Source organism: Pseudomonas sp. SDO5591_S426, assembly GCF_054070755.1.
Genome location: NZ_JBSVXD010000016.1, coordinates 1 through 54,351 on the forward strand (window position 1 = coordinate 1; position 54,351 = coordinate 54,351).

46 protein-coding genes are annotated in these 54,351 nt (G+C 59.7%); 19 read left to right on the forward strand and 27 right to left on the reverse strand.

Annotated elements, in window-relative coordinates; translation table 11 throughout:
* Nucleotides 1-38: 38 nt before the first annotated feature.
* From ACW9JC_RS05750 to ACW9JC_RS05780, 7 genes are all read right to left on the reverse strand, one after another.
* A complete protein-coding gene (locus ACW9JC_RS05750; RefSeq protein ID WP_457454110.1) occupies nucleotides 39-722 on the reverse strand; it encodes a sulfite exporter TauE/SafE family protein in 684 nt (227 codons plus the stop codon).
* Entirely contained in the window at nucleotides 715-933 is a 219-nt protein-coding gene (gene ccoS / locus ACW9JC_RS05755) for a cbb3-type cytochrome oxidase assembly protein CcoS (RefSeq protein ID WP_059404569.1), read from the reverse strand. The genes ACW9JC_RS05750 and ccoS overlap by 8 nt, the downstream gene beginning before the upstream one ends.
* A gap of 22 nt (nucleotides 934-955) precedes the next feature.
* Complete coding sequence (locus ACW9JC_RS05760) at nucleotides 956-3,406, reverse strand: heavy metal translocating P-type ATPase (protein WP_457454112.1); 2,451 nt, start codon at nucleotides 3,404-3,406, stop codon at nucleotides 956-958.
* 124 nt (nucleotides 3,407-3,530) lie between these two features.
* Nucleotides 3,531-4,064, reverse strand: a complete 534-nt coding sequence (locus tag ACW9JC_RS05765; RefSeq protein ID WP_338585608.1) for a FixH family protein — start codon at nucleotides 4,062-4,064, stop codon at nucleotides 3,531-3,533.
* A gap of 11 nt (nucleotides 4,065-4,075) precedes the next feature.
* Nucleotides 4,076-5,491 (reverse strand): cytochrome c oxidase accessory protein CcoG, encoded by a 1,416-nt coding sequence (gene ccoG, locus ACW9JC_RS05770; protein WP_448106971.1) that lies wholly within the window; start codon nucleotides 5,489-5,491, stop codon nucleotides 4,076-4,078.
* 206 nt (nucleotides 5,492-5,697) lie between these two features.
* Nucleotides 5,698-6,108, reverse strand: a complete 411-nt coding sequence (locus ACW9JC_RS05775) for a PIN domain-containing protein (RefSeq protein ID WP_448106972.1) — start codon at nucleotides 6,106-6,108, stop codon at nucleotides 5,698-5,700.
* Nucleotides 6,108-6,362 carry a type II toxin-antitoxin system Phd/YefM family antitoxin gene (locus tag ACW9JC_RS05780; RefSeq protein WP_056857098.1) on the reverse strand — a complete coding sequence of 85 codons (255 nt, stop codon included), beginning with the start codon at nucleotides 6,360-6,362 and terminating at the stop codon, nucleotides 6,108-6,110. Before ACW9JC_RS05780 ends, ACW9JC_RS05775 begins: the two co-directional genes overlap by 1 nt.
* A gap of 18 nt (nucleotides 6,363-6,380) precedes the next feature.
* On the opposite strand from ACW9JC_RS05780, the gene ACW9JC_RS05785 reads away from it, so the two are divergent.
* Nucleotides 6,381-7,154 (forward strand): metallophosphoesterase family protein, encoded by a 774-nt coding sequence (locus ACW9JC_RS05785; protein ID WP_457454114.1) that lies wholly within the window; start codon nucleotides 6,381-6,383, stop codon nucleotides 7,152-7,154.
* 63 nt (nucleotides 7,155-7,217) lie between these two features.
* Here ACW9JC_RS05785 and ccoP (ACW9JC_RS05790) read toward each other — a convergent pair whose 3' ends face one another.
* The 8 genes from ccoP (ACW9JC_RS05790) to ccoN (ACW9JC_RS05825) form a co-directional block, all read right to left on the reverse strand.
* Nucleotides 7,218-8,201, reverse strand: a complete 984-nt coding sequence (ccoP, locus tag ACW9JC_RS05790) for a cytochrome-c oxidase, cbb3-type subunit III (protein WP_416128876.1) — start codon at nucleotides 8,199-8,201, stop codon at nucleotides 7,218-7,220.
* Entirely contained in the window at nucleotides 8,198-8,383 is a 186-nt protein-coding gene (locus tag ACW9JC_RS05795; protein ID WP_003175465.1) for a CcoQ/FixQ family Cbb3-type cytochrome c oxidase assembly chaperone, read from the reverse strand. The genes ccoP (ACW9JC_RS05790) and ACW9JC_RS05795 overlap by 4 nt, the downstream gene beginning before the upstream one ends.
* A 5-nt stretch (nucleotides 8,384-8,388) precedes the next feature.
* Nucleotides 8,389-8,997 (reverse strand): cytochrome-c oxidase, cbb3-type subunit II, encoded by a 609-nt coding sequence (gene ccoO, locus ACW9JC_RS05800; RefSeq protein ID WP_010456412.1) that lies wholly within the window; start codon nucleotides 8,995-8,997, stop codon nucleotides 8,389-8,391.
* A complete protein-coding gene (ccoN, locus tag ACW9JC_RS05805; RefSeq protein ID WP_075946019.1) occupies nucleotides 8,997-10,439 on the reverse strand; it encodes a cytochrome-c oxidase, cbb3-type subunit I in 1,443 nt (480 codons plus the stop codon). The genes ccoO (ACW9JC_RS05800) and ccoN (ACW9JC_RS05805) overlap by 1 nt, the downstream gene beginning before the upstream one ends.
* 482 nt (nucleotides 10,440-10,921) lie before the next feature.
* Nucleotides 10,922-11,875, reverse strand: a complete 954-nt coding sequence (gene ccoP, locus ACW9JC_RS05810) for a cytochrome-c oxidase, cbb3-type subunit III (RefSeq protein WP_457454116.1) — start codon at nucleotides 11,873-11,875, stop codon at nucleotides 10,922-10,924.
* On the reverse strand, nucleotides 11,872-12,069 hold the full coding sequence (locus ACW9JC_RS05815) for a cbb3-type cytochrome oxidase subunit 3 (protein WP_457454117.1): 198 nt from the start codon (nucleotides 12,067-12,069) through the stop codon (nucleotides 11,872-11,874). Before ACW9JC_RS05815 ends, ccoP (ACW9JC_RS05810) begins: the two co-directional genes overlap by 4 nt.
* A gap of 3 nt (nucleotides 12,070-12,072) precedes the next feature.
* Nucleotides 12,073-12,681, reverse strand: a complete 609-nt coding sequence (gene ccoO / locus ACW9JC_RS05820) for a cytochrome-c oxidase, cbb3-type subunit II (protein WP_457454119.1) — start codon at nucleotides 12,679-12,681, stop codon at nucleotides 12,073-12,075.
* A 10-nt stretch (nucleotides 12,682-12,691) separates the two neighbouring features.
* Nucleotides 12,692-14,116: a cytochrome-c oxidase, cbb3-type subunit I gene (gene ccoN, locus ACW9JC_RS05825; protein WP_457454121.1), complete on the reverse strand. Its 1,425-nt coding sequence runs from the start codon at nucleotides 14,114-14,116 to the stop codon at nucleotides 12,692-12,694.
* Between the two features lie 95 nt (nucleotides 14,117-14,211).
* Here ccoN (ACW9JC_RS05825) and ACW9JC_RS05830 point away from each other — a divergent pair, with 95 nt between their 5' ends.
* Nucleotides 14,212-14,886 carry an alpha/beta family hydrolase gene (locus tag ACW9JC_RS05830; protein ID WP_457454122.1) on the forward strand — a complete coding sequence of 225 codons (675 nt, stop codon included), beginning with the start codon at nucleotides 14,212-14,214 and terminating at the stop codon, nucleotides 14,884-14,886.
* Between the two features lie 94 nt (nucleotides 14,887-14,980).
* Here ACW9JC_RS05830 and ACW9JC_RS05835 read toward each other — a convergent pair whose 3' ends face one another.
* The 3 genes from ACW9JC_RS05835 to acnA form a co-directional block, all read right to left on the reverse strand.
* A complete protein-coding gene (locus tag ACW9JC_RS05835) occupies nucleotides 14,981-16,546 on the reverse strand; it encodes a methyl-accepting chemotaxis protein (protein ID WP_457454124.1) in 1,566 nt (521 codons plus the stop codon).
* A gap of 104 nt (nucleotides 16,547-16,650) precedes the next feature.
* Nucleotides 16,651-17,442, reverse strand: a complete 792-nt coding sequence (locus tag ACW9JC_RS05840) for a CPBP family intramembrane glutamic endopeptidase (protein ID WP_457454125.1) — start codon at nucleotides 17,440-17,442, stop codon at nucleotides 16,651-16,653.
* Nucleotides 17,443-17,589: 147 nt separating this feature from the next.
* Nucleotides 17,590-20,331 (reverse strand): aconitate hydratase AcnA, encoded by a 2,742-nt coding sequence (gene acnA, locus ACW9JC_RS05845; protein WP_448106981.1) that lies wholly within the window; start codon nucleotides 20,329-20,331, stop codon nucleotides 17,590-17,592.
* A 222-nt stretch (nucleotides 20,332-20,553) separates the two neighbouring features.
* Here acnA and rlmM point away from each other — a divergent pair, with 222 nt between their 5' ends.
* Both rlmM and tusA read left to right on the forward strand, forming a co-directional pair.
* Nucleotides 20,554-21,627 (forward strand): 23S rRNA (cytidine(2498)-2'-O)-methyltransferase RlmM, encoded by a 1,074-nt coding sequence (gene rlmM / locus ACW9JC_RS05850; RefSeq protein ID WP_457454127.1) that lies wholly within the window; start codon nucleotides 20,554-20,556, stop codon nucleotides 21,625-21,627.
* Nucleotides 21,628-21,805: 178 nt separating this feature from the next.
* Complete coding sequence (gene tusA / locus ACW9JC_RS05855; RefSeq protein WP_457454128.1) at nucleotides 21,806-22,057, forward strand: sulfurtransferase TusA; 252 nt, start codon at nucleotides 21,806-21,808, stop codon at nucleotides 22,055-22,057.
* A gap of 49 nt (nucleotides 22,058-22,106) precedes the next feature.
* Here tusA and ACW9JC_RS05860 read toward each other — a convergent pair whose 3' ends face one another.
* The gene (locus ACW9JC_RS05860) at nucleotides 22,107-23,516 is read right to left on the reverse strand and encodes an MATE family efflux transporter (protein ID WP_457454129.1); all 1,410 of its coding nucleotides are present in this window, start codon (nucleotides 23,514-23,516) and stop codon (nucleotides 22,107-22,109) included.
* 165 nt (nucleotides 23,517-23,681) lie between these two features.
* Here ACW9JC_RS05860 and pdxB point away from each other — a divergent pair, with 165 nt between their 5' ends.
* Nucleotides 23,682-24,824, forward strand: a complete 1,143-nt coding sequence (pdxB, locus tag ACW9JC_RS05865) for a 4-phosphoerythronate dehydrogenase PdxB (protein WP_457454131.1) — start codon at nucleotides 23,682-23,684, stop codon at nucleotides 24,822-24,824.
* Between the two features lie 68 nt (nucleotides 24,825-24,892).
* Here the strand turns inward: pdxB and ACW9JC_RS05870 are convergent, their stop codons facing one another.
* Nucleotides 24,893-25,072 (reverse strand): PA1571 family protein, encoded by a 180-nt coding sequence (locus ACW9JC_RS05870; protein WP_150701097.1) that lies wholly within the window; start codon nucleotides 25,070-25,072, stop codon nucleotides 24,893-24,895.
* 259 nt (nucleotides 25,073-25,331) lie between these two features.
* Between ACW9JC_RS05870 and ACW9JC_RS05875 the strand changes: the two genes are divergently transcribed.
* Complete coding sequence (locus ACW9JC_RS05875) at nucleotides 25,332-27,098, forward strand: ABC transporter transmembrane domain-containing protein (RefSeq protein ID WP_457454133.1); 1,767 nt, start codon at nucleotides 25,332-25,334, stop codon at nucleotides 27,096-27,098.
* Between the two features lie 68 nt (nucleotides 27,099-27,166).
* Nucleotides 27,167-28,201: a Fic family protein gene (locus ACW9JC_RS05880; protein ID WP_457454135.1), complete on the forward strand. Its 1,035-nt coding sequence runs from the start codon at nucleotides 27,167-27,169 to the stop codon at nucleotides 28,199-28,201.
* Nucleotides 28,202-28,273: 72 nt separating this feature from the next.
* On the opposite strand, the gene ACW9JC_RS05885 is transcribed toward ACW9JC_RS05880, so the two are convergent.
* Complete coding sequence (locus tag ACW9JC_RS05885) at nucleotides 28,274-30,202, reverse strand: transglycosylase SLT domain-containing protein (protein ID WP_448106988.1); 1,929 nt, start codon at nucleotides 30,200-30,202, stop codon at nucleotides 28,274-28,276.
* A 213-nt stretch (nucleotides 30,203-30,415) separates the two neighbouring features.
* On the opposite strand from ACW9JC_RS05885, the gene ACW9JC_RS05890 reads away from it, so the two are divergent.
* Complete coding sequence (locus ACW9JC_RS05890) at nucleotides 30,416-32,332, forward strand: ATP-binding cassette domain-containing protein (protein WP_457454136.1); 1,917 nt, start codon at nucleotides 30,416-30,418, stop codon at nucleotides 32,330-32,332.
* A 151-nt stretch (nucleotides 32,333-32,483) separates the two neighbouring features.
* Here ACW9JC_RS05890 and ACW9JC_RS05895 read toward each other — a convergent pair whose 3' ends face one another.
* On the reverse strand, nucleotides 32,484-32,924 hold the full coding sequence (locus ACW9JC_RS05895) for a universal stress protein (protein WP_338585632.1): 441 nt from the start codon (nucleotides 32,922-32,924) through the stop codon (nucleotides 32,484-32,486).
* Nucleotides 32,925-33,028: 104 nt separating this feature from the next.
* Between ACW9JC_RS05895 and ACW9JC_RS05900 the strand changes: the two genes are divergently transcribed.
* The 7 genes from ACW9JC_RS05900 to ACW9JC_RS05930 all read left to right on the forward strand — a co-directional run bounded on the left by ACW9JC_RS05900 (nucleotide 33,029) and on the right by ACW9JC_RS05930 (nucleotide 41,495).
* On the forward strand, nucleotides 33,029-33,466 hold the full coding sequence (locus ACW9JC_RS05900) for a hypothetical protein (RefSeq protein ID WP_457454138.1): 438 nt from the start codon (nucleotides 33,029-33,031) through the stop codon (nucleotides 33,464-33,466).
* Between the two features lie 527 nt (nucleotides 33,467-33,993).
* Nucleotides 33,994-36,141 (forward strand): fatty acid oxidation complex subunit alpha FadB, encoded by a 2,148-nt coding sequence (gene fadB / locus ACW9JC_RS05905; RefSeq protein ID WP_338585634.1) that lies wholly within the window; start codon nucleotides 33,994-33,996, stop codon nucleotides 36,139-36,141.
* Between the two features lie 29 nt (nucleotides 36,142-36,170).
* Complete coding sequence (gene fadA, locus ACW9JC_RS05910) at nucleotides 36,171-37,346, forward strand: acetyl-CoA C-acyltransferase FadA (protein ID WP_150701104.1); 1,176 nt, start codon at nucleotides 36,171-36,173, stop codon at nucleotides 37,344-37,346.
* A 99-nt stretch (nucleotides 37,347-37,445) separates the two neighbouring features.
* Nucleotides 37,446-37,682: a DUF1653 domain-containing protein gene (locus ACW9JC_RS05915; protein ID WP_075946000.1), complete on the forward strand. Its 237-nt coding sequence runs from the start codon at nucleotides 37,446-37,448 to the stop codon at nucleotides 37,680-37,682.
* Between the two features lie 114 nt (nucleotides 37,683-37,796).
* The gene (gene topA, locus ACW9JC_RS05920; protein ID WP_338585635.1) at nucleotides 37,797-40,424 is read left to right on the forward strand and encodes a type I DNA topoisomerase; all 2,628 of its coding nucleotides are present in this window, start codon (nucleotides 37,797-37,799) and stop codon (nucleotides 40,422-40,424) included.
* 158 nt (nucleotides 40,425-40,582) lie between these two features.
* Entirely contained in the window at nucleotides 40,583-41,107 is a 525-nt protein-coding gene (locus tag ACW9JC_RS05925; protein WP_457454141.1) for a DUF6586 family protein, read from the forward strand.
* A gap of 154 nt (nucleotides 41,108-41,261) precedes the next feature.
* Entirely contained in the window at nucleotides 41,262-41,495 is a 234-nt protein-coding gene (locus tag ACW9JC_RS05930; protein WP_223442005.1) for a hypothetical protein, read from the forward strand.
* 84 nt (nucleotides 41,496-41,579) lie between these two features.
* Here the strand turns inward: ACW9JC_RS05930 and sulA are convergent, their stop codons facing one another.
* Together sulA and lexA are read right to left on the reverse strand one after the other, a co-directional pair.
* Entirely contained in the window at nucleotides 41,580-42,053 is a 474-nt protein-coding gene (gene sulA, locus ACW9JC_RS05935; protein ID WP_338585637.1) for an SOS-induced cell division inhibitor SulA, read from the reverse strand.
* Nucleotides 42,054-42,063: 10 nt separating this feature from the next.
* The gene (lexA, locus tag ACW9JC_RS05940) at nucleotides 42,064-42,672 is read right to left on the reverse strand and encodes a transcriptional repressor LexA (RefSeq protein ID WP_338585638.1); all 609 of its coding nucleotides are present in this window, start codon (nucleotides 42,670-42,672) and stop codon (nucleotides 42,064-42,066) included.
* A gap of 229 nt (nucleotides 42,673-42,901) precedes the next feature.
* On the opposite strand from lexA, the gene ACW9JC_RS05945 reads away from it, so the two are divergent.
* From ACW9JC_RS05945 to ACW9JC_RS05955, 3 genes are all read left to right on the forward strand, one after another.
* Complete coding sequence (locus tag ACW9JC_RS05945) at nucleotides 42,902-43,609, forward strand: TetR/AcrR family transcriptional regulator (protein ID WP_416128897.1); 708 nt, start codon at nucleotides 42,902-42,904, stop codon at nucleotides 43,607-43,609.
* Nucleotides 43,610-43,767: 158 nt separating this feature from the next.
* Nucleotides 43,768-44,778 carry a beta-N-acetylhexosaminidase gene (nagZ, locus tag ACW9JC_RS05950; protein ID WP_457454145.1) on the forward strand — a complete coding sequence of 337 codons (1,011 nt, stop codon included), beginning with the start codon at nucleotides 43,768-43,770 and terminating at the stop codon, nucleotides 44,776-44,778.
* Between the two features lie 12 nt (nucleotides 44,779-44,790).
* Entirely contained in the window at nucleotides 44,791-45,528 is a 738-nt protein-coding gene (locus tag ACW9JC_RS05955; protein WP_457454147.1) for an S-methyl-5'-thioinosine phosphorylase, read from the forward strand.
* 141 nt (nucleotides 45,529-45,669) lie between these two features.
* Here the strand turns inward: ACW9JC_RS05955 and ACW9JC_RS05960 are convergent, their stop codons facing one another.
* Genes ACW9JC_RS05960 through mfd form a run of 3 tightly spaced genes read right to left on the reverse strand, consistent with a single transcriptional unit; the run spans nucleotide 45,670 to nucleotide 52,413 of the window.
* Entirely contained in the window at nucleotides 45,670-48,363 is a 2,694-nt protein-coding gene (locus ACW9JC_RS05960) for an SNF2-related protein (protein ID WP_457454149.1), read from the reverse strand.
* An 11-nt stretch (nucleotides 48,364-48,374) separates the two neighbouring features.
* On the reverse strand, nucleotides 48,375-48,953 hold the full coding sequence (locus ACW9JC_RS05965; protein ID WP_338585643.1) for a CsiV family protein: 579 nt from the start codon (nucleotides 48,951-48,953) through the stop codon (nucleotides 48,375-48,377).
* Between the two features lie 10 nt (nucleotides 48,954-48,963).
* A complete protein-coding gene (gene mfd, locus ACW9JC_RS05970; protein WP_457454150.1) occupies nucleotides 48,964-52,413 on the reverse strand; it encodes a transcription-repair coupling factor in 3,450 nt (1,149 codons plus the stop codon).
* A gap of 363 nt (nucleotides 52,414-52,776) precedes the next feature.
* Here mfd and ACW9JC_RS05975 point away from each other — a divergent pair, with 363 nt between their 5' ends.
* Nucleotides 52,777-54,240, forward strand: a complete 1,464-nt coding sequence (locus ACW9JC_RS05975; protein ID WP_056722011.1) for a glyceraldehyde-3-phosphate dehydrogenase — start codon at nucleotides 52,777-52,779, stop codon at nucleotides 54,238-54,240.
* Nucleotides 54,241-54,351 lie beyond the last annotated feature (111 nt).

Below are 54,351 nucleotides of genomic sequence, written 5' to 3' on the forward strand. Positions count from 1 at the left end.
TAGGAGCTGCCGAAGGCTGCGATCTTTTGCTCTTGGCTTCAATGCCCCATAAGCCAATGCTGATGCGGCCCTGGCAAGGTCCAGATGCCAAATAGAATCACCAGCAACCCACCGGCCATGCGCACGCTGCGTTTGCGCAACAACGCGGTCACCCGTTCAGCCGCCAGACCGGTGGCGAGCAACACTGGCCAAGTGCCGAGGCCGAAAGCCAGCATCAGCAGTGCGCTGTCCAACGCATTGCCCTGACTGGCCGACCACAGCAACGTGCTGTAAACCAGACCGCACGGCAACCAGCCCCAAAGCGCGCCAAGTAGCAATGCGCGAGGGACGTTAGAAACCGGCAGCAGTTTGTTGGCGACCGGCTGAATATGCCGCCACAAGCCGCGGCCGAGGCTTTCGATGCGCGTCAGGCCGCTCCACCAGCCGGCCAGGTACAGGCCCATCGCGATCAGCAACAGTCCGGCGAGTACGCGCATGAACATCGCTGCCGGGCTGTTGGCCACCGCCCAACCGGCTAGGCCGATCAGCAGGCCGGCGGTGGCATAGCTGAGGATTCGCCCGAGGTTGTAGGCCAGCAAAAGACGAAAACGTCGGCTGCGCTGTTCCTTGGGAATCGCCAGGGTCAGCGCGCCCATCAAGCCGCCGCACATGCCCAGGCAATGGCCGCCACCGAGCAGACCGAGAATCACCGCAGACACCAACAGTGGCGCCAATTCAAGCATGGGGCGGGGCCTTGTCGTCGGGTTTGGCCGGATGGCCGCTGGCCTCGTCGACCGCAGCGGTGTGGTTCGGGTCCTGGTCGTCGAACAGGATACTGTGGGCCGGGCCGTCGAGGTCGTCGTACTGACCGCTGTCGACCGCCCAGAAGAAGATGTAGATGGCGATGGCCACGATCAGCAGCGCGGCCGGGATCATCACGTAGAGAGCTGGCATCTGGACTCCATGCCCGCGCGGCTCAGGCCGGCAGCGGGCGGGTTTCTGGCGTGGCGTTGGCAGTGGGCGCGCTCGGCAGGCGAGTCAGGCGCAGGGCGTTCAACACCACGGTCAACGAACTGATGGACATGCCGACCGCGGCCCACACCGGCGTGATCCAGCCGAGGGCGGCGAACGGCAACATGAGGCCATTGTACAGCGCGGCCCACAACAGATTCTCAATGATCACCCGACGGGTGCGTCGCGCCAGGCTGAAGGCTTGTACCAACGCGTCGAGTCGATTGGACAGCAGCACCGCGTCGGCGCTGGTTTTCGCCAGATCGGTGGCCGAACCCATGGCGACGCTGATGTCGGCAGCGGCGAGCACCGGCACATCGTTGACCCCGTCACCGAGCATCAACACTTTGCGGCCTTCCTTGTGCAGCTGTTGCAGGACTTGCAGTTTGTCGTCCGGACGCAAGCCGCCCCGGGCTTCATCGATGCCGAGTTCTGCGGCAACACTGGCAACCATCGGCGAACTGTCGCCGGACAGCAGCAGCGTGCGCCAGCCGCGAGCCTTGCACGCGGCCAGCAGGGCAGGCGCGTCGGCACGCAAGCGGTCATCGAGGACGAACCACGCCAATGGCCCCTGGCGATCGCCAAGCAGCAGCCATTGCCCGGCTTCATCCGGCATCGTTGGCACCGCCGCGCCGCTGAGTTCGCAGACAAATACCGGGTTACCGATGCGCAAGCGCTGTTCGCCGACCACGCCTTCCAGGCCAAGGCCCGGTGTGCTGTGCACTTCTTCAGCGGCCAGCGGCGCACGGCCGAATGCGCGGGCGATCGGGTGTTCCGAGCGGTTTTCCAAAGCCGCCGCGAGCCCCAGGCATTCATCGCTACCCAATGCACCGAGCGGGCGGATCGAGCGCAACGCCAGACGCCCTTCGGTGAGGGTGCCGGTCTTGTCGAAAATCACCGTGTCGATCTGGTTCAGGCCCTCCAGCACATGGCCGCGAGTCAGCAGCAAACCGAGTTTGTGCAGGGTGCCGGTGGCAGCGGTGAGGGCGGTCGGCGTCGCCAGGGACAAGGCGCACGGGCAGGTCGCGACGAGCATTGCCAGCACAATCCAGAAGGCCCGCGAAGAATCCAGCTCCCACCACAACAGGCCGATGGCGGCAGCCGCGATCAGCGACAGCAACAGGAACCATTGCGCAGCGCGGTCGGCGATTTCCGCCAGTCGCGGTTTTTCCGCTTGGGCGCGGTCCAGCAGGCGGACGATGGCGGAGAGGCGGGTGTCCTGGCCGAGCGCCTGCACTTCGACGGTCAAGGCACCTTCGACATTCAGTGTGCCCGCCGTGACGGCATCGCCCGGCGTGCGTGCTTGTGGCAGGTATTCGCCGGTGAGCAGCGATTCGTCGATGCTCGATTGGCCGTCGAGGATCTTGCCGTCAGCCGGAAGGATTGCGCCCGGATGCACCAGCACTTGATCGCCGACACGCAATTCGCTCAGCAGGATCCGCTCGCTCTGGCCGTCAGCGCTCAGGCGCAAACACGAGGCGGGCAGAAGATTGACCAGTTGTGCGGTGGCGGCGGCCGTGCGTTCGCGGGCGCGACGCTCCAGATAACGTCCGGCCAACAGAAATAGCGCGAACATGCCGACCGCATCGAAATACAGTTCGCCGACGCCGGTGATCGAAGTCCAGATCCCGGCGATGTAGGCACTGCCGATGGCGAGCGACACCGAAACGTCCATGGTCAGGTGACGGGTGCGCAGGTCGCGCATCGCGCCTTTGAAGAACGGTGCGCAGCTGTAGAACACGATCGGAGTGGTGAGGAACAGCGCGACCCAACGCAAAATGGTGTGCAGCTCGGGGCTGAGGTCGATGTTGAATTCCGGCCAGGTGGCCATGGTCGCCATCATCGCCTGGAACCACAGCAGCCCGGCCACGCCGAGTTGGCGCAGGGCCAGACGGTTTTCGCTGGCCAGTTGTTCGCTGGCGCGGTCGGCTTGATACGGATGCGCGGCGTAACCGATGTGGCGCAGTTCGCTGAGCACTTTGCTCAGCGGCAATTGCGCGTCGGCCCAGCGCACGTGCAGGCGATGATTGGACAGGTTCAGGCGGGCTTCGGCCACGGCCGGCAAGGTGCGCAGGTGTTTCTCGATCAGCCAGCCGCAGGCGGCGCAACTGATGCCTTCCATCAACAGGGTGGTTTCGGCCAGATCGCCTTCGTGGCGGACGAAGGGCTGTTGAACGTCGGCGCGATCGTATAGCGCCAGTTCATCGACCAGTTGCACCGGCAGTGCTTCGGGGTTGGCCGAGGCTTCACTGCGGTGTTGGTAATAGCTTTCCAGTCCTCCGGCGACGATGGCTTCGGCCACGGCCTGGCAGCCCGGACAGCAGAACTCGCGGGACTCCCCGAACACGACGGCGGTGAAGCGACTGCCGGGCGGGACCGGCAGGGCGCAGTGGTAGCAGGGGAGTGGGGTTGTCATGAAGTGGAGTCTATATCGTCTGGAAGGGCCTCATCGCTGTAGGAGCTGACGAGTGGAACGAGGCTGCGATCTTTTTGGGACCGCTGCAAAAGCAAGATCAAAAGATCGCAGCCTTCGGCAGCTCCTACTGGTGTTCAGCGCCTTGCAGCGGCTCATCACCGAGCAGCAGATCCTTGTCATGGTTGACCAGTTCTTCTTCGAACATGCGCCAGATATGGTCGTCCTGGGTACCGAGCAATTCGACAAAACGGCGGCCTTCGATCTTGTCGCTCAACTGACCGATGTAACGACCCTGTTCGGTTTCGCTGCGGGTCAGGACGATCTTGCGGTCCTTCTCCGGTTGGGTCGGCGAGATCAGGTTCAGTTCCAGGCTTTTCGGCTGGCTGTTGCCACTCAGGCGCAGGTCGACTTCGCCGGTCACGTCGTCCAGATGAATGCTGGCGCGCATCAGCAGGGTTTGCGCCAGCAGTTCACGGTCGAGGGAGCGGTTGATGCCTTTGCCGGCCTCGTAGTAATTGTCGTTGACCAGGTTGTCCGGGTTGTTCACCGCGATGGTCACCATGGACAAGGTCAGGGTCACCGAGCAGGCCAGGATCCCGATGATGATCCACGGCCAAAGGTGCTTGTACCAGGGACTTGCGGCAGTTGCTGCGGGCATGATCACTTCTCTCAACGATTTTGTGGGCCGATGAACCGGCTCTTGGCTTCAACGTGGATGCTGGCGTCATCGGCATCCTTGAGGATGAATTTCACCTCGTTGGTGCTCGATGGCAGGTGTTCCGGCGCCACGGACAATTCGGCGGGCTGGCTGATGATATCGCCGGCCGCGACCTTGATTTCGCGTCGGCCTTGCAGCTTGAGGTCCGGCAGGCCGGTGGCTTCGAGCACATAGGTGTGGTCGCGCTGGTCCTTGTTCATGATCTTCAGGCTGTAGACGTTTTCGATTCGGCCCTCGGCGTTCTCGCGGTACAGCACGCGGTCCTTGCTGACGTCGAAACCCACCAGTGAGCGCATGAAGAAAGCGGTCACCAGCAAACTGATCATCGCCAGCAGCACCACGGCATAGCCGATCAGGCGCGGACGCAGTTTATTGGTTTTCTGCCCGGACAGGTTGTGTTCGGTGGTGTAGCTGATCAGGCCGCGCGGGTACTCCATCTTGTCCATGATGGCGTCACAGGCATCGATGCACGCGGCGCAGCCGATGCATTCGATTTGCAGGCCATCACGGATGTCGATGCCGGTCGGGCAAACCTGGACGCACATGGTGCAGTCGATGCAGTCACCCAGGCCCTGGGCCTTGTAGTCGATGCCTTTCTTGCGCGGGCCACGGCCTTCGCCACGACGCGGGTCGTAGGAAACGATCAGGGTGTCTTTGTCGAACATCACGCTTTGAAAACGTGCATACGGGCACATGTAGATACACACCTGCTCGCGCAACCAGCCGGCGTTGCCGTAGGTGGCGAGGGTGAAGAAACCGACCCAGAAGTAAGACCAGCCATCCGCCTCGCCGGTGAAGAATTCGATCACCAGTTCGCGGATCGGCGAGAAGTAACCGACGAAGGTCATGCCGGTGACGAAGCCGATCAACAGCCACAGGGTGTGCTTGCTGAATTTGCGCAGGAACTTGTTGGCGCTCATCGGCGTCTTGTCGAGCTTGATGCGCTGGTTGCGGTCGCCCTCGGTGACTTTTTCGCACCACATGTAGATCCACGTCCACACGCTTTGCGGGCAGGTATAACCACACCAGACCCGGCCGGCGTACACCGTGATGAAGAACAGGCCGAAGGCGGCGATGATCAACATGCCGGACAGCAGGATGAAATCCTGAGGCCAGAAGGTGGCGCCGAAGATGAAGAACTTGCGTTCCGGCAGGTTCCACCAGACAGCCTGATGGCCACCCCAATTGAGCCAGACCGTACCGAAATACAGCAGGAACAATACGGCACCGCCCGCCATGCGCAGGTTGCGAAACAGACCGGTGAAGGCGCGGGTGTAGATCTTTTCTCGAGAGGCGTAGAGGTCGACGCTGTTGTTCGCGTTCTTGGCGGGTGGAGTGACGTCGTGTACCGGAATCTGGTTGCTCATCATTGCATCCCACGGCAGTGGAAAAATGCCTCGGTCAGTACGTGCCGACCGCGGTCAAAAAGAGGTGTTGCAGTGGCGCAATGATACGCCTGTCGCTCTAGGTCGCGGGTGCGACCTTTGGTCACGTTTGGCAAAATCAATTGATGGTGTAATGACTTGAATCAATTGACTTGTGAATTATGGACGGGTTTTGCGAGGGCCGAAGCTCAATCGGCCCAGGGGTTAATCAACTGCACGCCACTGGATTGAAAATCGCCGACGTTACGGGTGACGACAGTCAGGCCATGAACCAGCGCGGTGGCTGCAATCAACGCATCTGCCTCGTTGGCGCGATCCGGCACATGCAAGCTGGCACACCGAAGGGCCACGGCAGCATCAATCGGCAGGATACGCGCATCGAAAGCCGGGATGACGTGACGCTTGAGCCAGGTGCGCAATACCTTTCCCTGTGCGGGATCGCGGCGCTCCATGCGCAAAACGCCGGTCTCCAGTTCTTTCAAGGTAATAGCCGAAATGAACATGCGCGGGGCGATGATGCTTTTGGCCCAGGCGACGACGTTCGCGTCAGCCTGGGGTTTGCGTAACTCCGAAATCACGTTGGTATCAAGTAGAAACATCAAGACAAATCCACAGGGCGGTGAGTGATCACGGCACGCTCGGTTTCGAACTCGATGTCTGCCGCTTCTGGCATTACCAACAGCTCGACGATATCGGCGTTGATGCCGGTCAGTTTTTGGTAATCCTCAATGCTTAGCAGCACATGGGCCGGTTTGCCTCGGTCGGTGATGAAAACCGGCCCTTGGCGCGTGGCTTTTTTGGCACCACTTGTGTCCTGGTTGAATTCGCGGCTGGAAATGGTGGTGATGGCCATCATGTGTGACCCTCCAGAATGTTCGGATGTAGAAACGTTACTACCTGCTGGTTCGGCTCGCAACCTCGTCGCCCCAACGCTCGACCGCCGGTCAAGTCGATTCTCGACAAGCAACTAAAAGGTATTTATGACTATGGATTAGGCAATCACGACTACGAAAACAATGTGGATGATTGCAGCTTTCCTGAAAATAATTGCGCTGCGGGTAGCATCGAGCAGTTGAAGGATAGGTATTGGGGTAGCGTTTACAATCTGGACCTGGCTGCACGCGCCGAATCTGGCGCCAAGGTTTATTACGGCAGTCTTGCGTACTCTAAAACAGTGGGCGATGTTCATTTGGTGCAGCTGAATAATGAGCCGACTTACTCGGTTGAGTTTAACTCAGGCTTCCCGTTCAACGGGGTCAGGTTTGAAATAACCGATGCGCTGGATTGGCTGGAGCGTGATCTGCAGCGAGCACACACCGAAGGCAAGATGATCATTCTGAACATGCACAAGCCTGACGGTTGGCAGGGGAGTAATGAACAGATAAAGCGCTTTAAAACACTCATTACCCGCTACCCGGTGACGGCTGTGTTCGCCGGCCATTTGCACAATGATCCAGGGGAATACATCGGCTGGAACCGTCGGGACTACTTCGGTGACGTACCGGTGTTCCTCAGCGGTGGCGCTTCCAATCAGACGTATTTGATTGCCGATATCGCGCCGGATCGCAAGTCGCTGAAAGTACATCAGGTCAATGGCAACAATTGGCCGAGCCGTCAGCCTATTGCGGTCATCCCTGTCCGATAATCAATATTCAAAAAAAAGCCCCGTCAGGTGGCAGGGCTTTTTTCATTGCATCAAGCGTTTGCCTTACTGGGCGTCCGCCGCCGGAGCCTTCTCGCCGTGAGACAGGCTGTAGACGTAAGCGGCCAGCAGGTGAACCTTGTCGTTGCCCTGCATTTGCTCTTGCGCAGGCATCTGGCCCTGACGGCCGTAACGGATGGTCTGCTGCAGTTGAGCGAAGCTCGAACCGTAGATGAACGCGGCCGGGTGGGTCAGGTTGGGTGCGCCCATCGCTGGGGTGCCTTTACCTTCCGGACCGTGGCAAGCCACGCAGTTGGCAGCGAACAGCTTCTGCCCGGCTACCGGATCAGCCTTGGCGCCTTCCGGCAGTTTGCGGCCATCGAGGTTGGTCAGGATGAATGCAGCCACATCGCTGACGCCTTGCTCGCCGATCACTTCAGCCCACGCCGGCATGACCGCGTGACGGCCGCCCATGATAGTGGTCTTGATGGTTTCCGGCTCGCCGCCCCAGCGCCAGTCGGCGTCAGTCAGGTTAGGGAAGCCGTACGCGCCTTTGGCGTCGGAGCCGTGGCAGACCGAGCAGTTGGAGGCGAACAGACGGCCCCCCATCTTCAGGGCTTGCGGATCCTTGGCCACTTCTTCGATTGGCATGGAAGCGAACTTGGCGAAGATCGGACCGAACTTGGCGTCCGAACGAGCCATTTCCTTTTCCCATTCGTGAACGCCGGTCCAGCCAGTCTGGCCGTTGGCGAACGCGGTCTGCTTCTCGTTATCCAGGTAGTTGTAACCCGGCAACAGGCCTTTCCAGTTACCCAGGCCCGGGTACAGCACCAGGTAACCCAGGGCGAAGATGATGGTGCCCACGAACAGCATGAACCACCATTTCGGCAGTGGGTTGTCGTACTCCTCGATACCGTCGAAGGAGTGCCCAACCGTCTCTTCGGTGGCCTCGCTGCGCTGGCCCTTGCGGGTCGACAGCAGCAGCCAGGTTAGGGAAAAGATCGTACCGAGACTGAGGACTGTGACGTACAGACTCCAGAATGTAGTCATTCTTTGTTACTCCTAGAAGCTTGCTCGACGTGCTTGATGGCTTCGGGATCATCCGCAAAAGGCAGCAAGGTCGCGTCTTCAAACTCCGACTTGCGCTTGGGGCTGAATACCCACAACGCCAGACCGATGAAGGCCACCATCACAACGACGGTGCCCAGGCCACGAATCATCCCGATATCCATTTAGATCACCGTTTGCTTTTGATGATGGTGCCCAGGCCCTGCAGATAGGCCACCAGCGCGTCCATTTCGGTTTTGCCCTTCACAGCATCCTTGGCACCGGCGATGTCTTCGTCGGTGTAAGGGACGCCGAGCGTGCGCAAGACTTCCATTTTCTTGGCGGTGTCTTTGCCGTCGAGCTTGTTTTCCACGAGGAACGGGTAGGCCGGCATTTTCGACTCAGGCACTACGTTGCGCGGGTTGTACAAGTGCGCACGTTGCCAGTCATCGGAGTAACGACCGCCGACACGGGCCAGGTCCGGACCGGTACGCTTGGAACCCCACAGGAACGGGTGGTCCCAGACGCTTTCACCGGCGACCGAGTAGTGGCCGTAACGTTCGGTTTCAGCACGGAACGGGCGGATCATCTGCGAGTGGCAGCCGACACAACCGTTGGCGATGTAGATGTCGCGTCCTTCCAGTTCAAGGGCGGTGCGCGGCTTCATGCCTTCGACCGGCTTGTTGGTGACGTCCTGGAAAAACAGCGGAACGATCTGGGTCAGGCCGCCGACGCTGACGGCGATAACCATGAAGAAGGCCAGCAGGCCAATGTTCTTCTCGACTGCTTCATGCTTCATCAGTGAGCTCCAACTACAGCAATCTGTTCGGCGGCTTCAGCTTCTGCCGGGTTCGAGGCGCGTACGGTACGGAACACGTTGTAGGCCATGAACAGCATGCCGGTGGCGAAGAACGCACCGCCCAGGGCGCGAACGATGAAACCAGGGTGACTGGCTTGCAGCGCTTCGACAAACGAGTAGGTGAGGGTGCCGTCATCGTTGATTGCACGCCACATCAGGCCCTGGGTGATGCCGTTGACCCACATCGAAGCGATGTACAGAACGGTACCGATGGTCGCGAGCCAGAAGTGCGTGTTGATCAGGCCGGTGCTGTGCATCTGCGCACGACCGAACAGTTTCGGGATCATGTGGTAGATCGCGCCGATCGAGATCATCGCTACCCAACCCAAGGCACCGGCGTGTACGTGGCCGATGGTCCAGTCGGTGTAGTGCGAGAGCGAGTTGACGGTCTTGATCGCCATCATCGGACCTTCGAAGGTCGACATGCCGTAGAACGCCAGGGACACGACCAGGAAGCGCAGGATCGGGTCGGTGCGCAGCTTATGCCAGGCGCCCGACAGGGTCATCATGCCGTTGATCATGCCGCCCCAGCTCGGAGCCAGCAGGATGATCGACATAGCCATGCCCAGGGACTGAGCCCAGTCCGGCAGAGCGGTGTAGTGCAGGTGGTGCGGACCGGCCCAGATGTACAGGGTGATCAACGCCCAGAAGTGCACGATCGACAAGCGATAGGAGTAGATCGGACGCTCGGCCTGTTTCGGCACGAAGTAGTACATCATCCCCAGGAAGCCGGTGGTCAGGAAGAAGCCCACGGCGTTGTGGCCGTACCACCACTGGATCATCGCGTCCGTCGCGCCCGAGTAGGCGGAATAGGACTTGAAGAAGCTGACCGGCAGCGAGGCGTGGTTGACGATGTGCAGCATCGCGGTCACGACGATGAAGGCACCGTAGAACCAGTTACCCACATAGATGTGCTTGGTCTTGCGCTTGACGATGGTGCCGAAGAACACCAGACCGTAGGTGACCCAGACAATGGCCAGCAGAATAGCCAGCGGCCATTCCAGCTCAGCGTATTCCTTGGTGGTGGTGTAACCCAGCGGCAAGGTAACGATGGCGCCGACGATCACCGCTTGCCAACCCCAGAAGGTGAAGGCGGCGAGGCTGTCGGAAATCAGTCGCGTTTGGCAGGTTCGCTGCACGACGTAATAGGAAGTGGCAAACAGTGCACATCCACCGAAGGCGAAAATCACCAGGTTTGTGTGCAACGGGCGCAGGCGTCCAAAGCTCGTCCATGGCAGACCGAAGTTCAATTCCGGCCAGACCAGTTGCGAGGCGATGAAGACACCGAGCCCCATGCCAAGGATCCCCCAGACCACCGTCATGATGGCGAACTGGCGGACTACCTTATAGTTATAAGCAGTCGGACTGATTGCTGTGCTCATTCTAAGGTTCCACGGTTTGGGTGTTTTATTAGGATTAAAAATCGGCCGCAAGTATGGAGAAAGCAGGGGGTCATTGCAACGCGCCATGACCTGGGTCAATGCTTTCAAATGCTGATTCTGCGGCCTTTCCATGCGCCGCGTAAGGACAAAATTGCCCACAGGCAAAATGTCTCGGCGGACTCGATGGACGAGGGGGTCAGGTCGGATGTAACGGGGTATGTTCAAACGCAACGATCAAGTGACCGAAGGCAAGTGGCGCGACAGCCGGTATCTACCAGCCTTTGCGGCCTTTCAGTCAGCCGATTCGTCGAACACATCGTTCAGCGTCGACCTGGAACCGGTGCTCGCCGGTCCGCATCGGGGGAAGCTTAGACCCGAATCAGGGGAACCGAAAGGAAGACTCAAGGAGGGTGCGACAATGGGTCGCAAAGGGGAAGGGAACTGCCGCATTGCGAAGAATGCGGCAGTAGAGCGGTCGAGATTTATTCGTTTTTGCCTTCAGCCTGTAAACGTTCGGTATTCAAACCATGGGACAGGCTGTACACATACGCGGCCAGCAGTTGCACTTTATCGTTGCCGAGCAGTTCGTTCTGCGCCGGCATATGGCCCTGGCGACCATGACGAATCGTCTGCTCCAGCTGCGTCAGGCTGGTGCCGTAGATGAAACCGGCCGGGTGCGTCAGGTTCGGCGCACCCATGGCTTCAGTGCCCTGGCCGTTTGCCCCATGACAGGCTACGCAGGTGGTGCTGAACGCTTGCTGTCCGGCTTGCAGGTCGGCACCGCTGTCGGCAGGCAATGGCAGGCTGGCCAGTTCATGACGCACATAAGCCGCCACGTTTTTCACGCCGGCCTCACCGAGAATTTCACCCCAGGCCGGCATTGCCGCCATGCGGCCGCCCAAGATGGTGGTCTTGATGGTGTCGGCGCTGCCGCCCCAGCGCCAGTCGCTGTCCGCCAGGTTAGGGAAACCGAACGCACCCTTGGCGTCCGAGCCGTGGCACACCGAGCAGTTGGAGGCGAACAGACGACCGCCCATTTTCAATGCCTGCGGGTCTTGAGCCACTTCTTCCACCGGCATCGCGGCGAATTTGGCGAAGATCGGCCCGAACTTCGCGTCAGCCTTGTCCATCTCCTTTTCCCATTCGTGCACGCCGGTCCAGCCGTTTTCGTAGCCGGGCAGGATGCCTTTCCAGTTGCCCAGGCCGGGATAAAGAATCAGGTAGCCGACGGCAAAAACCAACGTGCCGGCGAACAACATGAACCACCATTGCGGCAACGGATTGTCGTACTCCTCGATGCCGTCGAAGCTGTGGCCCATGGTCTGGTCGACACTGCCCTTGGTTTCGCCCTTGCGGGTGCCGATCAGCAGCCAGGTCAGGCCGATCAGGCTGCCGATGGTCAGCACGCAGATCCACGTACTCCAGAAGGTGGTCATGGCCGGGTACTCCTTGTTTCAGATGCTTGGGTAATGTCGGGTTGCGGTTCATCGGCGAACGGCAGCAGACGCGCTTCGGCGAATTCCGTTTTGCGCTTGCCGCTGAACACCCACAACGTCAGGCCGACGAAGGCCACGAACACCACGACCGTGCCGAGGCCGCGAATCAGGCCAGTGCTCATCTCAAAGACCATGGCTCACCTCTTGCTCTTGATCGCAGTGCCGAGCACTTGCAGATAGGCGACCAGTGCGTCCATTTCGCTTTTGCCCTTGAGCGAAGCAACGGCGCCGGTGATGTCGTCATCGGTGTACGGCACGCCCAAGGTACGCATGGTCTTGAACTTGGTTTCGGTGTGGCTGCTGTCGAGTGGGTTGGCCACCAGCCACGGGTAGGCGGGCATCTTCGATTCCGGCACCACGTTGCGCGGGTTGTACAAGTGCGCGCGGTGCCAGTCATCCGAGTAGCGTGCACCGACCCGCGCCAGGTCCGGCCCGGTACGTTTCGAACCCCAGAGAAAGGGGTGATCCCAGACGCTTTCACCGGCGACCGAGTAGTGGCCGTAGCGTTCGGTCTCGGCGCGAAACGGCCGGATCATCTGCGAGTGGCAGCCGACGCAACCTTCGCGGATATAGATGTCGCGACCTTCCAGTTGCAGCGCGGTGTAGGGCTTCATGCCTTCCACCGGTTTATTGGTCACGTCCTGGAAGAACAGCGGGACGATCTGGGTCAGGCCGCCGATGCTCACGGCGAGCACCATCAGCAGCATCAGCAGGCCGACGTTTTTCTCGATTGTTTCGTGTTTCATGGCGGTCTCCTCAGGCCATCTGCGCGGCAGCGACGACGTCGGCAGGCTGCGAGGCCCGCACGGTGCGCCAGGTGTTGTAGGCCATCAGGAACATGCCGCTGAGGAAGATCGCGCCGCCCACCAGCCGCACGACGAAGCCGGGATGGCTGGCCACCAGGGTTTCGACGAAGGAGTAAGTCAGCGTGCCGTCCTCGTTCACCGCACGCCACATCAGGCCCTGTGCGATGCCGTTGACCCACATCGAGGCGATGTACAAAACGGTGCCGATGGTGGCGAGCCAGAAGTGCGCATTGATCAGGCCGATGCTGTGCATCTGTTCGCGCCCGAAGACTTTCGGGATCATGTGATACAGCGCGCCGATGGAAATCATCGCCACCCAGCCGAGCGCGCCGGCGTGTACGTGGCCGATGGTCCAGTCGGTGTAGTGGGAGAGGGCGTTGACGGTCTTGATCGCCATCATCGGGCCTTCGAAGGTCGACATGCCGTAGAACGCCAGCGATACCACGAGAAAGCGCAGGATCGGGTCGCTGCGCAACTTATGCCAGGCGCCCGAGAGGGTCATCATGCCGTTGATCATCCCGCCCCAGCTCGGCGCCAGCAGGACCAGCGACATCACCATGCCCAGCGACTGCGCCCAGTCCGGCAGTGCGGTGTAGTGCAAGTGGTGCGGGCCGGCCCAGATGTACAGCGTGATCAGCGCCCAGAAGTGCACGATCGACAGGCGATAGGAATACACCGGGCGTTCGGCCTGCTTCGGCACGAAGTAATACATCATGCCGAGGAACCCGGCGGTGAGGAAAAAGCCCACGGCGTTGTGCCCGTACCACCACTGCACCATGGCGTCGGTGGCGCCGGCGTACAAGGAGTAGGACTTGGTGAAACTCACCGGCAACTCAAGGTTGTTGACGATGTGCAGGATGGCGACGGTGATGATGAACCCGCCGAAGAACCAGTTGCCGACGTAGATGTGCTTGGTCTTGCGCTTCATCACCGTGCCGAAGAACACGATCGCGTAGGCGACCCAGACAATGGTGATCAGAATGTCGATCGGCCATTCCAGCTCGGCGTATTCCTTGGAACTGGTATAGCCCAGCGGCAGGCTGATGGCCGCCAGCAGGATCACCAGTTGCCAGCCCCAGAAGCAGAACGCGGCGATTTTAGGCGCAAACAATTGGGTCTGGCAGGTGCGTTGCACCGAGTAGAACGAACTGGCGAACAGCGCACAGCCGCCGAAGGCGAAGATCACCGCGTTGGTATGCAGCGGGCGCAATCGGCCGAAACTGGTCCATGGCAAATTGAAGTTGAGTTCGGGCCAGACCAACTGGGCCGCGAGAAAAACCCCGAGCCCCATGCCGACGATGCCCCACACCACCGTCATAATGGCGAATTGGCGGACCACCTTGTAGTTGTAGGCGGTACTGATAGAAGTGTTCATGGTTCCCCATCCACGGTTCAGCCGAAGTGAGCGCGCTAGCGCAAGGCAGCGCACCCTTCGGCCGGAGTTATAGGCAGACTAAAAGCGAGGCAAGCATGGACAAAGGGCACAAGGCCGGTATTGACGGGGATCAATGGGCGCAGTGTGTGCGCGATCACGGATGGTTGTGGGATGCGGCTTCAGGCAGCGCTTCGGCGACGCTGATTCTCGCCCACGGCGCCGGCGCGCCAATGGACAGCGGCTGGATGAACGACATGGCCGCACGCCTCGCGGCACAAGGCGTCAACGTGTTGCGCTTCGAGTTTCCATACATGGCGCAACGCCGTGTCGATGGTGGCAAGCGTCCACCGAATCCGGCGCCGAAACTGTTGGAATGCTGGCGTGAGGTATATGCCGAGGTGCGACGTCATGTCGCCGGGCCGCTGGCCATTGGCGGCAAGTCCATGGGCGGGCGGATGGCCAGTTTGCTGGCCGATGAATTGGGGGCGGATGCGTTGGTGTGCCTGGGGTATCCGTTTTATGCCGTGGGCAAACCGGAGAAGCCGCGGGTGGAGCATCTGGCTGCTTTGAAAACCCGCACGTTGATTGTGCAGGGTGAGCGGGATGCGTTGGGCAATCGGGAGGCGGTCGAGGCTTACACATTGTCGCCGAGCATCGAGGTGTTCTGGCTGGTGGCGGGGGATCATGATTTGAAGCCGTTAAAGGCTTCGGGGTTTAGCCATGAGCAGCATTTGGCAGCTGCGGCGGGGAGGGTTGCAGCGTTTTTGTGAGAAGCAAGATCAAAAGATCGCAGCCTTCGGCAGCTCCTACAGGAAATACGCCATTGTAAGAGCTGGCGCAGCCTGCGATCTTTTGACTTTGAGGTTACCGGTTAAACCGCTCCACCAACGAATACTGCGTGTTGGCAGTCTTGGTCAGCTCTTCACTCAACAACGCCGAGTTCTGCGCCTGTTCCGAGGTCTGGTCCGCCAGGTGCGAGATGTTGCTGATGTTGCGGCTGATTTCCTCGGCCACGGCACTTTGCTCTTCGGTCGCGGCAGCGATCTGGGTGGTCATGTCGGTGATGTTGGCCACCGCTTCGCTGATGCCCACCAATGCCTGATCCGCTTCCAGCACCCGTGCCACACCTTCTTCAGCCTGACGATGCCCGGCTTCCATGGTCTGCACGGCAGTGCTGGCGGTTTGTTGCAGCTTGGCGATCAGGGCGTGAATCTGCCCGGTGGATTCGCTGGTGCGTTGCGCCAGTTGACGGACTTCGTCGGCGACCACCGCAAAACCACGGCCCATCTCACCGGCGCGGGCCGCTTCGATGGCGGCGTTGAGCGCCAGCAGGTTGGTCTGGTCGGCGATACCCTTGATCACGTCGACCACTCCGCCGATTTCGTCACTGTCCTTGGCCAGTTGGGTCACGGTCTGGCCGGTTTCACCCACGACCACCGACAGGCGTTGAATCGCTTCGCGGGTTTCCCCGGCGATGTCACGACCGCGACCGGTCAGGCGATTGGCTTCCTGAGTGGCGTCGGCGGTGCGTTGTACATGGCTGGCGACTTCCTGAGTGGTGGCGGCCATCTGATTGACGGCGGTCGCCACTTGCTCGGTCTCGACGCGCTGACGTTCCAGGCCAGTGGAGCTGTTGTGCGCCAGGGCATCGGATTGCTTCGCCTGATCGGTCAGGTGTTCGGCCGTGTCCTGCAGACGAGTCAGGCAGGTTTTCAGGCGTGCTTCCTGGCTAAGGATCGACATTTCCAGACGCGCCTGGGCGCCACGGCTGTCGGTGTACATCTGTGCAATCAACGGGTCGGACGTGGTCTGCTCGGCCAGTCGCAGCAAACGCTTGATGCCGCGTTGCTGCCAGCTCAGGCCCATCAGGCCCAGCGGCACCGAAAGACCGGCCGCCAGGGCGAAACCCCACTGCGAGGTCAGGGTGGCACCGATCATGAAACTCAACTGGCTGACCAGAATGAACGGCAGCCAGTCCTGCAGGACCGGCAACCATTTATCCGTGGAAGGAATGGCCGACTTGCCTTGGTTGATGCGTTGGTAGAGCGCTTCGGCGCGGTGAATCTGTTCGGCGGTGGGTTTGACCCGCACCGACTCGTAACCGATCACCTGATTGCCTTCGAAGATCGGCGTCACATAGGCATTCACCCAATAGTGATCACCGCTCTTGCAGCGATTCTTGACGATGCCCATCCATGGCAAGCCTTGTTTCAGTGTGGCCCACATGTGCGCGAACACCGCTGCCGGGACGTCGGGGTGACGCACCAGGTTATGCGGCGCACGGATCAGTTCCTCACGAGAAAACCCGCTGATCTCGACGAAGTCGTCGTTGCAGTAGGTAATCATGCCTTTGGCATCGGTGGTGGAAATCAACCGTTGCTGGGCCGGGAAGGTCCGCTCGCGTTGTGTAATTGGCTGGTTGTTACGCATGGCTTTTTAATCCGCAAGGCTTTCAAGTGCTGTATCGGCCTCTATCGGGATTTGTTGAGAATATTTTTCGATAATCAGTGGCACGTCGCAAAACGACCCTTGCGTCAGCGCGCCAGCATCGGATAGGTGAACAGGCCAAAGTGCAGCACGTTCAAGCCGAAATGCGTGGCAACGGCTGCGGCCAGTCCGCCAAAACGGTAGGCCAGTCCGTATCCGACGCCGGCGAGGCTCGCCAGCAACACCCATTGCCAGCCAGCCCCAGCGTGCACCAGGCCGAACAACAGCGAGGCGAGCAGCAGCGCGAGGTTTTCGCCGTACGCCAGGTGCTTGAAGCATCGGCTCAGACCGCCCTGGATATAGCCGCGAAACAGCGCTTCTTCCACCAGCGTCACCAGCAGCAGATTGTTCAGCAGCCACAGCCATGCATGGTCCGGCCATTTCGGCGCCCAACCGATGACGCCCAACAACAGCGCGCCACCCAAGGCCAACACAGCGCTCAGGGCCAGCGCCATAGGCACGGCATGTAGAAACAGTCGCAGCGAACGCCGGCCGACAATCCACGGACAGGCCAGCAACAACCAGAAGCCGATCAGGGGTTTGTCCAGATTCAGGTGCATGGCGAACCGCACGGCATCGTCGGTGAAGCGCTGAGGTGGAATGACTCGACCGTTGTAGAACCCCGGCAGCCAGTGCATCGCCAAGGCCAGGGCAAGGAAGATGAACAGACCGTGGCCGAGGTAGCGACCGAACTGAAGTTGTTGTTGGCGGACGGCGTAACCGGCGATCAGCAACAAGCCGACGGAAATCCCGGCGAGCCAGCCGAGTCGGCCATAGGTCAGGGCCATGCCGTAGCCGAGGGAAAGCAGGGCCAGAAGCGTCCATGGCAGGGCGAGCATTGTTATTCCTTGTGCATAAAAAAACTGCGGATACCTCAGTCCCTGTGGGAGCGGGCTGTGTCGGCCGCAACATAGAGGTGGGCGATTGTACGGGTGACTGCCCAAATAAAAACACCGCCCGAAGGCGGTGTCTTTGTCAGCGCACAACTACGACGCAATCAACTGCCGCAACACGTAATGTAAAATCCCTCCCGACTTGAAGTATTCCACTTCATTAAGTGTATCGATCCGGCACAGCACCTCGATCCTTTCACTGGTGCCGTTTTCACGATTGATGACCAGCGTCAGGTTCATCCGTGGTGTCAGCTCAACGCCGGTCAGGCCAAGAATGTCCAGGGTTTCGGTGCCTCTGAGGTTCAGGCTCTTGCGGTTCTGATCGAGTTTGAACTGCAGCGGCAGCACACCCATGCCTACCAGGTTGGAACGGTGAATGCGTTCAAAGCTTTCGGCGATGACCGCTTTGACCCCCAGCAGATTGGTGCCCTTGGCCGCCCAGTCGCGGCTCGATCCGGTGCCGTATTCTTGCCCGGCGATCACCACCAGCGGCGTCCCTGCGGCTTGATAACGCATGGCCGCGTCGTAGATCGCCAGCTTCTCTCCGGTCGGGATGTAGAGGGTGTTGCCGCCTTCTTCGCCGCCGAGCATTTCATTGCGAATGCGGATGTTGGCGAAGGTGCCGCGCATCATCACTTCGTGGTTACCACGGCGCGAGCCGTAGGAGTTGAAGTCGCGCGGCTCCACGCCTTTCTCGCGCAGGTAGCGGCCCGCCGGGCTGTCAGCCTTGATGTTGCCGGCAGGGGAAATGTGGTCGGTGGTTACCGAATCGCCCAGCAGCGCAAGAACGCGCGCGCCACTGACGTCCTTGACCACCGGCGGTGGTCCGCCAATGTCATCAAAGAACGGCGGATGCTGGATATAGGTTGAGTCGTCCTGCCAGACATAGGTCGCTGCTTGCGGCACTTCGATGGCTTGCCACTGTTCATCGCCGGCAAACACTTCGGCGTACTCCTTGTGGAACATGGCGGTGTTGACCTGTTCCACGGCCTCGGCGATTTCCTGGGTGCTTGGCCAGATGTCCCGCAGGTAAACCAGATTGCCGTTCTGGTCCTCGCCCAAGGGCTCGCGGCTGAGGTCAATGCGCACGGTGCCGGCCAGCGCATAGGCGACCACCAGCGGTGGCGACGCCAGCCAGTTGGTTTTCACCAGCGGATGAACCCGGCCTTCGAAGTTGCGATTGCCCGACAACACCGAGGCCACGGTCAGGTCGGCTTTCTGAATGGCTTTTTCAATCGGTTCCGGCAAAGGACCGGAGTTGCCGATGCAGGTGGTGCAGCCATAACCGACCAAGGCAAACCCGAGCGCATCGAGGTATTGCGTCAGGCCGGCAGCCTTGTAGTAATCGGTGACCACCTTCGAGCCGGGGGCCAGCGAGCTTTTCACCCAGGGTTTGCGGCGCAGGCCTTTTTCCACGGCTTTCTTCGCCACCAGGCCGGCAGCCATCATCACGCTCGGGTTGGAGGTGTTGGTGCAGGAGGTAATCGCTGCGATCACAACTGCGCCGTTTTTCAGGCGAACCGTTTGCCCTTCAAAGTCGTAGTCCACTTCACCGGCCAGATCGGCGTTACCCACCGCCACACCGCCGCCGCCCTCGCTTTCCAGGCGACCTTCTTCCTTGCTGGTGGGCTTCATTTGCAGGCCGAGGAAGTCGCTGAAGGCTTGCGCCACATTCGGCAGCGAAACCCGGTCTTGCGGGCGTTTCGGTCCGGCGAGGCTGGCTTCGACGCTGGCCATGTCCAGCGCCAGGCTGTCGGTGAATGCCGGTTCCTTGCCCGGCAAGCGCCACAGGCCTTGCGCCTTGCTGTAGGCCTCGACCAGTTTCACGGTTTCAATCGGGCGACCGGACAGGCGCAAGTATTCCAGCGTCACGTCGTCCACCGGGAAGAAGCCGCAGGTGGCGCCGTACTCCGGAGCCATGTTGGCAATGGTCGCGCGGTCGGCCAGCGGCAGGTCGGCGAGGCCATCGCCGTAGAACTCGACGAATTTGCCGACCACGCCTTTCTTGCGCAGCATTTGGGTGACGGTCAGCACCAGGTCGGTGGCGGTGATGCCTTCCTTGAGCTTGCCGGTGAGTTTGAAACCGATCACTTCCGGAATCAGCATCGACACCGGTTGCCCGAGCATCGCCGCTTCCGCTTCGATGCCGCCAACACCCCAGCCGAGTACGCCGAGGCCGTTGATCATGGTGGTGTGGGAATCGGTACCGACCAACGTGTCCGGGAAGGCGTAGGTGCGGCCATCCTCGTCTTTGGTCCAGACTGTGCGACCCAGGTATTCCAGATTCACCTGGTGGCAGATCCCGGTGCCCGGAGGCACCACGCTGAAGTTGTCGAATGCACTCTGGCCCCAGCGCAGGAACGCATAACGTTCGCCGTTGCGTTGCATTTCGATATCGACGTTCTGTTCGAAGGCGCTGCTGGTGGCGAACTTGTCGACCATCACTGAGTGGTCGATCACCAGATCGACAGGGGAGAGCGGGTTGATCCGCTGCGGATTGCCACCGGCCTTGGCCATCGCCGCACGCATGGCGGCTAGATCGACCACGGCGGGCACGCCGGTGAAGTCTTGCATCAATACCCGCGCGGGGCGGTACTGGATTTCGCGGTCGGAGCGGCGCTCCTTGAGCCAGGCGGCAATCGCCTTGAGGTCGGCGCCGGTCACGGTTTTTTCGTCTTCCCAGCGCAGCAGGTTTTCCAGCAGCACTTTCAGCGACATTGGCAGCTTGTCCAGATCGCCCAGGCTCTTGGCGGCATCGGGCAGGCTGAAATAGTGGTAGGTCTTGTCGTCGACTTGCAGGGTTTTCAGAGTCTTCAGGCTATCGAGGGACGGCATTGCGATCACTCCTTGAAGTCCGCACGGCTACGGACTGAGGGGACGGGCAGAGCATTAAACCTAGCCCTGTTTTAAGTAGCTGGCTAATAACTGGACTCTATCGACAAGTCCGAGGTTCCGAAGTCGGCTATCATGCGCCGGTTTTCGTGACAGGCTTTGCTTCAGGGCAAGCTTGGGCATCGCGCAGTGGTTGAATGTCTCGCCATCTGCCCAGGAGTAAGAATGAACACCCTATTCATGCATTGCCGGCCAGGTTTCGAAGGTGAAGTCTGTTCCGAGATTTCCGACCTCGCCGCACAACTGAACGTGGCCGGTTATGCCAAGGCCAAGGCCGCCAGTGCCTGCGCCGAATTTGTCTGCACCGAAGAAGACGGCGCCGAACGCCTGATGCGTGGTCAGCGTTTCGAACGACTGATCTTCCCGCGCCAATGGGCCCGGGGCATTTTCATCGATCTGCCGGAAACCGACCGCATCAGCGTGATCCTCGCGCACATGGCGGATTTCCCGGTGTGCGGCAGCCTGTGGCTGGAAATGGTCGACACCAACGATGGCAAGGAACTGTCGAACTTCTGCAAGAAATTCGAAGTTCATTTGCGCAAGGCGCTGCTGGCTGCCGGCAAGCTTGTCGAAGATGCTCATAAACCGCGTCTTCTTCTGACCTTCAAAAGCGGTCGTGAGGTGTTTGTCGGTCTGGCGGAGTCGAACAACTCGGCGATGTGGCCGATGGGAATTCCGCGTTTGAAATTCCCTCGTGAGGCGCCTAGCCGGTCGACCTTGAAACTGGAAGAAGCCTGGCACCACTTCATCCCGCGTGACCAGTGGGACGAACGCCTGCACAGCGACATGACCGGCGTCGACCTCGGCGCTGCGCCGGGTGGCTGGACTTGGCAACTGGTCAACCGCGGCATGCTGGTAACGGCTATCGACAACGGCCCGATGGCCGAAAGCCTGATGGACACTGGTCTGGTGCAGCACTTGATGGCCGATGGCTTCACCTTCAAGCCCAAGCAGCCGGTGGACTGGATGGTCTGCGACATCGTCGAGAAACCGGCGCGCAACGCCGCGATGCTGGAAGAGTGGATCGGCGACGGGCATTGTCGCGAAGCGGTGGTCAACCTGAAGTTGCCGATGAAGCAGCGTTATGCCGAAGTGAAGCGATTGCTGGAGCGCATCTCTGATGGCTTCAAGGCCCGGGGCATCAAGGTCGAGATCGGCTGTAAACAGCTGTACCACGACCGCGAAGAAGTGACCTGCCATCTGCGCCGATTGGACGTTAAGAAACCCAAGTCCCGCTGATGGACTGGTCCCCTGTAGGAGCTGCCGCAGGCTGCGATCTTTTGACTTTGCTCTTGACTTCATAAAGCAGAATCAAAAGATCGCAGCCTGCAGCTCCTACAGGGGCGGTGTTGTGTCGGGTAATTTGTTAAGAGCGGTGGCAATGCGCGACAATGCCGGCAAGTTTCAGGAGTTGATCATGAGTGAAATGCTTGATACGCCGGTTGACGGCACCCTCGACGCCACCGGCCTCAATTGCCCTGAGCCAGTGATGATGCTGCACCAGCATATCCGTGACCTGGCACCCGGTGGCCTGCTCAAGGTGATCGCGACCGACCCGTCGACCCGTCGCGACATCCCCAAGTTCTGCGTGTTTCTTGACCATGAGCTGGTGGCGCAACACGAAGACGCCGGCACCTATCTGTACTGGATTCGCAAGAAGTTCGATTAACAGGCCGCAAAAAAAAAGACCTGCAAAAGCAGGTCTTTTTTTTGTTCGGTTATTCCGCCGAGCGGCTCATGCGAATCCGTTTGCGCGCACTGCGCGTCAGGCGGATTGACAGCATCAACGCCGCACAGCTCAAACCCACGATCAGGCCTTGCCACAAGCCGCTCGGGCCACGGGGCTCTCCAAGCCAGTCCGTCAGGCCGAGGGCGTAACCCACCGGCAGGCCGATACCCCAATAGGCGAACAGGGTCAGGATCATTGTCACGCGAGTGTCCTGATACCCGCGTAGGGCGCCGGCTGCTGTCACCTGAATCGCGTCGGAAAACTGGAACAGCGCCGAGTACACGATCAGCATCGCCGCAATATGGATCACCGTCGGGTCAGCGGTGTAGATCGCGGCGATAGGCTCGCGCATCAGCAACATCATGCTCGCCGACAGGCAGGCATAGGCCAGTGCAGTACCCATACCGACGCCCGCGGCAAAACGCGCTTCGCGCGGCTCTTCACGGCCCAACGCCTGACCGACGCGCACCGTCACGGCCATGCCCAGAGAATAAGGAATCATGAACACCAGCGAGCTGACGTTCAGGGCAATCTGATGCCCGGCTACCACGGTCGCCCCCAGGCTGCCAATCAACAGCGCGATCACGGCAAAGATGCTCGACTCGGCGAACACGGCGATGCCGATAGGTAAACCGATCCCCAGCAGCCGCTTGATGACCGACCACTGCGGCCAGTCAAAGCGGCTGAACAATTGGCTCGACTGATAGGCCGGCGCCCAGCGTTCCCAACCGGCCAGTCCCAGGCTCATCACCCACATCACGATCGCTGTGGCCCAACCGCAGCCGACGCCGCCCATGGCCGGTACGCCGAAGTGGCCATAGATGAAGATGTAGTTCAACGGAATATTCAGCGCCAGGCCGCACAGGCCCAACACCATCGCCGGCCGTGTTCGCCCCAGACCATCACTGAAGCAGCGCAATACGCAGTAAAAAGCCGTGGCAGGAAGGCCACTGGCAATGCCGTGCAGGTATTGCATGCACGGGCCGATCAGTTCGGGGTCGACCTTCATCAGGTGCAAGATCGGTTCGGCGCTCAACAGCATGCCGGTCGCGATCAACCCCACGACCAGCGCCAGCCACAACGCTTGCCGCACGATCGGGCCGATTTCGCTGTGGGTGCCGGCGCCGAAGCGTTGGGCGACTTTCGGCGTGGTGGCCAGCAGGGTGCCGGTCATCAGCAGAAACACCGGGACCCAGATCGAGTTGCCCAAGGCAACTGCCGCGAGGTCCCGAGAACTGAATCGGCCCGCCATCACCGCGTCGACGAACCCCATCGCCGTGGTCGCCAGTTGCGCGATCATGATCGGCAGCGCCAGGCCGAGCAGATTTTTCAGCTCCAGGCGAACCCGGGCCGGGCGGGTGAGGGAAAGAGTAGCGGGGCGGTCAGTCACAGAATTCAAGGGCAAAACGTCCAAAAGGGTTTTGATGCACAGGCGCGCATTCTACGCGTTGACGCAGTGGTCAGGAAAAGACCAGTGTTGGGGATTTGTAATCAGTTGCCAGCACCGTGCTAGGCGCGATGCGTCATCTACGCCTACACTGCCGATCCGCCAAAGGAGCCTGCCATGCTGATTGTTGCCGACGAAAATATCCCCCTGCTTGATGCCTTCTTCGAGGGTTTCGGTGAAATCCGCCGGGTGCCGGGACGCTACATCGACCGCGCCACCGTCGAACAGGCCGATGTATTGCTGGTGCGCTCAGTGACTAACGTCAACCGCGCCTTGCTCGAAGGCAGCAACGTGCGCTTTGTCGGCACCTGCACCATCGGCACCGATCACCTGGACCTGGATTACTTTCAACAGGCCGGCATCACCTGGTCCAGTGCACCGGGTTGCAATGCCCGGGGCGTGGTCGACTATGTGCTCGGCAGTCTGCTGACCCTGGCCGAAATCGAAGGCGTCGACCTGACCCGGCGCACGTACGGCGTGGTCGGCGCGGGTGAGGTGGGCGGGCGACTGGTCAAGGTCCTGCAAGGGCTGGGCTGGAAAGTGCTGGTTTGCGACCCGCCACGGCAAGCCGCTGAAGGTGGCGATTACGTCAGCCTGGAAGAAATCATCGAGCAGTGCGACGTAATCAGCCTGCACACGCCGCTGACCAAGCAAGGCTCGCAATCGACCTGGCACCTGTTCGATAAAAAACGCCTGAACCAACTCAAAACGGGCGCCTGGCTGATCAACGCCAGTCGCGGGCCGGTAGTCAATAACGCCGCTTTGCGCGATGTGCTGTTGGAGCGCGAAGACCTGCAAGCGGTGCTCGATGTCTGGGAAGGCGAGCCGGAAGTCGATGTGGCGCTGGCCGAACTCTGCGTGCTGGCAACGCCGCACATTGCCGGCTACAGCCTCGATGGCAAGCAACGGGGCACGGCGCAAATCTATCAGGCGTATTGCGATTTCCTCGGGCAACCGGCCCAAGTCAGCCTGAGTGATTTGTTGCCGGCGCCGTGGTTGTCGCAAGTGTCGCTGAGCGCTGAAAGCGATCCGGCCTGGGCGCTGGCGATGTTGTGCCGTGGCGTGTACGACCCGCGCCGCGACGATGCGGATTTCCGCCGCAGCCTTGTAGGCAGTGTGAGCGAGCAGCGTGCGGCGTTCGATGTGTTGCGCAAGAACTATCCATCGCGGCGGGAGATTGATGGGTTGCGGGTGCGGATTGATGGGGATGCGCCTGAGTTGCAGAGAATTGTGGCAGCGTTGGGTGCGACAACGCTCTAACGATGCAAGCCTTCCAGACATAAAAAACCCGGCCATCATGGGCCGGGTCAATGAAGACGGTGGCTATATCACTCTTGTTCGGCAGGCTTGACCAATCGCTTTTCCAGCTCGCTGCAAGCTTGCTGGATCATGTCTTCAGTGATCGGTACTTCGCGGCCCTGTTCATCGATAATCGAGCAACCCAGAGACTGGTCTGGCTGCGTGCGGATCACTTGAATCTTGTCATCGCTGCTGTTTTGCAAGGACATGGCCTGTCTCCTCATCAGGTGTGTGCTTACTGTAGAACCGCCAGGTGACCAGGCTGTGACAACTCCCTGCGATCTCTCCGTGGCGGCAATACCAGTCCACCAGAAATACCGCGTCGTTGCCACCCGGACCTTAGACCAATAGCGTCTATGACCTAGTCTTGCGGGTCATAATTAACCTGACTCATTGTGATTTACCAAGTTCCACCCCATTGAACGATGTAGGTTGAACCTGACTATTGCTCCATCCTGGATGATGCCCATGCTCACTGTTCGTCACCGTCGCGCGATTCGCCTGGCCAGCCGTTTCATCGCGCCTTATCGCTGGCACGCTTTCGGCGCGTTGCTCGCGTTGATCGTCACGGCGGGCATCACCCTGTCCATGGGGCAGGGCATCCGGCTGCTGGTGGACCAGGGTTTCATGACCCAGTCACCGCATTTGCTCAACCAGTCCATCGGTTTGTTCATGTTGCTGGTGATTGGTCTTGCGATCGGCACGTTTGCCCGGTTTTATCTGGTTTCGTGGATCGGCGAACGCTGCGTTGCCGACATCCGTCGGCAAGTGTTCAACCATCTGATCTACCTGCATCCGGGTTTCTACGAAAACAACCGCAGCTCCGAGATCCAGTCACGGCTGACCGCCGACACCACGCTGTTGCAATCGGTGATCGGCTCTTCGCTGTCGCTGTTTTTGCGCAATTTGCTGATGGTGATCGGCGGGATCGTCCTGCTGTTTGTCACCAACCCCAAACTCACCAGCATCGTGGTGGTCGCTTTGCCGTTGGTGATCGCGCCGATCCTGATTTTCGGCCGGCGGGTGCGCAACCTGTCGCGCCTGAGCCAGGACCGGATCGCCGATATCGGCAGCTATGTCTCCGAAACCCTCGGCCAGATCAAGACCGTGCAGGCCTATAACCACCAGGTCCAGGACGAGCAACGTTTTGCCGTGACCGTGGAGGAGGCGTTCAACACCGCGCGCAAACGCATTTTCCAGCGGGCCTGGCTGATCACCCTGGTGATCGTGCTGGTGCTGGGTGCCGTGGGCGTGATGCTTTGGGTCGGCGGCATGGATGTGATGGCCGGGCGAATTTCTGCCGGTGAACTTGCGGCATTTGTCTTCTACAGCTTGATCGTGGGCAGTGCTTTTGGCACCTTGAGTGAGGTGATCGGCGAATTGCAGCGCGCGGCTGGCGCGGCGGAACGCATCGCCGAATTGCTGCGTTCGGAAAACATCATCCTGCCACCGACGACCGATCTGGTGACCTTGCCCGCGCGGGTGAAGGGCGATCTGCTGCTGCAAGACGTGCGTTTTTCCTACCCGTCACGTCCCGAAAGCTTTGCCGTCGATGGCTTGAATCTGACGGTCAGGGCCGGCGAAACCCTGGCCTTGGTCGGACCGTCCGGCGCGGGCAAGTCGACGGTGTATGACTTGTTGCTGCGCTTCTACGACCCTGCTGAAGGCCGCATCCTGCTCGATGGCACGCCACTGACCCAACTCGATCCGCTGGACCTGCGGCGCTGCTTCGCATTGGTCTCACAAACCCCGGCGCTGTTTTTCGGCAGCATTGAAGAAAACATCCGCTACGGCAACCCGGGCGCGACGCTGGCGGAGGTCCAGGAAGCGGCAAAAATCGCCTACGCCCACGACTTCATCGAAGCGATGCCCAACGGTTATCAGACCCATCTGGGCGATGGCGGCCTCGGCTTGTCCGGCGGCCAACGCCAACGCCTGGCCATCGCCCGAGCGCTGCTGGTGGATGCACCCATCCTGCTGCTCGACGAAGCCACCAGCGCCCTCGATGCCCAAAGCGAACACCTGATCCAGCAAGCCCTGCCGAGCCTGATGAAAAACCGCACGACCCTGGTCATCGCCCATCGGCTGGCCACCGTGAAAAACGCCGACCGTATCGCCGTGATGGATCAAGGCAAACTGGTGGCGGTGGGCACGCATCAAGAGCTGATCGCGAGCAACGCGTTGTATGCGCGGTTGGCGGCGTTGCAGTTCAATGATGGGCACGAGGCTGCGTGAATGGGTGCTGCTGAATGCTGCCCGGTTCGGGCATTATGTCGTCTTCAGTCGTGAGCCCGGATGAGGATATGAGCCGTTACCAACCACCGTTGACCCTGACTTCAAAAATGTTGTCGCTGATCGCTGAAATCAGTGAGCAGATCGGTCAGCTAACGGCTATGGACGAACGCCTGCAGACTCCTCAGTTGCGTCGTGGCAATCGGATACGAACGATTCAGGCGTCCTTGGCCATCGAGAGCAACACCCTTAGCGTTGAGCAAGTGACAGCTGTTCTGGCGGGGCAGCGCGTTCTGGGATTGCCTCGCGAAATTCAGGAAGTGCGTAATGCCTTCGCTGCCTACGAAGCCATGCCGGACTGGCAGCCGAGTAGTCGAGTCAATTTGCTTCGAGCCCATGAGTTGCTGATGGGTGGATTGATTGACGATTTTGGCCAGTTTCGTCGAGCCGGTGTGGGCATTTACCGTGGCGACAAACTGGTCCACATGGCGCCGCCGCCAAGTCGCGTTGCGCATTTGATTGATGACTTGTTGGCGTGGCTTGCCGCCTCTGATTGGCATCCATTGATCACAAGCTGTGTATTCCATTACGAGTTCGAGTTCATCCATCCCTTCGCGGATGGCAACGGACGCATGGGGCGTCTTTGGCAGACACTGATACTCAGTCAATGGCGCCCGGTTTTGTCTTATTTGCCAGTCGAGGCGGTCATTCGGGACCAGCAGGACGCTTACTACGCAGCACTGTCGGCTGCGGATCAGCTGGCTGAATCGACTCCGTTCGTAGAGTTCATGCTGCAAGCACTGAGCACTGCGCTTGAGGAGGCAGTCCTCGGCGAGTCAACAAGCGATCCAGTAAGTGATCCAGTAAGCGACCCAGTAAGGAAGTTGATTTCTGCATTGCACCGTAACGGCCCGCGCAAAATCAGTGATTTGATGGCTGACGTCGGATTGGCCCACAAGGCGAACTTTCGGGCTAACTATCTCAGGCCTGCATTGGCGAACGAATTGATAGAAATGACCCATCCAGAATCGCCAAACAGTCCGGTTCAGAAGTATCGCCTGACTCAGCTTGGCAAACAGGCTGTCGCACAACTCAAGTCGGCGTAGAAGCTTTGAATGCAACGAAAAATGCCCACATCAGTCGATGCGGGCATTTTTGTCAGTGCGCCAGGCCAACGATCACTGATCGTCGAAATACCGCTCATGCCAATCCACGATCGGCTGTGGTGCGTTGAGCTTCTGGCCGTAGATCACCGAGTACGACAAGACGTTTTGCACGTACTGGCGGGTTTCGTCGAACGGGATGCTTTCAACCCACACATCGAAACTCAGGTGATCCGCGCCGCGCAGCCATTGGCGCACGCGGCCTGGGCCGGCGTTGTAGGCGGCGGAGGCGAGGACGCGGTTGCCGTTGAACTGACTATGGACCTGGCTCAGGTACGCGGCGCCGAGCTGGATATTCTTGTCCGGGTCGAACAACTGCTGCGGCGAGGCATACGGAATGCTGAACTTGCGCGCGGTTTCCTTGGCGGTGGCGGGCATCAACTGCATCAGGCCGCTGGCGCCGACACTGGAGCGGGCGTCGTCCATGAAGGCGCTTTCCTGGCGGGTGATGGCGAACGCCCAGCTTGGATGCAAGCCGCGATTCTTCGCTTCACGTACCAGCGTGTTGCGGTGGGCCATCGGGAAGCGGATATCCAGATCGTCCCAGTACTGCGCCTGACTGATAGTGCGAATGGCCGGGAAATACCATTTCAGGTCGTAGGCCAGTTTTGCCTGGGCGACCATTTCGTCACGGCTGAAGTGGCGGCTGACGTGATACCACTCGCGTCGACCATCGACAATCTGCCCGCGGGCGTGGAACTCCAGAGCGCGGCGTATACCGGGGGTGTTGCGCACTTTATTGATCAGCGCCTGGCTCATCACCAGCGGTTTGTTGTTCAACGAATAGGGGGATTGCGAACGATCCGCCGCGAGAAATCCATAGAAGTCACGTTCGCGGGCGAGGCTTTTGTAGAGGGTCTGCGGTTCCGGGCTTTGCGGTTGCGCCAGCTCCAGGCTGCGGGCCTGCCAGTAGCGCCAGCGGTTGGTGGTGGCCAGATCCTGCGGCAGGCGACGGGTCAACTGATAGGCGTCGTCCCAGCGGGCCAGGCGCAACAACAGGCGCAATCGCCATTCGGACACGGTGTTGTCGCGCAATTCCGGGTCGTACTTGGTCATCATCTCCAGCGCACGGCTGTCGAAACGCTTGGCGAGCGTCAGCCCGATTTCTCTGGCGATGGCGACCTTTTCATCACGGGAGAAATGCATGCTGCTGGCGTACCCGTCCAGCAGGTTCATGGCCTTGTCGGGGTCTTGGCGAGCGAGGCGGCGCAGGCCGAGGCTGACCACATCGGACATCGGTTCGTCGGCCGGAGTGAAGCGCGATGGCTGATTCAACAGTTCCGGGTTCTGCGCTACATCCACCAGCAAGCGGCCGCGGGGGGCGAGGGTGGTCAGGCCGTTGGTCAGGCTGTTGGCGAGTGGGTAATTGCGCGCCTGGGCCGCGAGTTTGGTGCGTTCCCAGCGTTTCTGTTCGGTCAATTGGCCGTCGGCCGCCCACATGCCGAACAGCGTGTCGCACGCCTCCGGTTGCGATTTGCCGGTCAGCCAGAGCTTGTTGGCGTTGGCGTAACCTTCGGATTTGAGATTGTGGCTGATCTGGTATTGCGCATTCAGGCAATCCAGCTCGGTGAAATTCATTTTTGGATCGTAGTACTTGACGAATGTTGCCCAATCGCCGCGCTCGGCCAGCCAGCGCAACCAGCGCAGTTTCATCCAGTTGGCTTGTGGCAGGTCGCCATGTTCGGCGAGGAATTTTTCGATTTCGGCATTGCTTGCGGTTTTCAGGCGCGCGGTCAGCTCGTCATACGCCAGGTACGGTTCCAGCGGATAATCGGCCAAGGCCTGGCTGTAACGGAAGTAAGGACCGCTATCGCCCTTGGCCAGGGCGCGCTTGGCTTCATCGTAATACTGGCGTTGAGTGGACAGGTCCACCGCTTGGGCGGTTTGAACGGCAGCGGCAGAGAGTAAAAAACAGGACAAAAGCTTGAAGAGGCGACTGCGCATGAGACGTCCGGGCATAAAAAACATGACAAGTGCGGGCGATGGCCACACTGAATTATCCGTAGCTTAGCCTTTTGCCAGCAGCAGGCGAAAGCTTTGCTGACCTGTCTGCATCAGTTCGCAACATTTGTTATGCAGAGTGCTTCGACAGTGAAATTGCCGGCCTTCTGAAGCCTCGATTCAGGTAGAATGCGCGCCCGGTTTTTGGAGAAGCTCATGACCCTGCTCAAATTCAGCGATGTGTCCCTTGCTTTCGGCGCTATGCCGTTGTTGGACAAGGTGTCCTGGCAGATCGCCCGTGGAGAGCGGGTGTGCATCATCGGCCGCAACGGCACTGGCAAGTCCAGCATGATGAAGCTCGTCAAGGGCGACCAGAAGCCCGATGACGGCTCTGTTTGGCGCGCACCCGGCCTCAAGATTGGCGAATTGCCGCAAGAATTGCCGGTAGCCGACGAGCGGACAGTGTTCGACGTGGTGGCCGAAGGCCTGGACGGTGTCGGCGCCTTGCTCGCCGAGTATCACCATTTGAGCCAGAACTGCGTCACCGACGCCGACCTGGACAAGCTGATGCACGTCCAGCACGACCTCGAAGCCCGCGATGGCTGGCGTTTGCAGACCCTGGTCGACAGCACACTCAGCCGTTTGCAATTGCCGGCCGACAAAACCCTCGCCGAATTGTCCGGCGGCTGGCGTCGTCGCGTCCTGCTGGCCCAGGCTCTGGTTTCCGAACCGGACCTGCTGCTGCTCGACGAACCGACCAACCACCTGGACATCGGTGCGATCGCCTGGCTGGAAGAGGCGCTGAAAGATTTCCAGGGCGCCGTGCTGTTCATCACGCACGACCGTTCCTTCCTGCAAAACCTCGCCACCCGCATCCTCGAACTGGACCGCGGCGGCCTGATCGACTGGAACGGCGACTACGCCAGTTTCCTCGTGCACAAAGAGGCCGAACTGGCTGCCGAAGCCACCGCCAACGCGCTGTTCGACAAGCGTCTGGCCCAGGAAGAAGTGTGGATTCGCCAAGGCATCAAGGCTCGTCGTACCCGTAACGAAGGTCGCGTGCGTGCTCTGAAAGCCCTGCGCGTTGAGCGTAGCGAGCGTCGTGAGCGAACCGGCAAGGCCAACATCCAGCTGGAAACCGCCGACAAGTCCGGCAAACAGGTGATGGTGCTCGATAACGTGAGCTTCGCTCACCCGGGCGGGCCGTTCCTGATCAAGGATTTCTCGATGGTGTTGCAGCGCGGCGACCGCATCGGTCTGCTCGGCGCCAACGGCACCGGCAAGACCACGCTCCTCAAGCTGATGCTCAGCGGCCTGCAACCTACCAGCGGCAAGGTGGAAGAGGGCACGAAGATCGACGTCGCCTACTTCGACCAGTTGCGCCATCAGCTGGATCTGGAAAAGACCGTAATCGACAACGTCGCCGAAGGTCGCGACTTCATCGATATCGACGGCCAGAGCCGCCACGTGCTGAGCTACCTCGGCGACTTCCTGTTCAGCCCGCAGCGTGCCCGCACGCCGGTCAAGGCGCTGTCCGGTGGCGAGCGTGCCCGTCTGTTGCTGGCCAAACTGTTCAGCAAGCCGGCGAACCTGTTGGTACTCGACGAACCGACCAACGACCTCGACGTCGAAACCCTCGAACTGCTGGAAGAGGTCTTGCTGACCTTCAACGGCACCGTACTGATGGTCAGCCACGACCGGGCATTCCTCGACAACGTGGTCACCAGCACGCTGGTCTTCGAAGGCGAAGGCAAGGTTCGCGAATACGTCGGCGGTTATCAGGACTGGCTGCGTCAGGGCGGTTCGCCGCGTCTGTTGGGCGTGACCGAGAGCAAATCCGGCAAGGCCGACTTGAACTCCGCTGTGGTCAAGGCCGAGCCTGCGCCAGTTGCGGCAGCCGTCGAAGCGCCTGCAAAGAAAAAGCTCAGCTACAAGCTGCAGCGCGAGCTGGAAGCATTGCCAGGGCAGATCGAAGCCATGGAGCAGCAGATCGCTGCCGTTGAAGCGCAGATGGCGGATGGCGGTTTCTACCTGCGTCCGGCGGCCGAAACCGCTGCGGTGATCGCCCAGCTGTCACAGCTGCAGGCTGAACTTGACGTGATGGTCGAGCGTTGGGCTGAACTGGATGCCTGATTGATCCTGTAATAAAAAAGCCCGGCTCTCAGTGATGAGCGCCGGGCTTTTCGTAGGAGCCGCCGCAGGCTGCGATCTTTTGATCTTGTTTGTAAAAATCAACATCAAAGGATCGCAGCCTGCGGCAGCTCCTACAGGTTTTTTTGTGCTGTCAGGATTTGTTTTGCAGGCGCACCGCCAGCACATCGCAAGGCGCACCGTGCAGGACGTCGTTGGCGGTGGAGCCCAGCAGCAGTGCCAGGCCGTGTCGGCCATGGCTGCCCACCACGATCAGGTCGCAGGTCTGTTCCTTGGCCAGATGGTGAATCTCCTGGCGTGGCTGGCCGTAGGTCAGGTGACTGTATTCCTTGGAGAGCTCCGGATATTTCAGGATCAAGCGGTCGAGTCGCTCCTTGGCCTGGTCGAACTGCTGTTGTTGCAGTTGTGACAGGTCCATCGGCACGTCGCCGCCAAAGGCCATGGCCATCGGTTCGACGATGTGCACCAGTGAAAGCTTCGCACCGTTGCTCACCGACAGCTCGCGAGCCCGGTGGATTACAGGGTCGCACTCTTCGGTTAGATCTACAGCGACCAGAATATGGTTGTAGGGCATGAGGTGCTCCTCCTGAGGAATGCAATATTGGTAAGTATGGCTGGTTTCAAGCGCATTGGTTCCAAAGTGGCTCAATGCGCTCATTCAAAATCGGGAGTACAGATATGACGGTCTGGATAGTGGTGTCAATCCTGCTGGTGGTTCTCAGTCCACTGGCATGGTTGCGGCCGTCTCGCCATCAGAGTGGCCGGATGGCCCTGCGCATGGAGGCGCGACGCATCGGGCTGGCCATGCAGCTTGCGCCTCAGGAATGGCCGCACTGGCTCGGTCAGGAGCCGCCGAACCCCTGCGCGCAGTACCATCGGCCACGACGCGGCACGCAGCCTGCCTGCTGGAGTTACTGGCAGAAATCACCGGGTCTGTGGGTCAATCAGTGGCAGGAAACCTGCGAGGATCCGGCACTGCTCAATCATTTCGAAAAATTGCCGGACAACGTCTACAAGGTCGAGGCCGATAAGCAGATGATCGCCTTGTATTGGGGCGAGAAGGGTGAAGCTGCGGTTTTGCAAAACATTGATGTGCTGCTGAAAGCATTGGCATGACATCAATCGCGTTTCGCACTGCAAGGGTGCGAAACGTCGGGCAATAAAAAGCCCGACAACAACATCGGGCGGGTTGGCCAGGCAGGCCGGTAATTCGCTGTGGGCTGATCTTACGCCGGGCATTCGCCAAAAGCGTTCAAATTTTTCCCTGAGATTCCGCCAGCGTAGCTCGTTAAACGCGGGCTGCCGTGAATTAGGGCGACTTTTCTAATGATTGATCCTATGAATGGCAGCACATGCACCCGCGTGTTAGAGATCTTCGCGTTACGGAAGTGACCGCAAAGTCGCGTTGCAACCCGCATTTTGGGCGATTGACAATTGCCGGAAATTCCGTGAAGGTGGCGTACCCAAATCAAACGGGCGTATGAATTGAGCGTTTGTATTTCAGACCGCTCCTACAGAATCCCGACTATCGCGTTGGCGGGTGTGCCGGGTGGATTGGCGTAGCATTGACGATTGACGTCCTGCCAGCCATTCGCCTGCGTCCGACGTGTACTGTTCAGCTTCCATATCGTGGAGATCAGTTGATGATTTACGAAGGTAAAGCCATCACGGTTAAGGCTCTTGAAAGTGGCATCGTCGAACTGAAGTTCGACCTCAAGGGTGAGTCCGTCAACAAGTTCAACCGTCTAACCCTGAACGAACTGCGTCAGGCCGTAGACACCATCAAGGCAGATGCTTCGATCAAGGGTGTGATCGTCAGCAGTGGCAAGGACGTTTTCATCGTCGGCGCCGACATCACCGAATTTGTCGACAACTTCAAGCTGCCGGATGCAGAGCTTGTTGCTGGCAACCTCGAAGCCAACAAGATTTTCAGCGATTTCGAAGACCTCAACGTCCCGACTGTGGTTGCCATCAACGGCATCGCTTTGGGTGGCGGTCTGGAAATGTGCCTGGCGGCGGACTACCGCGTCATGTCCACCAAGGCCAAGATCGGTCTGCCGGAAGTCAAGCTGGGCATCTACCCGGGCTTCGGCGGTACCGTGCGTCTGCCGCGCCTGATCGGTGCCGACAACGCGATCGAGTGGATTGCCTCCGGCAAGGAAAACCGTCCTGAAGACGCGCTGAAAGTGGGCGCCGTCGATGCCGTGGTTGCGCCTGAGAAGTTGCAGGAAGCGGCCCTTGAGCTGATCAAGCGCGCCGTCTCCGGCGAGTTCGACTACAAGGCCAAGCGTCAACCGAAGCTGGAAAAGCTGAAGCTGAACGCCATCGAACAAATGATGGCTTTCGAAACCGCCAAAGGTTTCGTGGCAGGTCAAGCTGGCCCGAACTACCCGGCGCCGGTTGAAGCGATCAAGACCATCCAGAAAGCCGCGAACTTCGGTCGCGACAAGGCGCTGGAAGTCGAAGCTGCAGGTTTCGTCAAACTGGCCAAGACCTCTGCCGCGCAGAGCTTGATCGGTCTGTTCCTGAACGATCAGGAGCTGAAGAAAAAGGCCAAGGCCTACGACGAAATCGCCAAGGACGTGAAGCAGGCCGCCGTACTCGGTGCCGGCATCATGGGTGGCGGTATCGCCTATCAGTCGGCCTCCAAAGGCACGCCGATCCTGATGAAGGACATCAACGAAGCCGGTATCGAACAGGGGCTGGCCGAAGCCGCCAAACTGCTGGTTGGCCGCGTTGATAAAGGCCGCATGACCGCCGCGAAAATGGCTGAAGTGCTCAACGGCATCCGTCCAACCCTGTCCTACGGTGATTTCGGTCACGTTGACCTGGTGGTTGAAGCCGTCGTCGAGAACCCTAAGGTCAAGCAAGCCGTACTGGCTGAAGTCGAAGACAAGGTCAAAGAGGACACCATCCTCGCGTCCAACACCTCGACCATTTCCATCACCTTGCTGGCCAAAGCCCTCAAGCGTCCGGAAAACTTCGTCGGCATGCACTTCTTCAACCCGGTGCACATGATGCCGCTGGTGGAAGTGATCCGTGGCGAGAAGTCCAGCGAGCTGGCGGTTGCCACCACCGTTGCCTACGCCAAGAAAATGGGCAAGAACCCGATCGTCGTCAACGACTGCCCGGGCTTCCTGGTCAACCGCGTACTGTTCCCGTACTTCGGCGGTTTCGCCAAGCTGGTCAGCGCCGGTGTGGACTTCGTCCGTATCGACAAGATCATGGAAAAATTCGGCTGGCCGATGGGCCCGGCGTACCTGATGGACGTGGTTGGCATCGACACCGGTCACCACGGTCGTGACGTGATGGCTGAAGGTTTCCCGGACCGCATGAAGGACGACCGTCGCTCGGCCGTTGACGTGCTCTACGAAGCCAAGCGCCTGGGTCAGAAGAACGGCAAGGGCTTCTACGCCTACGAGACCGACAAGAAGGGCAAGCAGAAGAAAGTGGCCGATCCTTCGGTGCTGGAAGTGCTCAAGCCAATCGTCTTTGAACAGCGTGAAGTCACCGACGAAGACATCATCAACTGGATGATGATCCCGCTGTGCCTGGAAACCGTGCGCTGCCTGGAAGACGGCATCGTCGAAACCGCTGCCGAAGCCGACATGGGTCTGGTCTACGGTATTGGTTTTCCTCCATTCCGTGGCGGTGCGCTGCGCTACATCGACTCGATCGGTGTTGCAGAGTTCGTTGCCCTGGCTGACCAGTACGCTGATTTGGGCGCGCTGTACCACCCGACCGCGAAGCTGCGCGAAATGGCCAAAAACGGCCAGAGCTTCTTCGGTTAAGCGCCCCCAACTAGAGTGAGAGTGAACTTATGAGCTTGAATCCTAGAGACGTCGTGATTGTCGACTTCGGTCGTACTCCGATGGGCCGCTCCAAGGGCGGCATGCACCGCAACACCCGCGCCGAAGACATGTCGGCGCACCTGATCAGCAAACTGCTGGAACGCAACGTCAAGGTTGACCCGAGCGAAGTCGAAGACGTGATCTGGGGCTGCGTCAACCAGACCCTGGAGCAGGGCTGGAACATCGCGCGCATGGCGTCGCTGATGACCCAGATCCCGCACACCTCGGCCGGCCAGACCGTCAGCCGTCTGTGTGGCTCGTCGATGAGTGCCCTGCACACCGCAGCGCAAGCGATCATGACCGGCAACGGTGACGTGTTCGTCGTCGGCGGCGTCGAGCACATGGGCCACGTGAGCATGATGCACGGGGTCGATCCGAACCCGCACATGTCCCTGTACGCGGCGAAAGCCTCGGGCATGATGGGCCTGACCGCTGAAATGCTGGGCAAAATGCACGGCATCACTCGCGAACAGCAGGACGCTTTCGGCGTGCGCTCCCACCAACTCGCCCATAAAGCGACCGTGGAAGGCAAGTTCAAAGACGAAATCATCCCGATGCAGGGTTACGACGAGAACGGTTTCCTGAAAACCTTCGACTACGACGAAACCATTCGTCCGGAAACCACCCTGGAAAGCCTGGCGGCATTGAAGCCAGCGTTTAACCCGAAGGGCGGCACCGTGACTGCCGGTACTTCGTCGCAGATCACCGATGGTGCTTCGTGCATGATCGTGATGTCGGCGCAGCGTGCACAGGACCTGGGCATCCAGCCTCTGGCGGTGATTCGCTCGATGGCAGTGGCAGGTGTGGACCCGGCGATCATGGGCTATGGTCCAGTACCGGCCACACAAAAAGCATTGAAGCGCGCAGGTCTGAGCATCTCCGACATCGACTTCTTCGAGCTCAACGAAGCTTTCGCCGCACAGGCCCTGCCAGTGCTGAAAGATCTGAAAGTGCTCGACAAGATGAACGAGAAGGTTAACCTGCACGGCGGCGCGATCGCCCTGGGCCACCCGTTCGGTTGCTCCGGTGCGCGTATCTCCGGCACTTTGCTCAACGTGATGAAGCAAAATGGCGGCAACCTCGGGGTAGCCACCATGTGCATTGGTCTCGGCCAAGGTATCTCCACCGTCTTCGAACGCGTTTAAGCGTTTCGTCGATGGAAGCCGGGGCCAAGTGCCCCGGTTTTTGTTTTTCCGGATTTATTTTTGTTTTTATTTTGAAAAAATTTGAGTGAGGGCCAAAGCATGCCGATACAACCAGGGCTCTACCAACATTACAAAGGTCCGCAGTACCGCGTATTCAGTGTTGCGCGGCATTCGGAAACCGAAGAAGAAGTGGTCTTCTACCAAGCCCTGTATGGCGATTACGGCTTTTGGGTACGTCCCTTGAGCATGTTCCTGGAGTCAGTCGAAGTTGACGGCGAACAGGTGCCACGCTTTGCTTTGGTGCAGGTCGAAGAAAGCCTTTTTACCAAGCCATAAGCTGAGTTCGCGCTAACCCCCGCGCTTGACCTCATCTTGTTGCCACTATATATAGCGGTGCCGCGTCAGGCGCCAACCGCCTTTCACTTCTCGAATTCAGGAATTTTCTGATCCATGGGCAAATCGCTGGTCATTGTGGAATCCCCGGCTAAGGCCAAGACCATCAACAAGTATTTGGGCAACGAATACGTGGTGAAGTCGAGTATCGGCCATATCCGAGACCTGCCCACCAGCGGTTCGGCTAGCGCCAGCAAAGAGCCAGCCGCCAAGCGCGGCAAGGCTGCTGCGGGCGAAGCGCCGGCCTTGTCGCCTAAAGAAAAGGCGCGCAAGCAGCTGGTCGCGCGCATGGGGGTCGATCCGGATCATGGCTGGAAAGCCAAGTACGAGATCCTCCCGGGCAAGGAAAAGGTCATCGAAGAGCTGCGCCGGCTCGCCAAAGATGCTGACACCATCTATCTCGCAACCGACTTGGACCGCGAGGGGGAAGCCATTGCCTGGCACCTGCGCGAAGCCATCGGTGGTGACGACACCCGCTACAAGCGCGTGGTGTTCAACGAAATCACCAAGAAGGCGATTCAGGAAGCCTTCTCCAAACCAGGCGAGCTGGATATCGATCGCGTCAACGCCCAGCAGGCGCGTCGTTTCCTCGACCGCGTCGTGGGTTACATGGTTTCGCCGCTGCTGTGGGCCAAGATCGCCCGTGGCCTGTCCGCTGGCCGTGTGCAATCGGTTGCCGTGAAGCTGGTGGTTGAGCGTGAGCGTGAAATTCGCGCGTTCATCCCGGAAGAGTACTGGGAAGTGCACGCCGACCTCGGCACCGCCAAAGGCGCGACCGTGCGTTTCGACGTGGCTCGCGAGAAGGGCGAAGCGTTCAAACCGCTCAACGAAGCCCAGGCGATGGCCGCGCTGGAGAAGCTCAAGGCTTCCAGCTACAGCATCGTCAAGCGCGAAGACAAACCGACCAGCAGCAAGCCGTCGGCACCGTTCATCACTTCCACCCTGCAACAGGCCGCGAGCAACCGCCTGGGCTTCGGTGTGAAGAAAACCATGATGATGGCCCAGCGTCTGTACGAAGCCGGCTACATCACTTACATGCGTACCGACTCGACCAACCTCTCGGTTGATGCCGTGGCGATGGCGCGTACTTATATTGAAGGCGAGTTCGGCAAGAAGTACCTGCCGGAAAACCCGAACGTCTACAGCAGCAAGGAAGGCGCACAAGAGGCTCACGAAGCGATTCGTCCTTCCGACGCCAATACCGAGCCAAGCAAGCTGTCGGGCATGGAGCGTGACGCAGAGCGCCTCTACGAGCTGATCTGGCGCCAGTTCCTCGCTTGCCAGATGCTGCCGGCACAATATCTGTCGACCACCGTCACTGTCGGTGCCGGCGATTTCGAGCTGCGCGCCAAGGGCCGCATCCTGAAGTTCGACGGTTATACCCGCGTCATGCCGCAAATCGCCAAGCCGGGCGATGACGATGTACTGCCGGACATGGCCCAGGGCGACGCGATGAAGCTGATCAAGCTTGATCCGACCCAGCACTTCACCAAGCCGCCGGCGCGTTACTCGGAAGCCAGCCTGGTAAAAGAAATGGAAAAACGCGGCATCGGTCGTCCTTCGACCTACGCAGCGATCATTTCGACCATCCAGGACCGCGGCTATGTGGCGCTGCACAACCGTCGTTTCTATTCGGAAAAGATGGGCGACATCGTTACCGAGCGCCTGTCCGAAAGCTTCTCCAATCTGATGGACTACGGCTTCACCGCCGGCATGGAAGAACATCTCGATGACGTGGCCCAGGGCGAACGCGACTGGAAAAACGTGCTCGACGAATTTTACGGCGACTTCAAGAAGAAGCTCGAAGTAGCCGAAAGTCCGGAAAGTGGCATGCGTGCCAACCAGCCGGTAATGACCGACATTCCGTGTACGACTTGCGGCCGTCCGATGCAGATTCGTACCGCGTCGACCGGCGTGTTCCTCGGTTGCTCCGGCTACAGCCTGCCACCGAAAGAACGCTGCAAGGCGACCGTCAACCTCGTACCAGGCGACGAAATCGCCGCGGACGACGAGGGTGAGTCGGAGTCGCTGGTATTGCGTGGCAAGCATCGCTGCCCGATCTGCAGCACGGCGATGGATGCCTACCTGCTCGATGAGAAGCGCAAGTTGCACATCTGCGGTAACAACCCGGATTGCGATGGCTACGAAATCGAAGAGGGCACCTATCGCATCAAAGGCTACGAAGGTCCGAGCCTGGAGTGCGACAAGTGTGGCAGCGAAATGCAGCTCAAGACCGGCCGTTTCGGCAAGTTCTTCGGTTGCACCAATCCCACCTGCAAGAACACCCGCAAACTGCTGAAGAGCGGTGATGCGGCGCCGCCGAAGATGGACCCGGTGAAGATGCCTGAGCTGAAATGCGAAAAGGTCAACGACACCTACATCCTGCGCGATGGTGCTTCCGGCCTGTTCCTGGCGGCCAGCCAGTTCCCGAAAAACCGCGAGACCCGTGCGCCGCTGGTCATGGAAATCATCCCGCACAAGGATGAGATCGATCCGAAGTACCACTTCCTCTGTGAAGCACCGAAGAAAGATCCGGACGGCCTCCCGGCTGTGATCCGTTACAGCCGCAAGACCAAAGAGCAATACGTGCAGACCGAAGTCGACGGCAAGCCGACTGGCTGGAAAGCGTATTACGACGGCGGCAAGTGGACCGTTGAAGACAAGCGTCCAGCTGCGAAGGCTTAAAGCGTCGCGGTAACTGAAAAGGCCGCATGACAACCCTTGGGGTTTTCATGCGGCCTTTTTGGTGCTCCTGTAAAAAGGAGGGCTTGCGATCAGATCGGGTGATCCACGACACTGTCCGACCTGTGTGAAGCAATTATTTCGCTGTGGAGGCTGCCGTCATGGCCCACGAACTCTATACCCGTACCAACCAGAAGATTTATTTCGCCGGCCTGTCGCTGGAAGCGCTCGCCAAGGCTGAAGAGGGACGGGCGATGAATTCCCTGGCGCTGATTCAGGCTAGCCGCGAATCGGCGTTGTTTCACCTGTACGGCGCGGTGCTGGGGCTGTGTCACGAAATCGCCGGATTCTATCGTTTGCCTCAGGCCAATGCGGCCCGGGCGGAATCTCTGCTGACTCGCGAAGTGCTGGACAGCATCGCCATTCCTGAAATGGCCGAGATGGTTGAACTCGCCAACAATCCGGAAACCTGGCTTGCCAAGCTGCTGGCGGCTAATGCTGCGCTGTTTCAGCCACCAAGGGCGCCGCGCAAGCCTAAAGGTGACGTGACACAGCCGCTGATCGTGGCGGTAAATCTGGACGAAGAAGAGGCGTCCCAAGAGCTGAGTCGTGAGGAGCTGGAGAGCTGGCGTCAGAACCTCAAAAGCCTGGCGATCCGCTTTCGCGAAGGCTTGAACGAGTGCTGAAATAGGGAATGTTTTAACGGATGGCCTACAAGGCTGTCCGTTCAGGGAAGAGTGTTGTCAGAAATTTCTCTTCGTGATGGCATCTGGTCAAGATCCCGAGCGAAGCCTGGCTGATGCCTATATAATCCCCGCCTTTCGTGGAGAACAAACCTTTATGCCAACGTCCTTTCTAGAAATTGTCGAGTTGCCAGACGGCCGTATCGAGCTGCGTAGGGCTGAGGACGAGGGTTCTCTGGTTACTTTGGATTTCTCCGAGGACGCCAAAGCATTCCTGCAAGGTCAGCATGTCGAAGTCGCCAAAGCGATGTTGAGCGTCGGCGTTCAGATGGCCGGACGCTTGGTTGAAGGTGAATTTGAGAAGGAAGAGGGTTCACGGGTTCTTCATTGATACCCGTCCGTCGAATTTATCCACTACCGCTCCAGATCGGCTTCTCTATCCTTTGAGAAGCCCTGCGTTGTTCAGCGTGCACCCTTAACCCAATCGAATATTCAGGCTTTGTGCGTCCCCGGTCCGGGCGGCGCTGACTAGCTGTTGCCGCGAAGTAGTGCTCAGCGGGTTGAGCCAGCTGACGACCGTGTGACTGCGACCGAGACGAAGGGCTTCGCAGGTCAATTGCTGGGCACTCTGGGTTCCGCGTGGTTGCAGTATCAGAATGCGTTCGCGATTGAGGCCGGCATCCCGTAACCAGGTCTGGGTCAGGCTGGCAGGTGGGGCGATCAGTGTCAGCCAGCGCGCGTCTTGATCGTCGCTCAATTCCCGGAGGATTGGAGCCAGAAGGTTCAGGCAGTTCCCGGCTGCACCACGCAGAGACAATTCACTGAAAACCTCGGGTTCGGCGCTCCAGGGCGACTCGACCACTTCCTTCAGAATCGGCGCCATTGGCGCCAGGAATGCCTCGAACAGCAGTGGCAGTTGGGCTTGCTGTGATGTGTGTGGGAACTGCATAAAGCCTCCTTTAGCGGCGAATCACGCCAACGCTCAAGCCTTCGATCACTAGTTCCTGATCTTTAAGATTTACTTCGATAGGGGCGAAATCCGGGTTTTCGGCAATCAGCCAGACCTTGCTGCCGTCACGCTTGAAACGCTTGACGGTCACTTCGTCGCCGATCCGCGCAACCACGATCTGGCCATTGCGGGCCTCGCGGGTGGTATGGACGGCCAGCAGGTCACCGTCGAAAATACCCACGTCCTTCATGCTCATGCCGTGCACCCGCAGCAGATAGTCAGCGCGTGGATGGAAGAAAGCAGGATTGATGTTGCAGGACTCTTCAACGTGTTGCTGGGCGAGGATCGGCGCGCCGGCCGCCACTCGACCAATGATCGGCAAGGTGGAGTCATCGGCCTTGGCTTCGAAGCCCGGGATGCGAATTCCGCGGGATGCGCCCGGGGTCATTTCGATCGCGCCCTTGCGGGCCAGTGCCTTGAGATGTTCTTCCGCCGCGTTGGGCGATTTGAAACCCAGTTCCTGAGCGATTTCCGCACGGGTCGGAGGGTAGCCGTTGTCTTCCAGGCAGCGTTTGATGAAGGCCAGAATCTCGGCTTGGCGTGGCGTCAGCTTTAGCATATTGATCGCTCTGTTTTTTTATACAGTGACTGGGATTATATACAGTGAAGCGGTCTTGGCAATGCCCGTTTTTTTGCCGGCCGCCAGACGGTCGATCAGCCTGCTGATGGAAGCTTTGCGGTTGTATGGTTAAATGTCTGACTGACCATTCCCAAAACGAACTGCCAGGCTTGACAAGGCACAGGCTGAAACGTATGTTTCAAACAAGTGTTTGTCAGGCGGAGTAGCCATGGCCCAGTCGGAAACCGTTGAACGCATTCTTGATGCTGCCGAGCAGTTGTTCGCGGAAAAAGGTTTCGCTGAAACCTCATTGCGTTTGATCACCAGCAAGGCCGGTGTCAATCTGGCGGCGGTGAACTATCACTTCGGTTCGAAGAAGGCGCTGATCCAGGCAGTCTTCTCACGATTCCTCGGGCCATTCTGCATCAGCCTCGATAAAGAGCTGGAACGGCGCCAGGCCAAGCCTGAAATCAAGCCCTCGCTCGAAGAACTGCTGGAGATCCTCGTCGAGCAGGCACTGGTGGTTCAGCCGCGTAGCGGCAACGACTTATCTATCTTCATGCGCCTGCTGGGGCTGGCCTTCAGTCAGAGCCAAGGGCATTTGCGTCGTTATCTGGAAGACATGTACGGCAAGGTATTTCGCCGCTACATGATGCTGGTCAACGAAGCCGCACCGCGAATTCCTCCAATCGAATTGTTCTGGCGTGTGCACTTCATGCTCGGTGCGGCGGCGTTCAGCATGTCCGGCATCAAGGCGTTGCGTGCGATTGCCGAGACTGACTTCGGGGTTAACACCTCCATCGAGCAGGTCATGCGTCTGATGGTGCCGTTCCTCGCGGCCGGCATGCGTGCAGAGTCCGGTGTCACCGACACGGCCATGGCTGCCGCGCAGTTGCGTCCTCGTAGCAAATCGACACCGGTTGCCGCCAAGGTTTGACCGCGCACGGGTGGGCGCGGCAGCTTACATCCGCTAAGCTAGCCGCCCATGCCGACTCTCGTTTCTAATCCGCTCCCAATTCATATCGCCGACCTGCCGGGCATAGCCCTTGGCGGCGTATCGGTGCGAGCCGGATTTATCGTTATCAAGGAATCTCTATGACTTCTGGCCTGCAAGGCTCGTTGATGGTGGACGTCGCCGGTACCTGGCTGACGGCCGAAGATCGCCAATTGTTGCGCCAACCCGAAGTGGGCGGCCTGATCATTTTTGCCCGCAACATCGAACACCCGCGTCAGGTCCGCGAGTTGAGCGCATCGATTCGCGCCATTCGCCCCGATCTGCTGTTGGCGGTGGACCAGGAAGGCGGGCGGGTTCAGCGTCTGCGTCAGGGTTTTGTGCGGTTGCCGGCGATGCGTGCGATTGCCGATAATCCGAACGCCGAGTACCTGGCCGAACAGTGTGGCTGGATCATGGCCACCGAAGTGCTCGCTGTTGGCCTGGACCTGAGCTTCGCCCCGGTCCTTGATCTCGATTATCAGCGCAGCGCCGTGGTCGGCACCCGTTCGTTCGAAGGCGATCCTGAGCGTGCAGCGCTACTGGCGGGTGCGTTCATTCGCGGCATGAACAGCGCTGGCATGGCCGCTACCGGCAAGCATTTCCCCGGTCACGGCTGGGCCGAGGCGGACTCCCACGTGGCGATCCCGAACGACGAGCGCAGCCTCGACGAGATCCGCGCCAACGACCTGGTGCCGTTCGCCAAACTCAGCAAGCAACTGGCCGCCGTCATGCCGGCTCACGTTATCTACCCGCAAGTCGATTCCCAACCCGCCGGTTTCTCCCGTCGCTGGTTGCAGGACATCCTGCGGGGCGAATTGCAGTTCGACGGGGTGATTTTCAGCGACGACCTGTCCATGGCCGGCGCCCATGTGGTCGGCGATGCCGCCAGCCGCATTGAAGCGGCTTTGACCGCCGGTTGTGACATGGGGCTGGTGTGCAACGATCGTGCAGCTGCCGAGCTCGCCCTGAGCGCGGCCCAACGTCTGAAGGTCAAGCCTTCCGAGCGAATCGCGCGGATGCGCGGTCAGTCGTTCGCATCCACCGAATACCGTCAGGATCCGCGCTGGCTGGCAGCTGTCGGCGCGCTCAAAGAAGCTCAATTGATTGATTAAGGACTGTTCGTTATGACGGTTTACGCGATTATCGGTGGTACCGGCCTGACTCAGCTCGAAGGCCTGAGCATTCGTCAGTCATTGGCGGTCGACACCCCTTACGGCGCGCCTTCGGCCGACGTGCAGATCGGCGAGTACGCCGGCAAGGAAGTGCTGTTCCTCGCGCGCCACGGTCACCCGCACCGCTTCCCGCCGCATCAGGTGAATTACCGCGCCAACCTCTGGGCGCTGAAACAGGCAGGCGCCGAAGCGATTCTTGCGGTCAACGCGGTGGGTGGTATTCATGCGGCGATGGGCACCGGGCATTTCTGCGTGCCGCATCAGTTGATCGACTACACCAGCGGTCGTCAGCACACCTATTTCGCCGATGACCTGGAGCAGGTCACGCACATCGATTTCAGCTATCCGTACAGCGAGCCACTGCGTCAGCAATTGATCGCGGCACTGGCGGCTGAAAGCGTCGGTTACAGCAGTCATGGCGTGTATGCCTGCACCCAGGGCCCGCGCCTGGAAACCGTGGCCGAGATCGTGCGTCTGGAGCGTGACGGTTGCGACATCGTCGGCATGACCGGAATGCCGGAAGCGGCATTGGCCCGTGAGCTGGAACTGGATTACGCCTGTCTGGCGCTGGTGGTGAACCCGGCGGCGGGCAAGTCGACGGCAGTGATTACCATGGCCGAGATCGAGCAGGCTTTGCATGACGGGATGGGCAAGGTGAAGTCGACGCTGGCGCGGGTGCTCAAGGGCTGAGTCAGGCTACATCAACGAGTTGGCCCTATCGCTGGCAAGCCAGCTCCCACAGGTCTTGAGTCGATCACCGAATTCGTGATCAATACCGAACCTGTGTGAGCGTAGCTTGCCCGCGATGCGATCTGTCTGGCTACACACATCTCAGCGCTTCTCCAACTTATCCGGCAACGGCGCAAACAACGCCTCGATATCATCATTCTGCAATTTCCAGTCCCCAGCCTGACGCCCGTCCAGCACGCCCGCCGCAAGGTCGGATTTCTCTTTCTGCAAATGCTGAATCTTCTCTTCCACCGTGCCACGCGCAATCAGTTTGTAGACGAACACCGGCTTCTCTTGGCCAATGCGATAAGCACGGTCGGTCGCCTGATTCTCCGTCGCCGGGTTCCACCACGGGTCGTAATGAATCACGGTGTCTGCTTCCGTCAGGTTCAGGCCGACGCCACCGGCCTTCAGGCTGATGAGAAAAATCTGACGCTTGCCGCTCTGGAAATCCCTCACGGGTGTACGGCGATCGCGGGTCTGTCCGGTCAGCAGCGCATAGGCCACACCGCGTTTTTTCAGTTCGTCTTCGATCAATGACAGCATTGAGGTGAATTGCGAGAACAGCAGGATCCGTCGGCCTTCTTCGAACAACTCTTCGAGCATTTCCATCAGGCTGTCGAGCTTGCCCGAGGTGCTGCCGCGAGCCGGCAGGTTGGCATCGTTGACCAGGCGCAAATCGCAGCACACCTGACGCAGTTTCAGCAGTGCTTCAAGAATGATGATCTGGCTGCGGGCCACGCCTTTGCGGGTGATCTCGTCGCGGACTTTCTTGTCCATGGCCAGGCGCATGGTTTCGTATACGTCACGCTGGGCTTCGTTGAGCTCTACCCAGTGGATGATTTCGGTTTTCGGCGGCAGTTCGGTGGCCACCTGCTCCTTGGTCCGGCGTAGCAGGAAAGGTTTGATCCGACCGTTGAGGTGCTGAAGTCTTACTTCGCTGGTGCGCTTTTCAATCGGCACGCGGTAATCGCGGTTGAAGCTTTTCACATCGCCGAGCCAACCCGGCAGCAAAAAGTGAAACAGCGACCACAACTCGCCCAAGTGGTTTTCCAAAGGCGTGCCGCTCAGGCACAAGCGCTGGCGGGCATTCAACTCACGGGCGGCCTGCGCGGCCTTGCTGTTCGGATTCTTGATGTACTGCGCTTCGTCCAGCACCAGAACGTGCAACGGCTGCGCCGCCAGGCGTTCGACATCCTTGGGCAGCAACGCATAAGTGGTCAGGATCAGGTCGTAATCCGCCAGCTTATCGAAATGCTTTTTGCGGCTCGCGCCGTACAACGCCAATACTTTGAGCTGCGGCGTGAAGTGCGCCGCCTCATCCAGCCAGTTGGGTATCAGGCTGGTCGGCATTACCACCATGCACGGGCGGTCGAGGCGACCGGCGATTTTCTCGGTGAGCACATGCGCCAGGGTTTGCAAGGTTTTGCCCAGGCCCATGTCATCCGCGAGAATCCCGCCAACCTCCAGTTGACGCAGCGACTGCATCCAGCTCAAACCTTCAAGTTGATATGGGCGCAACGTTGCGTTCAGGCCTTCCGGTGCGACGGCGGTGTAGTCCTTGATGTCGCGCAGGCGTTGGGCAAAGGTGCGGATCTGTTCTCCACCCTCCCAAAGCAGCGGTAAGTCTTCCAGCGGGTTCAGGCGCGTGGCGTCGGCCTTGCTCAGGCGCAGTACGGTTTCGCCGGGCCCCTGCAGATAGAAATCGCCGAGTGTTGCCAGTACCGGCTTCAAACGGCCGAAGGGCAGGGCGACTTGCAAGGGGCCGTACTCGGAGTTCGGGCGGTTGGGAATGTTGACCAGAATCAGCTCGTCATCGCGACGTCGGGCCAGGCGTTCCGGGTTGAGAATTTCGGTGTGCGAGCGCATCAGGTTCAGCAGGATGGGCAACAGGCTTAGCCGCTCGCCGTTGACGATAATCCCCAATTCCAGGTCGAACCAGTCACGTTCCGGCGCCTGTTCGACCGTGGCGTACCAGTCGTCCACCGCCGTCAGGTCGAAACCGAAATCCTCGTTGATTTGCAATTCCCAGCCCTGGGTGCGCAGCTTCGGCAATTCATTGAGGGTGAAGGTCAGCCAGGCACTGTCATTGACCATCTCGAACAGTTCGCCAGCGCTTTCCGGCAGGGCTTTGCTTTGCCGGGTGGCGATTTTGAAACCGAGGATTCGTAGCTGTTCCCGGTAGGACTGTTCCACTTCCGGATGACGTTTTATCCGTAACGTCTGTGTTTCCTGGCGGATCAGGATGTCGGTGTTTTTCTGTCCGGAAACGTACTCGTCCAGATAGCTGAAGGACAGCGCCGCGCGATGCTGGATGTAACGCTGCATCCGCCCGTTGCGCGGTTCGAAAGCACTGAATTCAATGCTCGCCAGCCACAGGCGCGGTACCGGTTGCACGTTATCCACCAGCACTTGCGGCGGAGCTTTCGGGCTACGGTTCTCCAGCACGGCCTGGAGTTTTTCCAGCAGCTCGGCGTCTTTGGCGGCGGCGGGGTAGTTGAGTGTTTCCTGCACTTGCAGCAATACCGCCGCGCAATGTTTGCAGTTGCTGTGGACGGGGCAGGAGCATGTGGCATCGACCATCAGCAAAGTGCCTTTGGCTGACTCGCGCAAGCGAATGGTCTGACGGTAAACGTTACCGCCAGATCCCTCGCAAGCGGCGATGATCGTGGCGTCGCCGGCCTCGACGATCCTGACGCGGTTTTCCAGTGCGTAGCGACGGCCGCGCTCCAGGCTCTGTTCCTTGAATCGGCTGACCCAGGAAGGTGCCAGGGGTTTGCTCAGGGTCGCGGACATGGAGGCTTCGATCAGTCTGGGACCACTTCAGGGGCTTCCCGTGGGGCGGGCGCCGTCAATGAAGTGATCTTGATCAGCAGGCCGAGATGGCCGGCGTCGAGGAAGTTCAGCTGACCGTTTTTGGTGTGGCTTTCCTGTTTCAGGCGTTCGCTGGCGGTCACGAGGCCATCGGAGTTGAACTGGTTGACCCAGAAGTCGGCGTCAACATCGGTGAAGCGCCCCAGTTTGACACTGAGGGTGCCTTCAATCGGAAACTGGCCGAACTGCTCCTTGCCGTCGCTGATCGCAACTTTGGTCGCTTCCTCGCCAAGGTTCTGCTGCCAGGCCTTGTGCAGCAACACGGTGTAGTCGTTGCTGGCGGTAAGCTTTTCCACTTCAGGGTTCAGGCTTGGCGTGCGAAAGCTGTCGGGGTTGATGCGTTGAGCACCGGCATCCCAGTCTTCCGGCGCTGCGCGGCTGTCAATCGCCGGCACGGCATTCTGCCGCACCAGAATCATTTCAATCTGATACAGGTCATCGGCAAACGCCGTGGGTGCGACCAGCGCTGTGATTAACGTTGTCAGCAAGGTCAGTGAGCGAAACAGGCGCATGCGGCGTCCTTCAAGCAGTTTTCGGGATGAGGCGCTCGAACAGCGCCTCTACAGTATTAAAGCGCTCTTCCGGGCGTTCCATCGGGACCTGGAATTTAAACATCGTCGCGCCTTCGAATTTGTAGCGTTTTGGCTGGCTCTGGATCAGTTTGATCAGGGTCAGCGGGTCGACCGGTGTTTGCGCCGCGAACTCGATTCGTCCGCCCTGCGGGCCGCCATCGACTTTCTTGATGCCCAACAACTCGGCCTGCAATTTCAGGGCGGTGATGCGCATCAGGTTCTTGGTCGGCTCCGGCAACAGGCCGAAACGATCAATCATCTCTACCTGCAAATCCTTGAGGCCTTCTTCGTCGGTGGCCGAGGCGATGCGCTTGTAGAGAATCAGGCGGGCGTGAACGTCCGGCAGATAGTCTTCGGGAATCAACGCCGGTACGCGCAGGTTGACTTCCGGACCACCGCCCAGCGGCTGATCGAGGTTCGGCTGTTCGCCCTTGCGGATCGACTTCACCGCGCGTTCGAGCATTTCCATGTACAGCGTGAAGCCGACCGCCTGGATCTGCCCGCTCTGACCATCGCCAAGCAGTTCGCCAGCGCCGCGGATTTCCAGGTCGTTGGTGGCGAGCACGAAGCCCGCGCCGAGGTTCTGGGTATTGGCAATCGCTTCCAGACGCTTTTCCGCGTCCGGGGTGATTTGCTGGCGCGGCGGCGTCAGCAGGTAGGCATACGCCTGGTGGTGACTGCGTCCAACGCGGCCGCGCAACTGGTGCAGTTGCGCCAGGCCGAACTTGTCAGCGCGCTCGATGATGATGGTGTTGGCGCTCGGCACGTCGATGCCGGTCTCGATGATGGTCGAGGCAATCAGCACGTTGAAGCGCTTGTGGTAGAAGTCGCTCATCACCTGTTCGAGATCGCGTTCGCGCATCTGTCCGTGGCCGATGCCGATCCGTGCTTCAGGCACCAGCTCGGCGAGGTCAGCGGCGCATTTCTCGATGGTCTTCACGTCATTATGCAGGTAGTAGACCTGACCGCCACGCAGCAGCTCACGCAGCAGGGCCTCTTTGACCGTGCTCTTGTTCTGCTCCATGACGAAGGTGCGGACTGACAGGCGACGGGCCGGTGGCGTGGCGATGATCGACAGGTCGCGCATGCCCGACACTGCCATGTTCAGCGTGCGCGGGATCGGCGTGGCGGTCAGCGTGAGAATGTCGACTTCACTGCGCAGCGCCTTGAGCTGTTCCTTCTGGCGCACACCGAAACGGTGTTCTTCGTCGATGATGACGAGGCCGAGGTTTTTGATTTTTACGTCGTCCTGCAGCAGCTTGTGCGTGCCGATGACGATGTCGATCTTGCCTTCGGCCAGATCCGCGACCGCCGCGTTGACTTCCTTGGTCGACTTGAAGCGGCTCATCACTTCCACGGTGACCGGCCAATCGGCAAAGCGGTCGCGGAAACTGTTGTAGTGCTGCTGGGCAAGCAGGGTGGTCGGCACCAGAATCGCCACTTGGCGACCGCCGTGAACCGCGATGAACGCGGCGCGCATCGCCACTTCGGTCTTACCGAAGCCCACGTCACCGCACACCAGTCGATCCATCGGTTTGGGCGCAAGCATGTCTTCGCGCACGGCTTCGATGGTGGTTTGCTGGTCGGGGGTTTCTTCGAACGGGAAGCCGGCACTGAACGTGGCGTAGTCGGCTTTCGGGTCGGCGAAGGCATAACCTTCACGGGCGGCGCGGCGGGCATAGATGTCGAGCAACTCGGCAGCCACGTCACGCACCTGTTCGGCAGCTTTGCGCTTGGCTTTCTGCCAGGTCTCGGAGCCGAGACGGTGCAGTGGGGCCAGCGCGTCGTCGCTGCCGGTGTAACGGGCGATCAAATGCAGGTTGGCCACCGGCACGTAAAGTTTGGCGCCCTCGGCATATTCCAGCGCGAGGAACTCGGCGGCCTGGTTGTCGATTTCCAGCGTAGCGAGACCGAGGTAGCGGCCGACACCGTGATCGATATGCACCACCGGCGCGCCTTCGCGCAGTTCGGTGAGGTTCTTGATGACTGCATCGTTGTTGGCATCGGCGCGTTTTTCGCGGCGACGGCGTTGCATCACGCGTTGACCGAACAGCGGGCTTTCGGCAACCAGCGCCAGGGCTGGGTCGTCAAGCAACAAACCTTCATCCAGCGGCGCGATGGTGATCGCCAGGCGTTCTTTGCCAGCGACGAAATCCGGCCAACTGTCGACGGATTTTGGCCGTAGCTTCAGGCGCTCCAGCAATTCCAGCAGCACTTCGCGACGGCCCGCGGACTCGGCGGTAAACAGCACGCGGCCGGGGAACTGATCGAGGAAATCCGCCAGCGCCGCCAACGGCTGCGTGGCCTTGGCTTCAATCGCCAGGTTCGGCAACTCACGCGCGGGGAAGCGCTCGCGACCACCACCGCTTTCTACATCCTGTTGGCTAGCTACCACGCGCGGCCAGTTCTTCAGGCGTGCGAAGCAGTCTTCCACCGGAAGGAACAGTTCGGCGGGTGGTAATAAAGGACGGGACGGGTCGACGCGGCGTTCTTCATAGCGATTACGCACATCGTTCCAGAAGTTTTCCGCCGCCTGTTCGATGCCGGGCAGCGAGAACACCTGCGTGTCCTGGGGCAGGTAATCGAACAGCGTGGAAGTTTCCTCGAAGAACAGCGGCAGGTAGTACTCGATACCGGCCGGGGTAATCCCGCTGCTCAAATCCTGGAAAATCGGGCAGCGGCGGAAATCCACGTCGAAGCGCTCGCGAAACCGTGCCTTGAAGCGAGTGACCGCTTCTTTTTGCAGGGGAAATTCCTTCGCCGGTAGCAGCTTGACCGAGTCGACCTTGTCGATGGAGCGCTGGTTTTCCGGATCGAAGGTGCGCAGGGTTTCGATTTCGTCGTCGAACAGGTCGATGCGATACGGCAGTTTGCTGCCCATCGGGAAGAGGTCGATCAGCGACCCGCGCACGGTGAATTCGCCGTGTTCGTAAACGGTATCGACATAGCGGTAACCGGTGGCTTCAAGCCGGGTGCGCATTTGCTCGACGTCGAGCTTCTGGCCGACATCCAGCACCAGGCTGCTGCCGAGCAGGAATTTGGTCGGTGCGAGGCGATGCAGGGCGGTGGTGATCGGCACCACCAGCACGCCATGGCTCAGTTCCGGCAGCCGATACAGACTGGCGATGCGCTGGGAAATGATGTCCTGGTGCGGCGAGAACAGATCGTAGGGCAGGGTTTCCCAGTCGGGGAAATGCAACACCGGCAAATCCGGGGCGAAGAAACTCAGCTCCTGTTCCAGCCGTTCGGCACTTTGGCTATCGGCTGTAAGCAGCAGCGTAAAGCGCTTGGCAGCGCTGGCGGCCTCGGCAATGGCGAGGCTCAGGGCGGCACCGGGCAGGTTGCCCCAATGCTGTTTACCTGCCGCGGCAGGGAGATGCGGTAGACGCAGAACAGGCACGGAAGGTTGAGCTCCAAGCGTTGCGACAAAGTCGGTAATTGTAGCGGCCCCGGGTGCCGCCTGTCAGTTGCTGACTGCGTCTATTACGCAGGTTTGGCGAAATGTAGTGGTAAAGACAAAAAACCGCGGTTTTTTGCTGATAAATACCGAATATGTAGTGGTAAAACCAGCGAGTGTTACGGAGGGTTACGGACAAGGTAGCGTTGTCTCCAAAAAATTGACTGTGCTGAAAGCCCCGGTTTTACTGGGCTTTAGCGCAGCGTAAATTTTTTGAACAGGAATTTGTTACGGATCGCACGACAGGCGCGCATTGCTACAAGAGGAACAGAGCGGCATAATGTAGCCCCTTTTTTCTGCCCCTACATGTGGAAGGTTCCCGTGACTCAGAAGCCCGACCAGTGTCTTGGTGAATGGATCGACCGTGAAGCACTCGCAGAAGCGATGATTCCGCTTATCGGTCAGCTCTACCGCAATAACAACGTGGTGAGCTCGATCTATGGCCGCAGCCTGATCAATCGTTCAGTCATTGCGATTCTCAAAGCTCACCGCTTTGCTCGTCACCGTCAGTCCGACGAAAGCGAGCTGTCCGTCCACGAAACATTCCCGCTGATCAAGGCGATGAGCGAACTCAAGCTCGGCGCCGCTTCGGTGGACCTGGGCAAGCTGGCGGCCAAATTCAAGGCCGAAGGCAATGGCCGTACTGCCGAGCAGTTCGTCCGTGAAGAACTGGCCGACGTGGTTGGCCAGCAGAACGCTTCCGCCCGCAAAGGCACCGACGTTGTCCTCTACGGCTTCGGTCGTATCGGCCGTCTGCTGGCGCGCATCCTGATCGAGAAAACCGGTGGTGGCGACGGCCTGCGTCTGCGCGCCATCGTCGTCCGCAAGGGCGCCGAGAACGACCTGGTCAAGCGTGCCAGCCTGTTGCGTCGTGACTCGGTTCATGGTCCGTTCGATGGCACCATCACCATTGATGAAGCCAACAACACCATCACCGCCAACGGCAACCTGATTCAGGTGATCTACGCCAAGAGCCCGGCCGAAGTCGACTACACCCAGTACGGCATCGAAAACGCTCTGATCGTCGACAACACCGGTGTATGGCGTGACGCCGATGGCCTGGGCCAGCACCTCGCCTGCCCGGGCGCTGCCCGCGTGATCCTCACCGCACCTGGCAAGGGCGCGCTGAAGAACATCGTGCATGGCATCAACCATGGCGAGATCACCCCTGACGACAAGATCATCTCGGCGGCTTCCTGCACCACCAACGCCATCGTGCCGGTGCTCAAGGCAGTCAACGACAAGTACGGCATCGTCAACGGCCACGTCGAAACCGTTCACTCGTTCACCAACGACCAGAACCTGATCGACAACTTCCACAAGGGCAGCCGTCGTGGCCGCGCCGCGCCGCTGAACATGGTAATCACCGAGACCGGTGCCGCCACCGCAGCCGCCAAGGCGCTGCCAGTGCTCAAGGGCAAGCTGACCGGCAACGCGATTCGCGTTCCTACGCCGAACGTGTCGATGGCCATCCTGAACCTGAACCTGGAAAAGGCCACCACTCGCGAAGAGATCAACGAGTACCTGCGCCAGATGGCCATGCACTCGGATCTGCACAAGCAGATCGACTACGTGAGCTCCCAGGAAGTGGTTTCCACCGACTTCGTTGGCTCGCGCCACGCTGGCGTTGTGGACGCTGAAGCGACCATCACCCAGGACAACCGCGTTGTTCTGTACGTTTGGTACGACAACGAGTTCGGTTACAGCTGCCAGGTGGTTCGCGTGATGGAAGACATGGCCGGTGTAAACCCGCCAGCATTCCCGCGCTAAGCCTTAGCTGCACATGAAAACGCCCCGACTTTGGTCGGGGCGTTTTTGTTTGTGTTATTGAAAAGACAAGATCAAAAGATCGCAGCCTTCGGCAGCTCCTGCAAAGGTATG

Excerpts from the sequence above, each read along its gene's own strand:
- ACW9JC_RS05975 (WP_056722011.1), top strand. The coding sequence starts at position 52,777 with ATGTGGAAGGTTCCCGTGACTCAGAAGCCCGACCAGTGTCTTGGTGAA.
- ACW9JC_RS05875 (WP_457454133.1), top strand. The coding sequence starts at position 25,332 with ATGCTCACTGTTCGTCACCGTCGCGCGATTCGCCTGGCCAGCCGTTTC.
- ACW9JC_RS05830 (WP_457454122.1), top strand. The coding sequence starts at position 14,212 with ATGGACAAAGGGCACAAGGCCGGTATTGACGGGGATCAATGGGCGCAG.
- ACW9JC_RS05895 (WP_338585632.1), bottom strand. The coding sequence starts at position 32,924 with ATGCCCTACAACCATATTCTGGTCGCTGTAGATCTAACCGAAGAGTGC.
- ACW9JC_RS05760 (WP_457454112.1), bottom strand. The coding sequence starts at position 3,406 with ATGACAACCCCACTCCCCTGCTACCACTGCGCCCTGCCGGTCCCGCCC.
- ACW9JC_RS05885 (WP_448106988.1), bottom strand. The coding sequence starts at position 30,202 with ATGCGCAGTCGCCTCTTCAAGCTTTTGTCCTGTTTTTTACTCTCTGCC.
- rlmM (WP_457454127.1), top strand. The coding sequence starts at position 20,554 with ATGAACACCCTATTCATGCATTGCCGGCCAGGTTTCGAAGGTGAAGTC.
- ccoG (WP_448106971.1), bottom strand. The coding sequence starts at position 5,491 with ATGAGCAACCAGATTCCGGTACACGACGTCACTCCACCCGCCAAGAAC.
- ACW9JC_RS05965 (WP_338585643.1), bottom strand. The coding sequence starts at position 48,953 with ATGCGCCTGTTTCGCTCACTGACCTTGCTGACAACGTTAATCACAGCG.
- acnA (WP_448106981.1), bottom strand. The coding sequence starts at position 20,331 with ATGCCGTCCCTCGATAGCCTGAAGACTCTGAAAACCCTGCAAGTCGAC.
- ACW9JC_RS05915 (WP_075946000.1), top strand. The coding sequence starts at position 37,446 with ATGCCGATACAACCAGGGCTCTACCAACATTACAAAGGTCCGCAGTAC.
- ACW9JC_RS05775 (WP_448106972.1), bottom strand. The coding sequence starts at position 6,108 with ATGTTTCTACTTGATACCAACGTGATTTCGGAGTTACGCAAACCCCAG.
- ACW9JC_RS05930 (WP_223442005.1), top strand. The coding sequence starts at position 41,262 with ATGCCAACGTCCTTTCTAGAAATTGTCGAGTTGCCAGACGGCCGTATC.
- ccoN (WP_075946019.1), bottom strand. The coding sequence starts at position 10,439 with ATGAGCACAGCAATCAGTCCGACTGCTTATAACTATAAGGTAGTCCGC.
- ACW9JC_RS05780 (WP_056857098.1), bottom strand. The coding sequence starts at position 6,362 with ATGGCCATCACCACCATTTCCAGCCGCGAATTCAACCAGGACACAAGT.
- sulA (WP_338585637.1), bottom strand. The coding sequence starts at position 42,053 with ATGCAGTTCCCACACACATCACAGCAAGCCCAACTGCCACTGCTGTTC.
- ACW9JC_RS05960 (WP_457454149.1), bottom strand. The coding sequence starts at position 48,363 with ATGTCCGCGACCCTGAGCAAACCCCTGGCACCTTCCTGGGTCAGCCGA.
- ccoP (WP_416128876.1), bottom strand. The coding sequence starts at position 8,201 with ATGACTACATTCTGGAGTCTGTACGTCACAGTCCTCAGTCTCGGTACG.
- ACW9JC_RS05795 (WP_003175465.1), bottom strand. The coding sequence starts at position 8,383 with ATGGATATCGGGATGATTCGTGGCCTGGGCACCGTCGTTGTGATGGTG.
- ccoN (WP_457454121.1), bottom strand. The coding sequence starts at position 14,116 with ATGAACACTTCTATCAGTACCGCCTACAACTACAAGGTGGTCCGCCAA.
- ccoS (WP_059404569.1), bottom strand. The coding sequence starts at position 933 with ATGCCAGCTCTCTACGTGATGATCCCGGCCGCGCTGCTGATCGTGGCC.
- ccoP (WP_457454116.1), bottom strand. The coding sequence starts at position 11,875 with ATGACCACCTTCTGGAGTACGTGGATCTGCGTGCTGACCATCGGCAGC.
- lexA (WP_338585638.1), bottom strand. The coding sequence starts at position 42,672 with ATGCTAAAGCTGACGCCACGCCAAGCCGAGATTCTGGCCTTCATCAAA.
- ACW9JC_RS05750 (WP_457454110.1), bottom strand. The coding sequence starts at position 722 with ATGCTTGAATTGGCGCCACTGTTGGTGTCTGCGGTGATTCTCGGTCTG.
- nagZ (WP_457454145.1), top strand. The coding sequence starts at position 43,768 with ATGACTTCTGGCCTGCAAGGCTCGTTGATGGTGGACGTCGCCGGTACC.
- ACW9JC_RS05925 (WP_457454141.1), top strand. The coding sequence starts at position 40,583 with ATGGCCCACGAACTCTATACCCGTACCAACCAGAAGATTTATTTCGCC.
- ACW9JC_RS05955 (WP_457454147.1), top strand. The coding sequence starts at position 44,791 with ATGACGGTTTACGCGATTATCGGTGGTACCGGCCTGACTCAGCTCGAA.
- ACW9JC_RS05840 (WP_457454125.1), bottom strand. The coding sequence starts at position 17,442 with ATGCTCGCCCTGCCATGGACGCTTCTGGCCCTGCTTTCCCTCGGCTAC.
- ACW9JC_RS05835 (WP_457454124.1), bottom strand. The coding sequence starts at position 16,546 with ATGCGTAACAACCAGCCAATTACACAACGCGAGCGGACCTTCCCGGCC.
- pdxB (WP_457454131.1), top strand. The coding sequence starts at position 23,682 with ATGCTGATTGTTGCCGACGAAAATATCCCCCTGCTTGATGCCTTCTTC.
- ACW9JC_RS05900 (WP_457454138.1), top strand. The coding sequence starts at position 33,029 with ATGACGGTCTGGATAGTGGTGTCAATCCTGCTGGTGGTTCTCAGTCCA.
- ACW9JC_RS05815 (WP_457454117.1), bottom strand. The coding sequence starts at position 12,069 with ATGGTCTTTGAGATGAGCACTGGCCTGATTCGCGGCCTCGGCACGGTC.
- ACW9JC_RS05880 (WP_457454135.1), top strand. The coding sequence starts at position 27,167 with ATGAGCCGTTACCAACCACCGTTGACCCTGACTTCAAAAATGTTGTCG.
- tusA (WP_457454128.1), top strand. The coding sequence starts at position 21,806 with ATGAGTGAAATGCTTGATACGCCGGTTGACGGCACCCTCGACGCCACC.
- ccoO (WP_457454119.1), bottom strand. The coding sequence starts at position 12,681 with ATGAAACACGAAACAATCGAGAAAAACGTCGGCCTGCTGATGCTGCTG.
- ACW9JC_RS05945 (WP_416128897.1), top strand. The coding sequence starts at position 42,902 with ATGGCCCAGTCGGAAACCGTTGAACGCATTCTTGATGCTGCCGAGCAG.
- fadA (WP_150701104.1), top strand. The coding sequence starts at position 36,171 with ATGAGCTTGAATCCTAGAGACGTCGTGATTGTCGACTTCGGTCGTACT.
- ACW9JC_RS05870 (WP_150701097.1), bottom strand. The coding sequence starts at position 25,072 with ATGTCCTTGCAAAACAGCAGCGATGACAAGATTCAAGTGATCCGCACG.
- ACW9JC_RS05890 (WP_457454136.1), top strand. The coding sequence starts at position 30,416 with ATGACCCTGCTCAAATTCAGCGATGTGTCCCTTGCTTTCGGCGCTATG.
- ACW9JC_RS05785 (WP_457454114.1), top strand. The coding sequence starts at position 6,381 with ATGTTCGGATGTAGAAACGTTACTACCTGCTGGTTCGGCTCGCAACCT.
- topA (WP_338585635.1), top strand. The coding sequence starts at position 37,797 with ATGGGCAAATCGCTGGTCATTGTGGAATCCCCGGCTAAGGCCAAGACC.
- ccoO (WP_010456412.1), bottom strand. The coding sequence starts at position 8,997 with ATGAAGCATGAAGCAGTCGAGAAGAACATTGGCCTGCTGGCCTTCTTC.
- ACW9JC_RS05765 (WP_338585608.1), bottom strand. The coding sequence starts at position 4,064 with ATGCCCGCAGCAACTGCCGCAAGTCCCTGGTACAAGCACCTTTGGCCG.
- fadB (WP_338585634.1), top strand. The coding sequence starts at position 33,994 with ATGATTTACGAAGGTAAAGCCATCACGGTTAAGGCTCTTGAAAGTGGC.